The sequence below is a fragment of the Bacillus cereus genome, assembly GCF_007678085.1.
Lineage (GTDB): Bacteria > Bacillota > Bacilli > Bacillales > Bacillaceae_G > Bacillus_A > Bacillus_A cereus_BE.
In genome coordinates, this window is the sequence record NZ_VEDW01000009.1 from 1 (window position 1) to 56,172 (window position 56,172).

Sequence of the window (56,172 nt, forward strand, 5' to 3'; positions counted from 1 at the left end):
TTCCCATACCGAACACGGAAGTTAAGCTCTCTAGCGCCGATGGTAGTTGGGACCTTGTCCCTGTGAGAGTAGGACGTCGCCAAGCAACTAAACACGAGTCAAATGACTCGTGTTTTTTCGTGTTTTCTTTTATAATCCATAGTAATTAAAAAAATGTGTTTAAATAATTATTTTTTTGATTAAATACAGGGGAATGTGGCTAGGATAGTGGATAAGCAAAAGAGTTGCAAATTTTATTAATACGTATATAATTAAAGTCAAAGATAGTCAAAGTCAATAAAGGTGGCGGATAAATGAGAAATATATCTGATATCATTGAGCAATATCTAAAGCAAGTTATTGACTTAAGTAATAATAATGTGATTGAAATCAAAAGAAATGAGATTGCGGATCGATTCGAGTGCGTACCATCTCAAATCAATTATGTAATCAATACCCGTTTTACGTTAGAAAGAGGATTTGTAGTAGAAAGTAAACGTGGTGGAGGAGGTTACATTCGCATTATAAAAGTCAAACTGCATGACGATATAGACATTATTGATCAAATGCTTCATATGATTGATCATAGCGTTGCGCAAGGGAATGCAGAGAGTATGATTATACGTTTAATAGAAGAGGGAATCATAACAAATCGTGAGGCTAAACTTATGTTAAGTGTACTAGATCGCTCTGTATTATCAATGGATGTTCCTTCTCGAGATGAACTTAGGGCTCGAATATTATGCGCAATGTTAAGAACACTGAAATATAAATAAATACAGCTTTTGTAAAAGAATAATAACTAAGAGATAAGGCAGTTCAGTATTGTAGAGGTTTTGAAAAAAGAACACGCACTTTTATTTAAACGAATAAAGGAAAGCGAACAATCTAGTAATGTATGAAAAGTACTATGAGATAGATCGTTCCTGTTGTAAAGGTGGGGATAGTGATGACTTGTCAAAACTGTAATATAAGACCAGCAACTTTACATTATACAAAAGTAATCAACGAAAAGAAGACGGAAGTTCATCTTTGTGAGCATTGTGCAGAACAAAGTGGCTACACGTCTTTCTTTCAATCATCGCAGTCTAACTTTTCATTCCATGATTTATTTGCTGGGTTATTACACGGTGAATCAACAATGTTTGAAGAAGGACAAAGCGGGCTTTCGAATACAAGCATATTAAGGTGTCCAGATTGTAAGATGACATACGAGCAATTTACAAAGGTGGGACGCTTTGGATGTGCTTCTTGTTACGATACATTTAAGGAACATTTAAAGCCGTTGTTAAAACGTCTTCACGGCGGGCATACAGATCATTGTGGAAAAATTCCGGAACGTATAGAAGGAAATATTCACTTAAAGAAAGAATTAGATGAACTAAAACTCATTCTGAAACAATACGTACAGAAAGAGGAGTTTGAGAAAGCTGCTGAAGTAAGGGATAAAATTCGAGGTCTTGAAAATCAGCTTAGTGAGCATAGAGAGGGGGAATAGTTCTATGTCACTGGACAAAATTATGAATGAAGCGATTAGTCCATGGATGAAGGGGGATGGCCCTGATTCTGATATTGTTTTAAGTAGTCGAATTCGTTTGGCTCGTAATTTTAAAAAATATCAATTCTCTACTATGCAAAACGAAGAAGAAGCTAAACAGATTCATGAATTATTTAAAAAGGAATTTATAAATAAAACGGTAGAACCTTTTGGAGAGTTTGAACTATTAAAAATGAATGAATTGACGCCTCTTCAAAGGAGAGTATTAGTTGAAAAGCATTTAATAAGCCCCAATCTTGCAGGCACAGAATATGGAGCATGTCTACTTTCAGAAAGCGAACATATTAGTGTTATGCTGAATGAAGAAGACCACATTAGGATTCAGTGCTTATTTTCAGGGTTGCAGCTATCAGAGGCCCTTCAAAGTGCCAATCAAATAGATAATTGGATAGAGGAAGAGGTTGAATATGCTTTTGATGAATCACTTGGATATATAACGAGCTGCCCTACTAACGTTGGTACAGGATTGAGGGCTTCCGTAATGATTCACTTACCGGGACTCGTTTTAACGAAAAGAATTAGCCGTATTATACAAGTAATTCAAAAATTAGGGTTAGTAGTAAGAGGAATATACGGTGAAGGTAGCGAAGCGTTAGGTAATATATTTCAAGTGTCAAACCAAATGACGCTAGGAAAATCTGAAGAAGATATTATTTCAGATTTAAAGAGTGTCATTCAACAAATCATACAGCAAGAAAAAATGGCTAGAGAATTAATTGTACAAAATTCAAGTATTGAGCTTGAAGATAAAGTTTATCGCTCTTATGGCATACTAGCAAACAGTCGGTTAATTCAATCTGCGGAAGCGGCCACTTGCTTATCAGATGTACGACTTGGTATTGATTTAGGATATATAAAAGGTGTATCGAGAAATATTTTGACTGAGCTAATGGTTCTTACACAACCGGGCATTTTACAACAATATGCAGGTGGACCTTTAGGACCAGAAGAAAGAGATTATCGAAGAGCAACCTTAATCCGTGAGCGATTACGTATTGAAAAAAACTAAGCGCAAGTAGGAGGCGATTTCTATGATGTTTGGAAGATTTACTGAAAGAGCACAGAAAGTATTAGCTTTATCTCAAGAGGAAGCAATTCGTATTGGGCATAATAATATTGGAACAGAACATATTTTACTTGGGCTTGTACGCGAAGGGGAAGGAATTGCAGCAAAAGCGTTAATTGCTCTTGGATTAAGTCCAGAGAAAGTTCAAAAAGAGGTAGAAGCGTTAATTGGACGCGGAACAGAAGCTTCTCAAACTGTACATTATACACCGCGTGCTAAAAAGGTTATTGAGTTGTCTATGGATGAAGCTCGTAAATTAGGTCATTCTTACGTTGGAACAGAACATATCTTACTTGGTTTAATCCGTGAAGGTGAAGGTGTAGCAGCACGTGTTTTAAATAACTTAGGTGTTAGCCTAAATAAGGCAAGACAACAAGTATTACAACTTCTTGGAAGTAATGAAGCAAGTTCAGGTCACCAAGGTGGTTCTTCAACAAATGCAAATACACCGACACTGGATAGCTTAGCGCGTGATTTAACAGTTGTTGCACGTGAAAATCGTCTAGATCCTGTTATCGGTCGTGGTAAAGAAATTCAACGTGTAATTGAAGTGTTAAGCCGTAGAACAAAAAACAATCCTGTATTAATTGGAGAGCCTGGTGTAGGTAAAACAGCAATTGCTGAAGGATTAGCACAACAAATCGTAAATAATGAAGTTCCTGAAACTTTAAGAGATAAGCGCGTTATGACACTAGATATGGGTACAGTAGTAGCTGGAACGAAGTATCGTGGTGAATTTGAAGATCGTTTAAAGAAAGTTATGGATGAAATTCGTCAAGCCGGCAACATTATTCTATTTATTGATGAACTTCATACATTAATTGGTGCAGGTGGAGCAGAAGGTGCCATTGATGCATCGAACATTTTAAAACCATCTTTAGCACGCGGAGAGTTACAATGTATTGGGGCAACAACTTTAGATGAATATCGTAAATATATTGAAAAAGACGCGGCTTTAGAGAGACGTTTCCAACCAATTCACGTTGATGAGCCAAGTTTAGAAGAATCAACTCAAATCTTGAAAGGTTTACGTGATCGTTACGAGGCACATCACCGTGTATCTATTACAGATGATGCAATTGATGCAGCTGTAAAGCTTTCAGACCGTTATATTACAGATCGTTTCTTACCAGATAAAGCAATTGACCTAATTGATGAAGCTGCTTCAAAGGTTCGCTTACGTTCTTATACAACACCACCAAATCTAAAAGAGCTTGAAGTGAAGCTTGAGGAAATTAGAAAAGAAAAAGATGCAGCTGTACAAAGTCAAGAATTTGAAAAAGCTGCTTCCTTACGTGATATGGAACAACGCTTACGTGAGAAGTTAGAAGATACGAAGCGTCAATGGAAAGAGCAACAAGGAAAAGAAAACTCAGAAGTGACAGTAGAAGATATTGCAAATGTCGTTTCTACGTGGACTCGTATACCGGTCTCTAAACTTGCACAAACAGAGACTGATAAATTATTAAACTTAGAATCCATTCTTCACGATCGTGTTATTGGTCAAGATGAAGCGGTAGTAGCTGTAGCGAAAGCTGTTCGTCGTGCTAGAGCGGGATTGAAAGATCCAAAACGTCCGATTGGTTCATTTATTTTCTTAGGACCAACAGGTGTAGGTAAAACGGAGCTAGCAAGAGCGCTAGCAGAATCTATGTTCGGTGATGAAGATGCAATGATTCGCATCGATATGTCTGAGTACATGGAGAAGCATTCTACTTCTCGTTTAGTTGGATCTCCTCCAGGATATGTTGGATATGAAGAAGGTGGACAATTAACAGAAAAGGTTCGCCGTAAGCCATATTCAGTTGTCCTATTAGATGAAGTAGAGAAAGCTCACCCTGATGTGTTTAACATTTTACTACAAGTATTAGAAGATGGTCGCTTAACGGATTCTAAAGGGCGTACAGTTGATTTCCGTAATACAATTGTTATTATGACATCTAACGTTGGTGCAGACGCTTTAAAACGTAATAAACATCTTGGATTTAACGTACAAGATGAGAGCCGCGATTATTCAGATATGAAAGGTAAAGTAATGGATGAACTGAAAAAGGCATTTCGTCCAGAATTCTTAAACCGTATTGATGAAATTATCGTGTTCCATATGCTTGAGAAAAAACATATTCAAGAGATTGTAACACTTATGGTAAATCAGTTAGTGAATCGCTTAAAAGAGCAAGAAATTGAATTGCATTTAACAGAAGGAGCAATTTCAGCCATTGCTGATAAAGGATTTGACCGAGAATACGGTGCTCGCCCGCTTCGTAGAGCAATTCAGAAACATGTAGAAGATAGACTATCGGAAGAACTTTTAAAAGGTGCTATTGAGAAAGGACAAAAAGTTATCTTCGATGTTGAAGGGGAAACATTTGTCATTCATAGTGCTGAAAAGGTAAAATAAGTATAGACAAACTAAGAGGGCTACGAGATAGCCCTCTTTCTTGTACGAGAAGGATAAACTGTTTATAGATGAAAGTGAAGTGAAATATAAAACGATATGGCTAAAAAGAAAACAAAATTCACATGTCAAGAGTGTGGTTATCAGTCACCAAAATATATGGGGAAATGCCCTGGTTGTGGTCAATGGAATACGCTTGTTGAAGAGATGGAACCCGTTGTATCATCAAGACGCCTTAATTATGCCAATGCAATTCAATCGGAAGTAACAAAACCAAGACGCCTAACAGAAGTAGAAACAAAATCTGAGGCGCGTATTGAAACGAAATTCCAAGAGTTTAACCGTGTGCTTGGTGGTGGGATTGTAGATGGATCCTTAGTACTTATTGGTGGAGACCCTGGTATTGGAAAATCAACATTGCTATTACAGATTTCATCGCAATTAGCAGATTCTTCATATGATGTACTATATATATCCGGTGAAGAATCGGCAAAACAGATTAAACTTCGTGCAGATCGTTTACATGTAAATGGTAGTAATCTATTTGTTGTATCAGAGACGGACTTGCAACGAATTGCAGCACACATTGAAGAGATGAATCCGGCTTTTGTTGTTATTGATTCCATTCAAACAATACATTTACCTGAGGTAACATCAGCGCCGGGAAGTGTGGCGCAAGTACGTGAATGTACAGCAGAATTAATGAAACTTGCAAAAACGAAAGGAATCCCTATTTTTATCGTCGGACATGTAACTAAAGAGGGAGCAATTGCAGGACCTCGTATGCTAGAACATATGGTCGATGCAGTGCTTTACTTTGAAGGAGATCGTCATCATACATATCGTATTTTACGAGCTGTGAAGAATCGCTTTGGTTCCACGAATGAAATGGGTATTTTTGAAATGAAAGAGCTTGGTCTTGCGGAAGTTTTAAATCCTTCTGAAATTTTTCTTGAGGAAAGACCCGTTGGAGTCGCAGGATCAACAGTAGTTGCCTCAATGGAAGGAACAAGACCTGTTTTAGTAGAAATACAAGCATTAATCTCCCCTACTAGTTTTGGAAACCCTCGAAGAATGGCGACGGGAATTGATCATAACCGTGTATCGCTTATTATGGCAGTGTTAGAAAAAAGAACAGGTTTATTATTGCAAAACCAAGACGCATATTTAAAAGTAGCAGGTGGTTTGAAATTAGATGAACCAGCAATTGATTTAGCTGTGGCTTTAAGTATCGCTTCAAGTTTTAGAGATAAATCTACGGCACCAACTGATGCAGTAATAGGAGAAGTAGGGTTAACTGGAGAAATAAGAAGAGTATCGAGAATTGAACAACGTGTACAAGAAGCAGCTAAATTAGGATTTCAACGTGCTATTATTCCTAGAAAAAATTTGGGAGGATGGACAATTCCGGATGGGATTGAGGTAGTAGGTGTATCTAATTTAGGGGAAGCGCTTCGTTTGACATTAGGAGGCTAGGCTATGGAAGAAAACAAGCAACGTGTCAAAAGTATGATTAATATTTTACAACTCGTGGCCCCAGGAACACCACTGCGCGAAGGGATAGATAATGTGCTTCGCGCACAAACAGGGGGACTAATTGTTCTTGGATATAATGAACAAATTAAAAGTATTGTAGATGGAGGCTTTCATATTAATTGCGCATTCTCTCCTGCTAGTTTATATGAATTAGCAAAAATGGATGGGGCACTTATTTTAAATGAAACTGGAAGTAAAATTTTAATTGCAAATGCACAGTTAGTTCCAGAGGCATCTATTGATTCTATTGAAACAGGTATGCGCCACCGAACGGCAGAGCGTGTAGCAAAGCAGACAGGTAGTCTCGTTGTGGCTATTTCACAAAGACGTAACGTAATTACACTATATCAAGGGAATTTACGTTATACACTAAAGGATATAGGTGTTATTTTAACAAAGGCAAACCAAGCTATTCAAACGTTAGAAAAATATAAGGCTGTATGGAATGATGGTATTACGAATTTGGGCATTCTAGAATTTGAAGAAGTCGTTACAATGTCCGAGGTGGTTCATGTATTACATAGTGTTGAAATGGTACTGCGTATTAAAAATGAAATATTGAGTTATATTCATGAGCTAGGAACAGAAGGTAGGTTAATTCGTTTACAACTTACAGAACTACTAGCTGATTTAGAGGCAGAGGCAGCGTTATTGATTAAAGATTATTACCAAGAAAAAACACAAGACCATCATCAAATTTTGAAAAAGTTACAAGAGCTTGCGAACACACAACTTCTAGAGGATAGCGATTTAGTTAAATTGCTTGGCTACCCAGGACAAACGAGTTTAGAAGAAAGTGTGACGCCGAGAGGATACCGAATCACAAGCAAAATTTCGCGCGTTCCGCCACTTATCATTGAAAATTTAATTAATCGATTTAAGACTTTGCAAGGTGTTTGTCGAGCAACTATTAATGAATTGGACGATGTGGAAGGAATTGGAGAAGTCAGGGCGAAGAAAATACGTGAAGGCCTAAAAAGAATCCAAGAGCATCTCTATATGAGTAGACACAATTAAGAATATTACATTGATTCCATAATATAACGACACTAGAACATTTTTGGTATATGATATGGTATATTGGTAAATAAACCTATTTATAAAAAAACACGTCCGCTTTTGCATTCGGCGTTTTGATTAGCGAAACAATGGTTAATAATGAGTAGGAGGTGGTTGGATGTTAAAACGGATTGTACAGCTCTTCTTTCTAGTAATTGGGGGAGCGTTAGGGATTTACTTAATCCCAAAAGTTATTAATGTATTAGACATCGGTGCCGTTCCTTTATTGGAAGGATCGTATGTTCGTGCAATTATTGGTGCAATTATTTTATTTTTAACAACATTTTGGCTTGTAGATTATATTGTTCAACTTATTAAGCATATTGAAGAGGCTCTTGTAAAGGCGCCTGTAGCGGATGTTTTATTTGGTACATTAGGTTTAATCTCTGGGCTTATTGTTGCATATTTAATTTTAATACCAATTCGTGAATTTACAATTCCAGTTATTAGTACAGTTTTGCAAGTGTTCTTTACCCTTTTACTTGGATACCTAGGATTCCAAGTAGGGTTTAAAAAGAGGAATGAATTGCTAGGATTATTTACATTACCACAACGTGGGAAGAAGAAAAATAATAATAGTGAGAATGAAGAAACTGAAACTGAGGTAGAAGAATCTACAACTCATTGGAAAATTCTCGATACGAGTGTAATTATTGATGGACGTATTGCTGATATTTGCCAAACAAAGTTTTTAGAAGGAACAATTGTGATTCCGCAATTCGTGTTAGAAGAACTTCAGCACATTGCCGATTCTTCTGATGCTTTAAAACGTAATCGTGGTCGCAGAGGATTAGATATTTTAAATCGTATTCAAAAAGAGATGCCGATTCCGGTAGAAATTTATGAAGGCGATTTCGATGATATTCAAGAAGTGGATAGCAAGCTTGTAAAGTTGGCGAAAATCACTGGTGGAACGGTAGTAACGAATGATTTCAACTTAAATAAAGTTTCTGAATTACAAGGGGTAACGGTGTTAAACATTAACGATTTAGCTAATGCAATTAAACCTGTTGTACTCCCAGGGGAAGAACTAAGTGTTTATGTTGTAAAAGATGGAAAAGAACAAAATCAAGGTGTTGCATATTTAGATGACGGCACGATGATTGTAGTAGAAGATGGTAGAGAATATGTAGGTTCACAACTCGATGTACTTGTTACAAGTGTGTTGCAAACATCGGCTGGTCGTATGATTTTCGCCAAACGTAAATTATTAGAAAAAGCATTATAAGTAGAGGATTATTAATATGTATACATTAATTATTCCAGCAGCTGGCCAAGGGAAGCGGATGGGTGCTGGCAAAAATAAGTTGTTCTTACTTATTAATGAAGTGCCGATTATTGTGCATACGTTACGTGCTTTTGAAAAGGATAGAGCGTGCAAAAGTATTATTATGGCAATTAACGAAGAAGAGCGCTCGTATTTTGAAGAGCTAATGCAGAAATATCCGATTGAAAAGCCAGTACAATTTATTCAGGGTGGAGCTGAAAGACAAGATAGTGTGTATAATGCGATTCAGCATACTATTGATGTTGAGTATGTTCTCGTACATGACGGTGCGCGTCCATTCGTAACGAATAAAGTGATTCAAGATGTATTAACTGCAGCAGAAAAATATGGGGCGTCCATTTGTGCGGTGCCAGTGAAAGATACCGTTAAGAAGGTAGAGCAGGGTGTTGTTGTCGAAACGGTAGAAAGATCTCAGCTTAAAGCTGTACAAACACCGCAAGGGTTCTCTGTTTCTCTTTTGTTAGAAGCTCATAGAAGTGCGAAACAGAGTTGTTTCCTTGGTACAGATGATGCAAGTCTCGTGGAACGTATTGGGAAGCAAGTAGGTGTAGTAGAGGGAAGTTACTATAATATTAAAGTGACGACTCCAGAAGATTTACTAATTGCTGAAAGTTTTCTTCACGTTCAAAAGAAATGATAGCGATGATTATAGCGAAGAAGAGCTCGGCAACAGCCGGGCTTTTCTTTATAAGGATAGCGATATAATATAGAATCATAAAGCTCTGTAGCTTAGCTTGAGGAGGATGTAAAAAATGTTTCGAATTGGACAAGGTTTTGATGTGCATGAGTTTGCGGAAGGTAGACCGTTAATTATTGGTGGAATTACAATTCCTCATGAGAAAGGATTAATCGGCCACTCTGATGCAGACGTATTGTTACATACGATCGCAGACGCATGTTTAGGTGCAATTGCAGCAGGAGATATTGGAAAGCATTTCCCTGATACAGATCCTGCCTTTAAAGATGCTGATTCAGCTGTATTGCTGCAAAAGGTTTGGGAATTTGTACGTGAACAAGGTTACGAGTTAGGGAATCTAGATTGTACAATCATTGCTCAAAAGCCAAAGATGGCACCACATATTGAAAGTATGCGTAAACGCATTAGTGAACTATTAGAAACGTCTATTGATAATATCAATGTAAAGGCAACAACAACAGAAAAATTAGGATTTACAGGTAGAGAAGAAGGAATTGCTTCTCAAGCAGTTGTTTTATTACAGAAAAAATAATGGTTTTTAATTCGTAAGATGGATAATCACATTTGTTTGGTGTACAATTATAGAATGTGTTGACATTAAGAATGGAAGGTGTACCAATTATGGAAAAGCAAGTGAGAGTGCGCTATGCGCCAAGTCCAACAGGACACTTACATATCGGAAATGCGCGTACGGCATTATTTAATTATTTATTTGCTCGTCATCAAGATGGTAAGTTTATTATTCGTATTGAAGATACTGATGTAAAACGTAATGTTGCTGGTGGAGAAGAGAGCCAGTTAAAATACTTGAAATGGCTCGGTATGGACTGGGATGAAGGTGTTGATGTTGGTGGTGAATTTGGACCATATCGTCAAACAGAGCGTTTAGATATTTATAAAAAATTATATGAAGATTTACTAGAGCGTGGTTTAGCTTACAAATGTTATATGACAGAAGAAGAGCTAGAAGCAGAACGTGAAGGGCAAATCTCTCGTGGTGAAACACCTCGTTACGCAGGTAACCACCGTGATTTAACTGAAGCACAAGTGAAAGAATTTGAAGCTGAGGGACGTATTCCGAGTATTCGTTTCCGTGTACCAGCTGACCGTGATTACACATTTAAAGATATCGTAAAAGATGAAGTAGCATTCCATTCAAATGATTTTGGTGATTTCGTTATCGTGAAAAAAGATGGAATTCCAACTTATAACTTTGCGGTAGCAGTAGATGATCACTTAATGGAAATTACACACGTACTTCGTGGTGATGATCATATTTCAAATACGCCAAAACAAATGATGATTTATGAAGCTTTCGGTTGGGATATCCCGCAATTTGGTCATATGACTTTAATTGTAAATGAAAGCCGTAAAAAATTAAGTAAGCGTGATGAGTCTATTATTCAATTTATTGAGCAATATAAAGAGCTTGGATATCTTCCAGAAGCAATCTTTAACTTTATTGCACTACTAGGTTGGTCACCGGTAGGAGAAGAAGAAATCTTCTCTCAAGAAGAGTTTATCAAAATGTTCGATGCGGCTCGTTTATCAAAATCACCTGCATTATTTGATTCTCAAAAATTAAAATGGATGAACAACCAATATATGAAAAAGCAAGATTTAGATACGGTGGTAGAATTAAGCTTACCGCATCTAGTGAAAGCTGGACGTATAGGTGAAAATTTAAGTGAACAAGAGCAAGCTTGGATTCGTGATGTAATTGCGTTATATCATGAACAAATGAGTTTTGGAGCTGAAATTGTAGAGCTTTCTGAAATGTTCTTCAAAGATCATGTTGATCATGAAGAAGAAGGACAAGAAGTATTAAAAGGTGAACAAGTACCAGAAGTACTTCGTGCGTTTGCTGGTCAAGTAGAAGCGCTAGAAGCGATGGAACCGGCAGCAATTAAGGCGGCTATTAAAGCAGTCCAAAAGGAAACAGGTCATAAAGGTAAAAACTTATTTATGCCAATCCGCGTTGCAACTACTGGTCAAACACATGGCCCAGAGCTTCCTAATGCTATTGCACTTCTTGGAAAAGAAAAAGTTTTAAATCGTCTTCAAAAAGTAATTGGTTAACATTTTCTAGGTTTAGAAATATAATAAGTATACTTAAAACCTAATAAGGAAAAGCGACGAGAAGGAGAAGTAGAAAATCAGGCTTTTTACAGAGAGAACCACCTTTAGGCTGGAAGTGGTTTATAAGCGGGTTTTTGAAATGCCCCTTCGAGTCTTCTGCTGAACAGCAAAATGTTTTGTGAAACGTCTTAGGGCGTTGAAGTAAGCAGAAGCGGTGTACACCGTTATCAGAGATGAGTTTGAGGCTTTTTTAGCCTAAACAGAGTGGAACCGCGCTTATAAGGCGTCTCTGTCAATATGACAGAGGCGTCTTTTTTTATACCGTAAAACTGGGTATGAGTATAAGTTTTATCCTTGTGTATAAAGATTTAGGGAGATAAGTAGGGAGTTAGTTCACTCGAAAAAGCAGCCCATAAAGGGGAGGGAACGTCGATGTTTAAGAGGCTTCGGGAAGATATTGAAGTCGTTTTTGAACAGGATCCAGCGGCAAGAAGTTATTTCGAAGTCATTTTGACTTACTCTGGATTACATGCAGTTTGGGCCCATCGAATTGCACATGCTTTTTATAAAAAGAATTTCTTCTTTATTGCACGTTGGATCTCACAAGTTAGTCGTTTCTTTACTGGCATCGAGATTCATCCAGGAGCAACAATTGGTCGTCGTTTTTTCATAGATCATGGAATGGGGGTTGTAATTGGGGAAACGTGCGAAATTGGTGATAATGTAACGATCTATCAAGGGGTTACATTAGGTGGTACGGGTAAAGAAAAGGGAAAGAGGCACCCTACAATTCAGGATAATGTATTAATTGCTACAGGGGCTAAAGTACTAGGTTCTATTACAGTTGGAGAGAATTCTAAAATTGGAGCAGGATCTGTCGTATTAAAAGAAGTCCCTGCACATTCTACAGTTGTAGGTATACCAGGCCGAGTCGTTATTCAAAATGGAGTAAAGATTGGTCAAGAATTAAATCATTCTGACCTTCCAGACCCGATTTTTGATAAGTTAAAGGTCATGGAAGTAGAACTTGATAAATTGAAAAAACAACTTGAAGTAAAGGTAGAAAGGAAGGATGAAAATGACTATTCACATTTATAATACGTTAACGCGTCAAAAGGAAGAGTTTACTCCGTTAGAAGAAAATAAGGTAAAGATGTATGTGTGTGGACCTACAGTTTATAACTATATTCACATTGGGAACGCAAGACCACCTATGGTATTTGATACGGTACGCCGTTATTTAGAATATAAAGGGTATGATGTGCAGTATGTATCCAACTTTACTGACGTAGATGATAAATTAATTAAAGCAGCAAATGAATTAGGTGAAGATGTGCCGACAATTGCTGACCGTTTCGTTGAAGCGTACTTTGAGGATGTAACGGCACTAGGTTGCAAACATGCAACGGTTCATCCGCGTGTAACGGAAAATATGGATATCATTATTGAATTTATTCAAGAACTTGTGAATAAAGGATATGCATATGAATCAGAAGGTGATGTGTACTTTAGAACGAAGGAATTCGAAGGGTACGGTAAATTATCGCATCAACCAATCGCTGACTTACGTCACGGTGCGCGTATTGAAGTAGGAGAAAAGAAACAAGACCCTCTTGATTTTGCTTTATGGAAAGCTGCGAAAGAAGGAGAAATCTTCTGGGAAAGCCCTTGGGGGAAAGGTCGTCCAGGCTGGCATATTGAATGCTCGGCAATGGCGCGTAAATACTTAGGAGATACGATCGATATTCATGCTGGTGGTCAAGACTTGGCATTTCCTCATCATGAGAATGAAATTGCGCAGTCTGAGGCGTTAACAGGAAAAACATTTGCACGTTATTGGATGCACAATGGATATATTAATATTAATAATGAGAAGATGTCTAAGTCATTGGGGAACTTTATTTTAGTTCACGATATCATTAAGCAATATGATCCACAGTTAATTAGATTCTTTATGCTATCGGTACATTACCGTCATCCAATTAATTTCAGTGAAGAGTTATTACAAAGCACAAATAACGGACTGGAAAGAATTAAGACGGCTTACGGTAACTTAAAACACCGTATGGAAAGTAGTACCGATTTAACAGACCATAATGAGAAATGGTTAGCGGAACTGGAAAAATTCCAGACTGCATTTGAAGAAGCGATGAATGATGACTTCAACACTGCTAATGCAATTACTGAGTTATATAATGTGGCAAATCATGCGAATCAATATTTACTGGAAGAACATACGTCTACAGTGGTAATTGAAGCATACGTAAAACAACTTGAAACATTATTTGATATTTTAGGGTTAGAATTAGCGCAAGAAGAGTTGCTTGATGAAGAAATTGAGGCACTTATTCAAAAACGCATTGAAGCTCGTAAAAATCGTGATTTTGCATTATCAGATCAAATTCGCGATGACTTAAAAGACCGTAATATTATTTTAGAAGATACCGCTCAAGGTACAAGATGGAAAAGAGGATAAGAATGATTGATGCAAAGCAATTAAACAGCTTAGCGTTAGCATACATGGGTGATGCGGTATATGAACAATATATCCGCTATCACCTACTTCAAAAAGGGAAAGTTCGTCCTAATCAATTACATCGATTAGGGACAAGCTTTGTTTCGGCAAAAGCACAGGCGAAAGTTGTTTATCATTTATTAGAGACAGCATTTTTAACTGAGGAAGAAGAAGCAGTACTAAGAAGAGGGCGTAATGCAAATTCAGGTACTGTTCCGAAAAATACGGATGTACAAACATATCGACATAGCACAGCTTTTGAAGCGCTAATTGGCTATCATCACTTATTAAATAATCGTGAGAGATTAGACGAAATTGTATATAAGGCAATTGCTGTTTTAGAAGAAAAGGAAGGGGGCACATCATCATGAGTAGTGAATATATTATCGGACGTAACCCTGTAATTGAAGCGTTACGATCAGGAAGAGATATTAATAAAATTTGGATCGCGGAAGGTGCTGCCAAAGGACAAGTACAAATTGTACTAGCACTAGCGAAAGAAAATAAGATTATTTTACAACATGCACCAAAGAAGAAGTTAGATCAATTAGTTGAGGGTAACCATCAAGGTGTAATTGCTCAAGTAGCTGCATATCAATATGCTGAGCTAGAAGATTTATTTAAAGTAGCAGAGAAGCGTAACGAAGATCCGTTCTTCTTAATTTTAGATGAAATTGAAGACCCGCATAATCTAGGTTCTATTATGCGTACCGCGGATGCAACAGGAGCTCATGGAATTATTATTCCGAAAAGAAGAGCTGTGGGACTTACAGCGTCAGTTGCAAAAGCATCTACTGGAGCAATTGAATATATTCCTGTTGCGCGCGTAACGAATTTATCTCGTACAATCGATGAATTAAAAGAACGTGGACTTTGGATTGCTGGTACAGATGCGAAAGGGAAAACGGATTACCGTAATTTAGATGGTAAAATGCCAATTGGACTAGTAATTGGAAGTGAAGGAAAAGGTATGAGTCGTATTATTGGTGAAAAATGTGATTTCCTAATTACTTTACCGATGGTTGGTAAAGTTACATCCTTAAATGCTTCAGTAGCCGCAAGTTTGTTAATGTATGAGGTATATCGTAAACGTAACGAAATTGGTAAATAAAAAATGAACGATATTTTAATCGTTGACGGTTACAACATTATTGGGGCTTGGGGAGACTTGAAGAAACTACGGGATGTAGATTTACAATCATCAAGAGATGCACTGATTGATAAGATGGCGGATTACCAAGGTTACACAGGTACAAAGGTAATGATAGTCTTTGATGCTTATACAGTCCACGGTATTGAAAAAAAGATGAAACAATCGCGTGTGGAAGTCATATTCACGAGGAAGAATCAAACTGCAGATGAAAAGATAGAGCAGCTTGCGATTGAGCTTAGAAATATAAATACGCAAATATACGTCGCGACTTCTGATTATACGGAACAATGGGTTATATTTGCGCAAGGTGCTCTTCGGAAATCTGCGCGTGAATTAGAGTTGGAAGTACAAGCGATGGAGCAACAAGTAAGAAGGCGTACACAAGATACAAAAGAAAAGCAACCCGCCATGCGAAAGATATTTAGTAAAGATATTACAGAAAAATTAGAAAAATTAAGAAGAGGAGAGCGTTGAAGCATTGACGCTCTTTATCTTTTTACTGTATAATATTGCTAAATAAATAGCGGTCGGAGGGATCAAGGTGGAAGCAGGCTTCGTAAGTGTAGGCGACGTTACATTTCGTGATTTAGAGGATGAGGCAATCGTTGAGTTAGTTCGAAAAGGTAATACTGACGCTCTAGAATATTTGATTCACAAATATAAGAACTTTGTTCGCGCGAAATCAAGATCTTATTTCTTAGTGGGTGCCGATCGAGAAGATATTGTTCAAGAAGGTATGATTGGGTTGTTTAAAGCGATTCGTGATTATAAAGAGGACAAGCTGTCTTCATTCAAAGCATTTGCTGAACTATGTATCACTCGACAAATTATTACCGCTATTAAAACAGCAACAAGGCAAAAACATATTCCGTTAAATTCGTATGTGTCCTTAGATAAACCGATTTATGATGAGGAATCTGATCGGACGTTATTAGATGTTATTTCGGAAGCGAAGGTAACGGATCCTGAAGAAATGATTATAAGTCAGGAAGAATATACAGACATAGAATCTAAAATATCTGAATTATTAAGCGATTTAGAAAGGAAAGTGCTTTCTTTATATCTAGATGGCCGTTCTTATCAAGAGATTTCGGAGCAGTTAAATAGACATGTGAAATCTATTGATAACGCTTTGCAGAGAGTGAAGCGGAAATTGGAACGATATATGGAAATGAGAGAGAGTACCACTTTAAATTCATAACAAATACTACAGGTGTAAAAAATCACCTGTTTTCTTTTTGTAGAGAGTACAAAAGGCATGTCATTGACATTGTCTTTTGTTGTATGATACATTTTTAGGGACATAATGTTACAAGGTTGGTGTAACTAATGAGGAAAAAAGTTGTACTCTCATGTGAAGAGTGTAAAAATCGAAACTACTCTACGATGAAAGATACGAGCTCAGTAGAGCGACTTGAAATAAAGAAGTTTTGTAAAACATGCAATCAGCATACAGTTCACAAGGAAACAAAATAAATAATTGAAATAATACACTGGAGGTCCCGTAGATGCGTTTAACGAACTTTTTCGGCGATGTAGGTCGCGAAATGAAAAAAGTAAGTTGGCCTAAAAAAGATGAATTACTCCGTTCAACAGCGACTGTTATCGCTACAGTTGTCTTCTTTGCGATTTTCTTCGCAGTGGTTGATATGGGCATTTCTTCTTTAATTCGGTTAATTCTTGGTTAATTCTTGAATAAGAAGCACTTATCCATGATATAATGTTATTTATAAGAACTGTGTAAAAGCCCGGTGAACGGGTTTTTTCATTTGCGCAAAAAAATGTACGTCAGGGAGGGAAGGACGCTCGTCCTAAATGAATGGAAAAAAGTTGGTATGTTGTCCATACTTATTCTGGATATGAAAATAAAGTAAAAGCAAACCTAGAGAAACGTGTAGAATCAATGGGTATGCAAGATAAAATTTTCCGTGTTGTTGTCCCGGAAGAAGTAGAAGTAGAAATGAAAAACGGTAAAGAGAAATTAATGAAAAGAAAAGTGTTCCCAGGTTATGTATTAGTAGAATTAATCATGACTGATGACTCTTGGTATGTTGTACGTAACACGCCAGGTGTAACTGGGTTCGTTGGTTCTTCTGGTTCTGGATCTAAACCATCACCTCTATTAGAAGAGGAAGTTGTTACCATTATGAAGCATATGGGAATGGACAACGAAGTGGTTGATTTCGACTTTGAACTTCATGAGACAGTGCGTGTAAATGAGGGGCCATTCGCAGATTATACAGGTGCTATTGAAGAAATTGATGTGGAGAAGAAAAAGGTTAGCGTGCTTGTGGACATGTTCGGTCGCGAGACTCCAGTTGAGCTTGACTTCCATCAAATTGAAAAATTATAAAATGAAACTTGAAATGAATTGTAAAAAGTGATAATATCTTTTAAGTCAGTACGTCTTCGTTATCGGAGACGTTTTTTGAAAGATTTTATCCTTACAGATAAAATATGACGTGGGAGGGCAAATCACTGTCCAATTGACCACATCACGGACTTAAGGAGGTGTGTCTCGTGGCTAAAAAGGTAATTAAAATGGTAAAGCTTCAAATTCCTGCAGGTAAAGCTAACCCAGCTCCACCAGTTGGTCCAGCATTAGGACAAGCAGGTGTTAACATCATGGGCTTCTGTAAAGAGTTTAACGCTCGTACAGCTGATCAAGCTGGTCTTATCATCCCTGTTGAAATTACGGTATTTGAGGACCGTTCATTCACTTTCATTACTAAAACTCCTCCTGCTGCTGTTCTTCTTAAGAAAGTAGCTGGTATTGAGTCTGGTTCTGGTGAACCAAACCGTAATAAAGTGGCAACTGTTAAGCGTGATAAAGTACGCGAAATCGCTGAAACTAAAATGCCTGACCTAAACGCTGCTAGCGTAGAAGCTGCAATGCGTATGGTTGAAGGTACTGCACGCAGTATGGGCATCGTTATCGAAGACTAATTCGATTTGTTTTTTTAAAAAGGTTGCGGGTCTGGAATTCCAATTCGCAACCTTTATTATCGTAAATGATTATCGTTTTTAAATAAATGGATGGCGCGCATCCTCAGGTTATACCTGAAAATAAGCGTAAACGTGGGAGGTTATTCCGCTAAAACCACATTCGAGGAGGAAATAAAAATGGCTAAAAGAGGTAAAAAGTACGTAGAAGCTGCAAAGCTTGTTGATCGTGCAACTGCTTACTCTGCAACAGAAGCAGTAGAATTAGTAAAGAAAACAAACACAGCTAAATTTGATGCGACTGTAGAAGTTGCATTCCGTTTAGGTGTTGACCCTAAGAAAGCTGACCAACAAATCCGTGGTGCAGTTGTTCTTCCACACGGTACTGGTAAAGTACAACGTGTATTAGTATTCGCTAAAGGTGAAAAGGCTAAAGAAGCTGAAGCTGCTGGAGCTGACTTCGTAGGCGATGCTGATTACATCGGTAAAATCCAACAAGGTTGGTTCGATTTCGATGTAGTAGTAGCAACTCCTGACATGATGGGTGAAGTTGGTAAACTTGGCCGCGTATTAGGACCTAAAGGTTTAATGCCAAACCCTAAAACTGGAACAGTTACTTTCGATGTAACTAAAGCTGTTAACGAAATCAAAGCTGGTAAAGTTGAATACCGCGTTGATAAAGCTGGTAACATCCACGTTCCAATCGGTAAAGTATCTTTCGAAGATGCTAAATTAGTAGAAAACTTCAGCACAATCGCTGACACTTTACAAAAAGTTAAGCCAGCTGCTGCAAAAGGTACTTACATGAAGAACGTAACAGTTGCTTCTACAATGGGACCTGGCGTACGTGTAGACGTTTCTACATTAGCGTAAATTTTGGAAGTTGACTTCATAAAGAAGTTTTTATATAATCATTTATGTTGTGAATTTAATTAGTGTACCGTAGACAGTAGGTGTCAATAGACTTAATTTCCTACCTAGGTGTTAATATACGAAACGGAATTTTTTTCTGTGACTATATGCCTCCATGTCTACAAGTTGGGCATGGAGGTTTTTAGTGCACTTTCGGTACATCTTCTATATAATCTACAGGAGGTGTAATAACATGAGCAAAGTAATCGAAACTAAACAACAAGTTGTAACTGAAATCGCGGACAAACTTCGCGCTAGTAAATCTACAATTGTTGTTGACTACCGTGGTTTAACGGTTTCTGAAGCAACAGAATTACGTAAGCAATTACGTGAAGCTGGCGTTGAGTTCAAAGTTTACAAAAACTCTCTAACTCGTCGTGCTGCAGAGTCTGCTGAAATGGCTGAGTTAAATGAATTCTTAACAGGACCAAACGCAATCGCGTTCAGTAACGAGGATGTAGTTGCTCCTGCGAAAGTATTAAACGACTTCGCTAAAGATCATGAAGCTTTAGAAATTAAAGCGGGCGTAATCGAAGGTAAACTTGTAACACTTGATGAGGTTAAAGCTATCGCTACTCTTCCATCACGTGAAGGCTTACTTTCTATGCTTCTTAGCGTTCTTCAAGCTCCAATCCGTAACCTTGCACTTGCTACTAAAGCAGTTGCAGAACAAAAGGAAGAGCAAGGCGCTTAATTTTTTAAAAGATAATTACGTATTATCGATAAAACAATACAAACCTATTTAAGGGAGGATATTTACAATGACTAAAGAACAAATCATTGAAGCAGTTAAATCTATGACTGTATTAGAACTTAACGACTTAGTAAAAGCTATCGAGGAAGAATTCGGCGTAACTGCTGCTGCTCCTGTAGCTGTTGCTGGTGGCGCTGGAGAAGCTGCTGCTGAGAAAACTGAATTTGATGTGGAACTAACTAGCGCTGGTGCACAAAAAATCAAAGTTATCAAAGTTGTTCGTGAAATCACTGGTCTTGGCTTAAAAGAAGCTAAAGAATTAGTTGACAACACTCCAAAAGTAATCAAAGAAGCTGCTGCTAAAGAAGAAGCTGAAGAAATCAAAGCTAAACTTGAAGAAGTTGGCGCTGCTGTAGAAGTTAAGTAATTAACTTTTGATGCTTTAAAAAAAGCTCGCTCTCATGCGAGCTTTTTTTTTAACTGTAAAGAAAAGAGGTGGCCATATGGCAGACCATTATTTTTCTAACGACCCTTCTAGTAAAAGTGATCGTAAGCGATGGGAATTTACGCTTCGTGGATCTCAATTTACTTTCTTATCTGACCGTGGGGTGTTCTCGAAAAACGAAGTGGACTTTGGTTCTCGTCTTTTAATTGAAGCGTTTCAAGTGCCGGATATTAAAGGTGATATATTAGACGTAGGTTGTGGATATGGACCAATTGGTTTATCGTTGGCGAAAGAGTTTCAAGACCGTAAAGTTCACATGGTGGATGTGAATGAAAGGGCGCTTGAGCTTGCGAAAGAAAATGCCGCTAACAATAGAATTGGAAATGTACACATTTTTCAAAGTAGCGTCTATGAAAATGTAGATGGTATGTATGCTGCTATTCTATCTAATCCTCCAATTCGTGCAGGTAAAGATATCGTGCATGAGATTTTAGAGAAGGCTGTAGAGTATTTAGTTCCAGGTGGAGAGTTGTGGATTGTTATTCAAAAGAAGCAAGGTGCGCCATCTGCACTGAAGAAATTAGAAGAAGTATTTTCTGAAGTCGAAGTTGTAGAAAAGAAAAAAGGATATTATATCATAAAATCAAAAAAACGTTGACGGTTATTTTTGGCTATGTTAACATTATACAATGCCAATATATGATTTTCTGCGTTGAGAAAGATGTATATTTTTGTTTCTCTTGGAAAAGATAGTAAAATCAGCAGATTATGAAACAGAATGATGGTTTTCTTATAGAAGCCATTTTTCTTTTTTGAGCAGGTAGAAAGACTCAACGTATTTATCTTTAAGAGAAAAAGACTACGCTAATAGCAGTAGTTGTATTTATTTGTGATTTTGCACAAATTTTTTTGTGCATTTATAATACTCATGATTTGAGGGGTGAAGCAGTTGACAGGTCAACTAGTTCAATACGGACGCCACCGCCAACGAAGAAGTTATGCCCGTATTAGTGAAGTATTAGAGTTACCAAATCTTATCGAAATTCAAACCTCTTCTTATCAGTGGTTTCTTGATGAGGGTTTGCGAGAAATGTTCCAAGACATTTCTCCGATTGAAGACTTTACGGGAAATCTATCGCTTGAATTTATCGACTACAGCTTAGGTGAACCTAAATACTCTGTAGACGAATGCAAAGAGCGTGATGTGACGTATGCAGCACCACTTCGTGTAAAAGTGCGTCTAATCAACAAGGAAACTGGTGAAGTAAAAGAACAAGATGTGTTCATGGGAGATTTCCCACTCATGACAGAGACTGGAACATTCGTAATTAACGGTGCAGAACGTGTTATCGTTTCCCAGTTAGTTCGCTCTCCAAGCGTATACTATAGTGGCAAAGTGGATAAAAACGGAAAACGTGGTTTTACTGCTACTGTAATTCCAAACCGCGGAGCTTGGTTAGAGTATGAGACAGATGCTAAGGATGTTGTATATGTGCGTATTGACCGTACGCGTAAACTTCCTGTAACTGTTTTGTTACGCGCATTAGGGTTTGGCTCTGATCAAGAAATCACCGAGCTTTTAGGTGATAACGAATACTTAAGCAACACATTAGAAAAAGACAACACAGATAGCACAGAAAAAGCATTGCTTGAAATTTATGAGCGTCTACGTCCTGGTGAACCACCAACAGTAGAAAATGCTAAGAGCTTACTTGTGTCTCGTTTCTTCGATCCGAAGCGCTACGATTTAGCAAATGTAGGTCGCTATAAGATCAACAAGAAGTTACACATTAAAAACAGATTGTTTAACCAACGCTTAGCTGAAACATTAGTGGATCCAGAAACTGGTGAAATTTTAGCGGCAGAAGGCACAATCTTAGATCGTCGTACACTTGATCGCATTTTACCTTACTTAGAGAAAAACATTGGATTCAAAACAGCGAAACCAATGGGTGGAGTGGTAGAAGGCGATGTTGAGCTGCAATCTATTAAGATTTATGCTCCTGAGTCAGAAGGCGAACGCGTAATTAATGTAATTGGTAATGCAAACATTACTCGTGATGTAAAACACATCACACCAGGTGATATCCTTGCTTCTATCAGTTACTTCTTCAACCTACTATACAAAGTAGGGGATACAGATGATATCGACCATTTAGGAAATCGTCGTCTGCGTTCTGTTGGAGAACTATTACAAAATCAATTCCGTATCGGTCTTTCTCGTATGGAACGTGTTGTTCGTGAGAGAATGTCGATCCAGGATACAAATGCAATTACACCACAGGCACTAATTAACATTCGTCCTGTTATTGCATCTATTAAAGAGTTCTTCGGAAGTTCTCAGTTATCTCAGTTCATGGACCAAACAAACCCATTAGCAGAGTTAACTCACAAACGAAGACTATCTGCATTAGGACCGGGTGGTTTAACGCGTGAGCGCGCAGGCTTTGAAGTGCGTGACGTTCACTACTCTCACTATGGTCGTATGTGTCCGATTGAAACACCAGAGGGACCAAACATCGGTTTGATTAACTCATTATCATCGTTCGCGAAAGTAAATGAGTTTGGTTTCATTGAAACGCCATACCGTCGTGTTGATCCAGAAACTGGTCTTGTAACAGGGCAGGTTGATTACTTAACTGCAGATGAAGAAGATAATTATGTTGTAGCCCAAGCGAATATGAAATTATCTGAAGAAGGAGAATTCCTTAGCGAAGATATCGTAGCTCGTTTCCGTGGTGAAAACATTGTCACAAATAAAGAACGCATCGACTACATGGATGTATCTCCAAAGCAAGTAGTGTCGGCAGCGACAGCTTGTATTCCGTTCTTAGAAAACGATGACTCTAACCGCGCACTTATGGGAGCGAACATGCAACGTCAGGCGGTTCCGTTAATGAATCCGGAATCTCCGATTGTAGGTACAGGTATGGAGTACGTATCAGCAAAAGACTCAGGTGCTGCAGTAATCTGTAAACATCCTGGTGTTGTTGAACGCGTAGAAGCACGTGAAGTTTGGGTACGTCGTTATGTAGAAGTTGACGGTCAAACAGTAAAAGGCGACTTAGATCGCTACAAAATGCAAAAATTCATTCGTTCTAACCAAGGAACTTGCTACAACCAACGTCCAATCGTAAGTGTTGGAAATGAAGTTGTAAAAGGTGAAATCCTTGCGGATGGTCCTTCTATGGAATTAGGTGAACTAGCACTTGGACGTAACGTGCTTGTTGGCTTCATGACTTGGGACGGTTATAACTACGAGGATGCGATCATTATGAGTGAGCGCCTTGTAAAAGATGATGTGTACACTTCTATTCATATTGAAGAATATGAGTCAGAAGCTCGTGATACGAAGCTTGGACCAGAAGAAATTACACGTGACATTCCAAACGTTGGGGAAGATGCGTTACGCAACCTTGACGAGCGCGGTATCATTCGCGTTGGTGCGGAAGTAAAAGATGGAGATTTACTTGTTGGTAAAGTAACACCAAAAGGTGTAACAGAATTAACAGCTGAAGAACGTCTATTACATGCTATCTTTGGAGAAAAAGCACGTGAAGTACGTGATACATCACTACGTGTACCACACGGTGGTGGCGGTATTATCTTAGACGTAAAAGTATTCAACCGTGAAGATGGCGATGAATTGCCACCAGGCGTGAATCAACTTGTACGTGCATATATCGTTCAAAAACGTAAAATCTCTGAAGGTGACAAAATGGCCGGACGTCACGGTAACAAAGGTGTTATCTCTCGTATTTTACCAGAAGAAGATATGCCTTACTTGCCAGACGGTACGCCAATCGATATCATGTTAAACCCATTAGGGGTACCATCTCGTATGAATATCGGTCAGGTATTAGAGCTTCATCTTGGTATGGCAGCAAGATACCTTGGTATTCACATTGCAACACCAGTATTCGATGGTGCTCGTGAGGAAGATGTTTGGGGTACGATTGAAGAAGCTGGTATGGCAAATGACGCGAAAACAATCCTGTATGACGGACGTACTGGTGAACCATTCGATAACCGCGTATCTGTTGGTGTCATGTATATGATCAAACTTGCGCACATGGTTGACGATAAACTTCATGCTCGTTCTACTGGACCATACTCACTTGTAACGCAGCAGCCTCTTGGAGGTAAAGCTCAGTTCGGTGGACAGCGTTTCGGTGAGATGGAGGTTTGGGCACTTGAAGCTTACGGTGCTGCTTATACTCTTCAAGAAATCTTAACAGTGAAGTCTGATGATGTTGTTGGACGTGTTAAGACGTACGAAGCAATTGTTAAAGGCGAAAATGTTCCAGAACCAGGCGTTCCTGAATCATTCAAAGTATTGATTAAAGAGCTGCAAAGTTTAGGTATGGACGTTAAAATGATGTCTAGCGACGATACAGAAATTGAAATGCGTGATACGGAAGATGACGATGATCATCAATCAGCAGATAAATTGAATGTCGAAGTTGAGACAACTAAGGAATAATTGGGATAACCTGTAGACTAAAAGGGAGGTAGGCCCCTTGATAGATGTAAATAACTTTGAATATATGAAGATTGGACTTGCTTCACCTGACAAGATTCGTTCTTGGTCATACGGTGAAGTTAAGAAACCAGAAACAATTAACTATCGTACGTTAAAGCCTGAAAAAGACGGCTTGTTCTGTGAGCGTATTTTCGGACCACAAAAGGACTGGGAATGTCATTGCGGAAAATACAAACGTGTACGTTATAAAGGTGTAGTTTGTGATCGATGTGGCGTTGAAGTAACGCGTGCAAAAGTACGTCGTGAGCGTATGGGTCATATCGAATTAGCTGCTCCTGTATCTCATATTTGGTATTTCAAAGGTATCCCGAGCCGCATGGGACTTGTCTTAGACATGTCCCCTCGCGCGCTTGAAGAAGTAATTTATTTCGCTTCTTATGTAGTAACAGAAAGTGGAGATACACCACTTGATAAGAAGCAATTACTTTCTGAAAAAGAATACCGTGCATATCGTGATCGATATGGTAGCACATTCCAAGCTGCTATGGGTGCAGAAGCGATTAAAAAGCTATTACAAGACATCGATTTAGATAAAGAAGTAGACTTCTTAAAAGAAGAATTAAAAACAGCACAAGGACAACGCCGTACTCGTGCTATTAAACGTCTAGAAGTATTAGAAGCATTCCGTAACTCTGGAAATGAGCCATCTTGGATGATCTTAGATGTTCTACCAGTAATCCCACCAGAACTACGCCCAATGGTACAGTTAGATGGTGGACGTTTTGCTACTTCTGACTTAAACGACTTATACCGTCGTGTAATTAACCGTAACAACCGTTTAAAACGTCTATTGGACTTAGGTGCACCAAGCATCATCGTTCAAAACGAAAAACGTATGTTACAAGAAGCTGTAGACGCATTAATCGATAATGGCCGTCGTGGCCGTCCAGTAACTGGACCAGGTAACCGTCCATTAAAATCACTATCTCACATGCTTAAAGGTAAACAAGGACGTTTCCGTCAAAACTTATTAGGTAAACGTGTTGACTACTCTGGCCGTTCTGTAATCGTTGTAGGACCGAACTTAAAGATGTATCAATGTGGCTTACCGAAAGAAATGGCGCTTGAACTGTTCAAGCCTTTCGTAATGAAAGAGTTAGTTGAAAAAGGATTAGCACACAACATTAAGAGTGCGAAACGTAAAATCGAGCGTGTACAACCTGAAGTTTGGGACGTTTTAGAATCTGTGATTAAAGAACATCCAGTACTTCTAAACCGCGCACCAACACTTCACCGTCTTGGTATCCAGGCGTTTGAACCTACATTAGTAGAAGGTCGCGCAATCCGTCTTCACCCACTTGTATGTACTGCATACAACGCGGACTTTGACGGTGACCAAATGGCAGTTCACGTTCCGTTATCATCAGAGGCACAAGCAGAAGCTCGTATTCTTATGTTAGCGGCACAAAACATCTTGAATCCAAAAGACGGAAAACCAGTTGTTACTCCATCTCAGGATATGGTATTAGGTAACTACTACTTAACACTTGAGCGTGAGGGTGCAATCGGTGAAGGTATGGTCTTCAAAGATGCAAACGAAGCAATACTTGCATACCAAAATGGATATGTACATCTGCACACACGTGTGGCAGTTGCTGCAAGTTCAGTAAATAATGTAACGTTTACTGAAGAGCAAAAGGGTAAGCTTCTATTAACAACAGTTGGTAAATTAATATTTAACGAAATCTTACCAGAGTCGTTCCCTTATATTAATGAACCAACAAACTCAAACCTTGAAAAAGAAACACCAGCGGAATATTTCGTTGAAAAAGGTGCGAACATTAAAGAAATTATTGCTAGTCGCGAAGAAGTGGCGCCATTCAGTAAGAAAATCCTTGGTAATATCATTGCGGAAGTGTTTAAACGTTTCAAAATTACAGAAACGTCTCGCATGCTTGACCGTATGAAAAACTTAGGATTCAAATACTCTACAAAAGCTGGTATTACAGTTGGGGTATCTGACATTCTTGTATTAGGCGAAAAAGATGAAATTCTCCACGAAGCGCAAGCAAAAGTGGATAATGTAATTAAACAATTCCGTCGCGGTTTAATCACGGAAGAAGAACGTTACGATCGCGTTATCTCTATTTGGAGTAATGCAAAAGATGTTATTCAAGGAAAACTGATGAAGTCCCTGAATAAACGCAACCCAATCTTCATGATGAGTGATTCCGGTGCCCGTGGTAACGCATCGAACTTTACTCAGCTTGCTGGTATGCGTGGTCTGATGGCCAATCCATCTGGTCGTATCATCGAACTTCCAATCAAATCAAGTTTCCGTGAAGGTTTAACAGTACTTGAGTACTTCATCTCTACGCATGGTGCGCGTAAAGGTCTTGCCGATACAGCACTGAAAACTGCCGATTCTGGTTACTTAACACGTCGTCTTGTTGACGTTGCACAAGATGTAATTGTTCGTGAAGATGATTGTGGAACAGATCGCGGTTTATTAATTGGTGCGATTAAAGAGGGTAATGAAGTTATCGAGTCATTATATGATCGTCTTGTTGGACGTTTTGCACGAAAAACTGTAAAACATCCTGAAACAGGTGAAGTATTAGTTGCTGAAAATCAATTAATTACTGAAGATATCGCTCATATCGTTGAAAACTCGGGTGTTGAAACTGTAAACATTCGTTCAGCGTTCACGTGTAACACTCGCCACGGTGTATGTAAGAAGTGTTACGGTCGTAACTTAGCAACTGGAACAGACGTAGAAGTAGGAGAAGCGGTAGGTATTATCGCAGCTCAATCTATCGGTGAGCCAGGTACACAGTTAACGATGCGTACATTCCATACAGGTGGGGTTGCCGGAGATGATATCACACAAGGTTTACCTCGTATCCAAGAGATCTTCGAAGCTCGTAATCCGAAAGGTCAGGCAGTTATCAGTGAAATCGACGGTGTTATCGCAGCGATCAACGATGTTAAAGATCGCCAGGAAGTAGTAGTACAAGGTGAAGTTGAAGCTCGTACGTATGCTATTCCTTACGGTGCTCGTCTGAAAGTAATTCCAGGACAGCAAATTAGCCACGGTAAAGAGTTAACAGAAGGTTCTATTGATCCGAAAGAATTATTAAAAGTAACGGACATTACGGCAGTTCAAGAATACTTATTACGTGAAGTTCAAAAAGTATACCGTATGCAAGGGGTAGAAATTGGTGACAAACACGTAGAAGTAATGGTACGCCAAATGTTACGTAAAGTTCGTGTGAGTGATGCGGGTGAAACAGATGTATTACCAGGAACATTACTAGATATCCATCAGTTTACTGATGCGAATGCGAAGGTGTTACTGCAAGGTAAACAACCAGCAACAGCTAGACCTGTTCTACTTGGTATTACAAAAGCTTCACTTGAAACAGATTCATTCTTATCTGCAGCATCGTTCCAAGAAACAACTCGTGTCTTAACTGATGCAGCAATTAAGGGTAAACGCGATGAGCTTCTAGGATTGAAAGAAAATGTTATTATCGGTAAGCTTGTTCCAGCAGGAACAGGTATGAATCGTTATCGCAAAGTGGATCTTGTAAAAACAACACAAGATGACATGAATGTAGAAAACGATGAAGTTTATGTGGAACAGTAAAATTTTCCGTCGTAAATTTTGTATAAAAACAGTTAATCCTAGTTGACATTGTATGAGTCAAAATGTTACTATAAGCAAGGTTGCTCCTGAACGATGCTTTGGAGGATATTTATATGTCTTATCAAAAAGTGTCAAATGCTGAAAATGTAGTCGTTGGTCATAAACGCACATTGGAGGCAATCAAAAATGGTATAGTTAAAGAAGTTGTCATTGCGGAAGATGCTGATATGCGGTTAACCCATATTATCATTCGTACTGCATTGCAACATAACATACCCATAACCAAAGTTGAATCAGTTCGTGAACTTGGAAAAGTTTCGGGGATTCAAGTGGGAGCTTCAGCAATAGGAATAATAAGTTAAAACTGTTTTTGTGAGGAGAGAGCATTTGCTCTCCCTTGCAAAAACTTTGTTTTCAACTAATAATGAACCACCTGGATATGTGGTCATACAAACATGCGAAGGGAGGATAATCAAATGCCTACTATTAACCAATTAGTGAGAAATGGTCGTACTGATAAAGTATGGAAATCTAAATCACCTGCGTTAAACAAAGGGTTCAACTCTTTAAAGAAAAAATCAACTGATATCTCTGCACCTCAAAAACGTGGTGTATGTACTCGTGTTGGTACAATGACTCCAAAGAAACCTAACTCAGCGTTACGTAAATACGCTCGTGTACGTTTAACAAACGGTATCGAGGTTACAGCTTACATCCCAGGTATCGGTCATAACCTACAAGAGCATAGCGTAGTATTAATTCGCGGTGGTCGTGTAAAGGATTTACCGGGGGTACGTTACCACATCGTTCGTGGTGCGCTTGACACAGCTGGTGTTGACAAACGTATGCAAGGACGTTCTAAATATGGTACTAAGAGACCAAAACCTGCTAAAAAATAATAACTTTAAAATGAAAGGAGGAACTCAATATGCCTCGTAAAGGACCTGTTGCGAAACGTGACGTGTTACCAGATCCAATGTACAATTCGAAGCTAGTAACACGCCTTATCAACAAAATGATGGTTGACGGTAAAAAAGGTAAATCTCAAACAATTCTTTATAATGCGTTCGATATCGTAAACGAACGTACTGGTAAAGAGCCAATGGAAGTATTCGAGCAAGCTCTTAAGAACATTATGCCTGTTCTTGAAGTACGCGCTCGTCGTGTTGGTGGTGCTAACTACCAAGTTCCAGTTGAGGTTCGTCCAGAACGCCGTACAACTTTAGGTCTTCGTTGGTTAGTAAACTACGCTCGTCTTCGTGGTGAAAAAACTATGGAAGAGCGTCTTGCTAACGAAATCTTAGATGCAGCTAACAACGCTGGTGCATCAGTTAAGAAACGTGAAGACACTCATAAAATGGCAGAAGCTAACAAAGCATTTGCTCATTACCGTTGGTAGGATTCAACGTAAAATAAATGTAAGCATAAACCGCTTTATTTGTCGCTTATGGAAGTGTGGAGAGGGAGAATGCCTCTCCCTTTCGTTGGGCGCTCGTTTTACATAATGAGGGTACTGGACATACTGACATGTGTAACAATATAAAGTGGCTTTTTTGCTACTTAAAATAAAAAATCCAATCCATATATGGAAGGAGCAAGACACCAAATGGCAAGAGAGTTCTCTTTAGAAAACACTCGTAATATTGGTATCATGGCTCACATCGATGCTGGTAAAACAACAGCAACTGAGCGTATTCTGTATTACACAGGACGTATTCATAAAATCGGTGAAACTCACGAAGGTGCATCTCAGATGGACTGGATGGAGCAAGAGCAAGAGCGTGGTATCACAATTACTTCTGCTGCAACTACAGCACAATGGAAAGGTCACCGTGTAAACATCATTGACACTCCAGGTCACGTAGACTTCACAGTAGAAGTAGAACGTTCTTTACGCGTACTTGATGGCGCGGTAGCAGTACTTGATGCACAATCTGGTGTAGAACCACAAACAGAAACTGTTTGGCGTCAGGCTACTACTTACGGCGTACCTCGTATCGTATTCGTTAACAAAATGGATAAAATTGGTGCAGATTTCTTATACTCTGTAGGAACAATCCACGATCGTTTACAAGCAAACGCACACCCAATTCAGTTGCCAATCGGTGCTGAAGATGAGTTCAATGGTATCATTGACCTTGTTGAAGAATGTGCTTACATGTACGGTAACGATTTAGGAACAGACATTCAACGTGTTGAAATTCCTGAAGAGCACAAAGAATTAGCTGAAGAATACCGTGGAAAGCTTATTGAAGCGGTAGCTGAGCTTGATGAAGAAATGATGATGAAGTACCTAGAAGGTGAAGAAATCACTGTAGAAGAGCTTAAAGCTGGTATCCGTAAGGCTACAACTTCTGTAGAATTCTTCCCAGTAATCTGTGGTTCTGCATTCAAAAACAAAGGTGTTCAAATTCTGTTAGACGCAGTTATCGACTACCTACCATCTCCATTAGACGTACCAGCTATTAAAGGTACTCTTCCGGATACAGATGAAGAAGTAGAACGTAAGTCTAGCGATGAAGAACCATTCGCAGCTTTAGCATTCAAAATCATGACTGACCCTTATGTTGGTAAGTTAACGTTCTTCCGTGTGTACTCTGGTGTGTTAAACTCTGGATCATACGTGAAAAACTCAACTAAAGGTAAGCGTGAGCGTGTAGGTCGTATCCTACAAATGCACGCTAACAGCCGTGAAGAGATCTCAACAGTTTACGCTGGTGATATCGCTGCTGCTGTAGGTTTAAAAGATACTACTACTGGTGATACTCTTTGTGACGAGAAGAGCCTTGTTATCCTTGAGTCTATGGAATTCCCAGAGCCAGTTATCTCTGTAGCTATCGAACCAAAATCAAAAGCTGACCAAGATAAAATGGGTACAGCATTATCTAAGCTTTCTGAAGAAGATCCAACATTCCGTGCTCACACTGACCAAGAAACTGGCCAAACAATCATCGCTGGTATGGGTGAACTTCACCTTGATATCATCGTTGACCGTATGCGCCGTGAATTCAAAGTTGAAGCAAACGTTGGTGCTCCTCAGGTAGCATACCGTGAGACTTTCCGCGCTGCTGCGAAAGTTGAAGGTAAGTTCGCTCGTCAATCTGGTGGACGTGGACAATTCGGTCACGTTTGGATTGAGTTCGAACCTAACGAAGAAGGTAAAGGATTCGAATTCGAAAACAAGATCGTCGGTGGTGTAGTTCCTCGTGAATACATCCCAGCTGTTGGAGCAGGTCTTGAAGATGCACTTAAAAATGGTGTACTAGCTGGTTATCCACTAGTTGACATTAAAGCTGCATTAGTTGACGGATCTTACCATGATGTCGATTCATCTGAGATGGCGTTCAAAATCGCTGCATCTATGGCACTTAAAGCTGCGGTTTCTAAATGTAGCCCAGTAATTCTTGAGCCAATGATGAAAGTTGAAGTTGTAATTCCTGAAGAGTACATGGGTGACATTATGGGTGACGTAACATCTCGTCGTGGACGTGTAGAAGGTATGGAAGCTCGCGGTAACGCTCAAGTTGTTCGCGCTATGGTTCCACTTTCTGAAATGTTCGGTTATGCAACGTCATTACGTTCTAACACTCAAGGACGCGGAACATTCTCTATGGTGTTTGACCACTATGAAGAAGTACCAAAGTCTGTTTCTGAAGAAATTATCAAAAAAAATAAAGGTGAATAATTGATTTTTATCGATTCTTCACGTATAACTACTTATGTAAGCTTAGAAAGTGGGGCGCAAGTTTCACTTTCTAGCCTAAATATAAAATAACCTATATAAACTAAGGAGGAATTTAGAATGGCTAAAGCTAAATTCGAACGTTCTAAACCCCATGTTAACATCGGTACAATCGGCCACGTTGACCATGGTAAAACTACATTAACTGCTGCGATCACTACAGTTCTTGCAAAAGCTGGTGGTGCTGAAGCACGCGGATACGATCAAATCGATGCTGCTCCAGAAGAAAGAGAGCGCGGTATCACAATCTCAACTGCACACGTTGAGTACGAAACTGAAACTCGTCACTATGCACACGTTGACTGCCCAGGTCACGCTGACTATGTTAAAAACATGATCACTGGTGCTGCTCAAATGGACGGCGGTATCTTAGTAGTATCTGCTGCTGATGGCCCAATGCCTCAAACACGTGAGCACATCCTTCTTTCTCGTCAAGTAGGTGTTCCTTACATCGTTGTATTCTTAAACAAATGCGACATGGTAGACGACGAAGAATTATTAGAATTAGTAGAAATGGAAGTTCGCGACCTATTATCTGAATACGGATTCCCAGGCGACGACATTCCTGTAATCAAAGGTTCTGCTCTTAAAGCTCTTCAAGGAGAAGCTGATTGGGAAGCAAAAATCATTGAATTAATGGCTGAAGTTGATGCTTACATCCCAACTCCAGAACGTGAAACTGACAAACCATTCTTAATGCCTGTAGAGGATGTATTCTCTATCACAGGTCGTGGTACAGTTGCTACTGGTCGTGTTGAGCGCGGTATCGTTAAAGTTGGTGACGTAGTAGAAATCATCGGTCTTGCTGAAGAAAATGCTTCTACAACTGTAACTGGTGTAGAGATGTTCCGTAAACTTCTTGACCAAGCTCAAGCTGGAGACAACATCGGTGCTTTACTTCGTGGGGTTGCTCGTGAAGACATCCAACGTGGACAAGTACTTGCAAAAAGCGGTTCTGTAAAAGCTCACGCTAAATTCAAAGCTGAAGTTTTCGTATTATCTAAAGAAGAAGGTGGACGTCACACTCCATTCTTCGCTAACTACCGTCCTCAGTTCTACTTCCGTACAACTGACGTAACTGGTATCATCCAATTACCAGAAGGTACTGAAATGGTAATGCCTGGTGACAACATCGAAATGACTATCGAACTTATCGCTCCAATCGCTATCGAAGAGGGAACTAAATTCTCTATTCGTGAAGGTGGACGTACAGTAGGTTACGGTGTAGTTGCTACTATCGTTGCTGAGTAATCTTTAAATAGATTATTAAAAACTCAAGGGATTCTCCCTTGAGTTTTTTTTATTGCTTATTAATATAGAAGAAAGAGGCGTGTTTTCTATTTTTGAATGAGTTTCTTCTATAGTATATAAAACAAGAAGTAACATCCAAAAACTGTAAGTCGAATAAGAACAGATGAAAACTTGAAATTCTTTAAAGTGCCATGTATAATAGCAAAAGTAGAGAAAAGCAGATGCAAACAAAAAGATGCTTGCATCTAGACGAATAACATTGTATAATAGACAATGTTGGTCTTTGACTGCGATGAAGTGGAAGGTTGCTGACACACCCGGCCGCTTTGCCATGGCATGGTGTGGGGAAATTTCCATGGAGAAGGTCTATTTTAGAAATAGGCGAACGAAGGAGGGAAAATAATGGCAAAAGAAAAAATTCGTATCCGTTTAAAAGCTTACGATCACCGTATTCTTGATCAGTCAGCTGAGAAAATTGTAGAAACAGCTAAGCGTTCTGGGGCAACAGTTTCTGGTCCGATCCCATTACCAACTGAAAAGACTGTTTACACAATTCTTCGTGCTGTTCATAAGTACAAAGATTCTCGTGAGCAATTCGAAATGCGCACGCACAAACGTCTAATCGACATCGTGAGTCCTACTCCACAAACAGTAGATTCATTAATGCGTTTAGACTTACCATCTGGTGTAGATATCGAAATCAAACTATAATTTATATAACTTAAAAATGTAGGAGGTGTAACTCATGACCAAAGGAATCTTAGGAAGAAAGATCGGTATGACTCAAGTATTTGCTGAGAACGGTGAGTTAATCCCAGTAACAGTTATCGCTGCTAATCCAAACGTTGTTCTTCAAAAGAAAACAACTGAAACTGATGGCTACAATGCAATCCAGTTAGGATTTGAAGATAAACGTGAAAAGTTAACTAACAAACCTGAACAAGGCCACACTGCTAAAGCATCTACAACTCCTAAGCGCTTCATTCGCGAAATCCGCGATGCAGACGTGGACGGATTAGAGGTTGGTCAAGAGCTAAAAGTTGACGTATTCGCTGCAGGTGAAATCGTTGATGTAACAGGAATTTCTAAAGGTAAAGGTTTCCAAGGTGTTATCAAACGCCACGGACAATCTCGCGGACCTATGTCTCATGGTTCTCGTTATCACCGTCGTCCAGGTTCAATGGGCCCAGTTGCTCCGAACCGTGTATTCAAAGGCAAAAAACTTGCTGGACGTATGGGTGGAGACCAAGTTACTATCCAAAACTTAGAAATCGTTCAAGTTGACACTGAGCGCAACTTATTACTAGTAAAAGGTAACGTTCCAGGTGCTAAGAAATCTCTTGTAGTTGTTCAAGGCGCTGTGAAGGTTAGCAAATAATTCACAATAGGAAGGAGGAATTCCAATGCCAAAAGTTACTGTATATAACCAAACTGGTTCACAGGTTGGTGAAATCGAATTAGCTGAAGCTATTTTCGGTATCGAACCAAATGAAGCTGTACTTTTCGAAGCTGTAATGATGCAACGTGCATCTTTACGTCAAGGTACACACAAAGTAAAAACTCGCTCTGAAGTTCGCGGTGGTGGTCGTAAACCATGGCGTCAAAAAGGAACTGGACGTGCTCGTCAAGGGTCTATCCGCTCTCCTCAATGGCGTGGTGGTGGTACGGTATTCGGACCTACACCAAGAAGCTATGCGTACAAACTTCCTAAGAAAGTTCGTCGTTTAGCAATCAAATCTGCATTAGCTACTAAAGTAGTTGAGAACAACATTGTAGTTCTTGAAGACCTAGTGTTAAATGCACCAAAAACAAAAGACATGCTAGCAGTACTTAAAGGATTAACTGTTGAGAAGAAAGCTCTTATCGTAACTGCTGATGCAAACGAATCTGTAGAGTTATCTGCTCGCAATATCCCTGGAGTAACAGTAATCACTGCTGATGGCGTAAACGTTTTAGACGTGCTTCATCATGATAAGCTAATCATGACAAAAGCGGCAGTGGAAAAAGTAGAGGAGGTGCTTGCATAATGAGAGATCCTCGTGATATCATTAAGCGCCCAGTTATCACTGAACGTTCTATGGAAATGATGGCTGAAAAAAAATACACGTTCGATGTGGACGTTAAATCTAATAAAACAGAAGTTAAAGATGCTCTTGAAGCGATCTTTGGTGTTAAAGTAGAAAAAGTGAACATCATGAACTACAAGCCGAAAGCAAAACGCGTTGGTCGTCACGCTGGTTTTACTAGCCGTCGTCGTAAAGCAATCGTTAAGCTAACTGCTGACAGCAAAGAAATCGAAATCTTCCAAGGCGTTTAATTCTTACTAAAGAAGGAGGGAAATTGAGATGGGAATTAAAAAGTATAATCCAACTACTAACGGTCGTCGTAATATGACTACGAATGATTTCGCTGAAATCACGACTGACAGACCCGAAAAGTCATTACTTGCTCCTTTAAGCAAGAAGGCTGGTCGTAATAACCAAGGTAAAATTACTGTACGTCATCAAGGTGGCGGACATAAGCGTCAATACCGTATCATCGACTTTAAGCGTAACAAAGATGGAATTCCAGGACGCGTTGCTACGATCGAATACGATCCAAACCGCTCTGCGAATATCGCATTAATTAACTACGTTGACGGTGAAAAACGTTACATTCTTGCTCCTAAATCTTTAGAAGTAGGTATGGAAGTTATGTCTGGCCCAGAGGCTGACATCAAAATCGGTAACGCATTACCATTAATCAACATTCCAGTAGGTACTGTTGTTCATAACATCGAGCTTAAGCCTGGTCGTGGCGGACAATTAGTTCGTTCTGCTGGTACATCTGCTCAAGTACTTGGTAAAGAAGGTAAATACGTACTTGTACGTTTAACTTCTGGTGAAGTACGTCTTGTATTATCTGCTTGTCGCGCTTCAATCGGTCAAGTAGGTAACGAACAACACGAACTTATCAAAATCGGTAAAGCAGGTCGCTCTCGCTGGTTAGGTAAACGCCCAACAGTTCGTGGTTCTGTAATGAACCCGGTTGATCACCCACACGGTGGTGGTGAAGGACGTTCTCCAATCGGACGTAAGTCTCCAATGTCTCCATGGGGTAAACCAACTCTTGGATTCAAGACTCGTAAGAAAAACAAAGCGTCTGACAAATTCATCGTTCGTCGTCGCAAAAAATAATGGGATTGTAGTACGGTTCATTTCTAGAACCGTACGCCAATCACGAAGGGAGGCACCAAAATGGCTCGTAGCTTAAAAAAAGGACCATTTGTCGATGATCACTTAATGAGCAAAATGGAAAAATTAGTTGCATCTGAGCAAAAACAAGTTGTTAAAACTTGGTCTCGCCGTTCAACAATCTTCCCTCAGTTCATCGGACACACAATCGCTGTATATGATGGTCGTAAACACGTACCTGTGTACATCACTGAGGATATGGTTGGCCATAAGTTAGGTGAATTCGCACCAACTCGTACGTATAAAGGTCACCTTGCTGACGATAAGAAAACTAGAAGATAATGAGAGGAGGCACTTCAATGCAAGCTAAAGCAGTAGCGAGAACAGTTCGTATTGCTCCTCGTAAAGTTCGTTTAGTAGTAGACTTAATCCGAGGTAAGCAAGTGGGTGAAGCGATTGCTATCCTTAACCACACACCAAAAACTGCTTCTCCAGTTGTAGAAAAAGTTTTAAAATCTGCAATCGCAAATGCAGAGCACAATTATGAGATGGATATTAACAACCTAGTTGTTGAAAAAGTTTTCGTTGACGAAGGTCCAACGTTAAAACGTTTCCGTCCACGTGCAATGGGTCGTGCAAGCCAAATTAACAAACGCACAAGCCACATTACAGTTGTGGTATCAGAAAAGAAGGAGGGATAATCGATGGGTCAAAAGGTTAATCCAATTGGTCTTCGTGTCGGCGTTATCCGTGACTGGGAATCTCGTTGGTTCGCAGAGAAAGATTATGCTACATTATTACATGAAGACATCAAAATCCGTGAGTACATTAATGTACGCTTAAAAGATTCTGCTGTTGCTAAAGTAGAAATCGAACGTGCAGCAAATCGTGTAAATGTTACAATTCACACTGCAAAACCTGGTATGGTAATTGGTAAAGGTGGTACTGAAGTTGAAGCACTTCGTAAAGCTCTTAACCAATTAACAGGCAAGCGTGTACACATCAACATTTTAGAAGTTAAGAGAGCTGATCTTAACGCTAAATTAGTAGGCGAAAACATCGCTCGTCAATTAGAAAACCGTGTATCATTCCGTCGTGCACAAAAGCAAGTTATTCAACGTGCTATGCGTGCAGGTGCTAAAGGTATTAAAACACAGGTTTCTGGTCGTCTTGGCGGAGCTGATATCGCTCGTGCAGAATCTTACAGTGAAGGAACTGTTCCACTTCATACACTTCGCGCTGATATTGACTATGCAGCAGTTGAAGCTGATACAACATACGGTAAATTAGGCGTAAAAGTATGGATCTACCGTGGAGAAGTCCTTCCTACAAAAAAGAAAGCTTCTGAGGAAGGAGGAAAATAATATGTTAATGCCAAAACGCGTAAAATATCGTAGAGAGCATCGTGGTAAAATGCGTGGTCGTGCAAAAGGTGGAACTGAAATTGCTTTCGGTGAATTCGGTTTACAAGCACAAGCTGCTTCATGGATTACAAACCGTCAAATCGAAGCTGCTCGTCGTGCAATGACTCGTTACATGAAACGTGGCGGTAAAGTATGGATTAAAATTTTCCCTTCTAAGCCTTACACTGCAAAACCTCTAGAAGTACGTATGGGTTCCGGTAAAGGGGCACCAGAAGGCTGGGTAGCAGTAGTAAAACCTGGGAAAATTATGTTCGAAATCGCGGGTGTATCTGAAGAGGTAGCACGCGAAGCATTACGTCTTGCAGCTCACAAGTTACCTGTGAAATGTAAATTCGTAAAACGTGAAGAAAATGGTGGTGAATCTAATGAAAACTAATGATATTCGTGAATTAACCACTGCCGAAATCGAAACAAAAGTTAAAGCTTTAAAGGAAGAGTTGTTTAATCTTCGCTTCCAACTTGCTACAGGACAATTAGAGAATCCAACTCGCATTCGTGAAGTGCGTAAAGCAATTGCTCGTATGAAAACTGTAGTTCGTGAAAGAGAGATCGGAATTAATCGATAAATTGAGGGGAGGTTTGCATAGTGAGCGAACGTAACCAACGCAAAGTTTATACTGGTCGTGTTGTGTCTGACAAAATGGACAAAACGATTACAGTTTTAGTTGAAACTTACAAAACTCATTCCTTGTACGGAAAACGTGTTAAGTATTCTAAGAAGTACAAAGCCCATGATGAGCAAAACCAAGCGAAACTTGGCGATATCGTTAAAATCATGGAAACTCGCCCGCTTTCTGCTACTAAGCGTTTCCGTTTAGTTGAAATCGTTGAAGAAGCGGTTATTATCTAAATAGACGAATCGGAATTTTTAGTCCGAAGGGAGGTTTCATAACATGATCCAACAAGAATCTCGTTTGAAAGTTGCTGACAACTCTGGTGCACGTGAACTTTTAACAATTAAAGTATTAGGCGGCTCTGGTCGTAAATATGCTAACATTGGTGATATTATCGTTGCTACGGTAAAACAAGCAACACCAGGTGGCGTTGTTAAAAAAGGTGACGTTGTTAAAGCAGTAGTAGTACGTACGAAGAGCGGAGCTCGTCGTCCGGACGGTTCTTACATCAAATTTGATGAAAACGCAGCGGTTATCATTAAAGACGATAAGAGCCCACGTGGTACTCGTATCTTCGGACCAGTAGCTCGTGAATTACGTGATAGCAACTTCATGAAGATCGTTTCTTTAGCTCCAGAAGTTCTATAATTTAAGGTATTGCCTTGCTAAGGAGGTGCAGAATTAAGATGCATGTAAAAAAAGGTGATAAAGTACAGGTAATCACTGGTAAAGACAAAGGAAAACAAGGCGTTATCCTTGTGGCTTTCCCAAAGCAAAACCGTGTTATCGTTGAGGGTGTCAATATCGTTAAGAAGCACTCTAAGCCATCTCAATTAAATCCACAAGGTGGAATTATTACTAAAGAAGCACCTATTCACGTTTCTAACGTTATGATTTTAGATCCGAAATCAGGTGAACCTACTCGCGTAGGCTTCAAAGTAGAAGATGGTAAAAAAGTTCGTATTGCAAAAAAATCTGGTGAATTATTAGATAAATAATTTTCTTAAGAAAGGAGGTCACTTCATTGAATCGCCTTAAAGAGAAGTTCCAAAAGGAAATTACTCCTGCTCTAGTGAGCAAGTTTAACTATAAATCTGTGATGGAAGTACCGAAAATCGAAAAGATCGTAATCAACACTGGTGTTGGTGACGCGGTATCTAACTCAAAAGCTTTAGACAATGCAGTAGAAGAATTAACACAAATCGCAGGTCAAAAACCTGTTGTAACTCGTGCTAAAAAATCAATCGCTGGTTTCCGTCTTCGTGAAGGTATGCCAATCGGTGCGAAAGTAACTTTACGCGGCGAGCAAATGTATGAGTTCTTCGACAAATTAGTATCAGTTTCTTTACCACGTGTACGTGATTTCCGTGGTGTTTCTAAGAAATCATTCGATGGTCGTGGGAACTACACATTAGGTGTTAAAGAGCAGCTTATCTTCCCTGAGATCGATTATGATAAAGTAAGCAAAGTCCGCGGTATGGACATCGTAATCGTTACTACAGCGAAAACTGATGAAGAAGCTCGTGAACTTTTAACACAATTCGGTATGCCATTCCAAAAATAATGGAAGCCAACGCTAAGTAGAGGAGGCGAAAACGTGGCTAAAAAATCTATGATAGCGAAACAAAAGCGTACTCCTAAGTTTAAAGTACAAGAGTATACACGTTGCGAACGCTGCGGTCGTCCGCATTCTGTATACCGCAAATTTAAACTTTGCCGTATTTGTTTCCGTGAACTTGCATATAAAGGTCAAATTCCTGGTGTTAAAAAAGCTAGTTGGTAAAACCCACAAATGGGAAGGAGGTAAAACACATGGTGATGACAGATCCAATTGCAGACATGCTTACTCGCATCCGTAATGCGAACATGGTACGTCATGAGAAATTAGAGGTTCCTGCTTCTAAAATCAAAAAAGAGATCGCTGAACTTTTAAAACGTGAAGGTTTCATTCGTGATGTAGAATACATCGAGGATAACAAACAAGGTATCCTTCGTATTTTCCTGAAATATGGTGCAAACAATGAACGTGTAATCACTGGATTAAAACGTATCAGTAAACCTGGCTTACGCGTTTACGCTAAAGCTGATGAAGTACCACGTGTACTTAACGGATTAGGTATCGCTCTTGTTTCTACATCTAAGGGAGTAATGACAGACAAAGACGCTCGTCAATTACAAACTGGTGGAGAAGTAGTAGCATACGTTTGGTAATATATATTTAAAACGAACGGAGGTGTGACCACATGTCTCGTATTGGTAAAAAGATTCTTGAAATCCCTGCAGGTGTTACTATTACAGTTGCAGAAGACAATACTGTAACAGTAAAAGGCCCTAAAGGTGAATTAACTCGTACTTTCAATGCTGATATGCTTATCAAAATTGAAGAGAATACATTAACAGTTGAGCGTCCATCTGAACAGAAGGAACACCGTGCATTACACGGTACAACTCGTGCTTTAATCGGAAACATGGTTGAAGGTGTAACTGCAGGTTTCGCACGCGGACTTGAATTAGTCGGTGTTGGTTACCGTGCTCAAAAACAAGGTGATAAACTTGTATTAAGCGTAGGTTATTCTCATCCAGTAGAAATGACTCCGGAAGCAGGTCTTGAAGTTGAAGTACCTGCACCAACTAAAATCGTAATCAAAGGTATCGACAAGCAACGTGTTGGCGAATTTGCTGCTAACATCCGCGCTGTACGTGCTCCTGAGCCTTACAAAGGTAAAGGTATTCGTTACGAAGGCGAAGTTGTTCGTCGTAAAGAAGGTAAAACTGCTAAGTAAACCCGTTAGGTGAGAGAAAGGAGTGACAAGAAAATGATCACTAAAGCTGATAAAAATGCGACTCGTAAGAAAAGACATGCACGTGTACGTGCTAAACTTACTGGTACTGCAGAACGTCCACGTTTAAACGTGTTCCGTTCTAACCAACATATTTACGCTCAAGTTATTGATGATGTGAATGGTGTAACGTTAGTAAGTGCATCTACTCTTGATAAAGACCTTGCTCTTAACGGTACTAGCAATACTGAAGCTGCTACGAAAGTAGGAGAATCAGTTGCTAAGCGTGCTGTAGAGAAAGGCGTTAAAGAAGTAGTATTCGATCGCGGTGGTTACTTATACCATGGCCGTGTTAAAGCTCTAGCTGAAGCTGCTCGTGAGGCTGGATTACAATTTTAATGGTCAAAGGAGGGAAAATTGATGCATCGCATTGACCCAAGTAAATTAGAACTTGAAGAACGTGTAGTTACGATAAATCGTGTCGCGAAAGTTGTTAAGGGTGGTCGTCGTTTCCGCTTTGCTGCACTAGTTGTAGTTGGCGATAAAAACGGTCATGTTGGATTCGGTACTGGTAAAGCACAAGAGGTACCAGACGCAATCCGCAAAGCTATCGAAGACGCTAAGAAAAACTTAATCGCTGTACCATTAGTTGGTACAACAATTCCACACACAATCAACGGTCACTTTGGAGCTGGTGAAGTATTCTTAAAACCTGCTGCTGAAGGTACTGGTGTTATTGCTGGTGGACCTGTTCGTGCGGTACTTGAATTAGCTGGTGTACAAGATATTCTTTCGAAATCTCTTGGTTCTAACACACCAATCAACATGATTCGCGCTACTGTGAACGGATTAAGCGAACTTAAGCGCGCTGAAGATGTTGCAAAATTACGCGGTAAATCTGTAGAAGAGCTACTAGGTTAAGGAGGGAAAACAAATGGCGAAAAAGTTAGAAATTACCCTCACTCGTAGTGTAATTGGTCGTCCACAAGATCAACGTGCGACGGTAGAAGCTTTAGGTCTTAAAAAGTTGAATTCAACTGTAGTTAAGGAAGAAACTCCTGCTATTCTTGGTATGATCAACAAAGTTTCTCACCTTATAACTGTAAAAGAAGCTTAAGGATAACTCATTAATATAAGGAGGTGCCTGGGAATGAAACTTCATGAATTAAAACCTGCAGAAGGTTCTCGTAAAGTACGTAACCGTGTCGGTCGTGGTATCGGTTCTGGTAACGGTAAAACTGCTGGTAAAGGTCATAAAGGACAAAACGCACGTTCTGGTGGCGGTGTTCGTCTTGGCTTCGAAGGTGGTCAAACTCCATTATTCCGTCGTTTACCAAAACGCGGCTTCACAAACATTAACCGTAAAGAGTTTGCTATTGTAAACTTATCAACGTTAAATCGTTTTGAAGATGGTACAGAAGTAACACCTGAATTATTGCTGGAAACTGGCGTTATCAGCAAGTTAAACGACGGTGTTAAAATTCTTGCAAGCGGCGCAGTAGAGAAAAAACTAACTGTTAAAGCGCACAAGTTCTCTTCAAGTGCTAAAGAAGCAATTGAAGCAGCTGGCGGATCAGTTGAGGTGATCTAATGTTTCGTACAATCTCCAACTTTATGCGCGTTGCTGAGATAAGACGTAAAATATTATTCACTTTAGCGATGTTAATCGTATTCAGGATTGGCACGTTTATCCCAGTGCCATTTACAAATGGAGACGTACTGAAAGCACAAGATCAATTAAATGCCTTAGGTATCCTAAATACATTTGGCGGTGGCGCCTTGAAAAACTTCTCCATCTTTGCGATGGGAATCATGCCGTATATTACAGCATCCATCATCGTGCAATTATTGCAGATGGATGTTGTTCCTAAATTTTCGGAATGGTCGAAGCAAGGTGAAATGGGCCGTCGTAAACTAACGCAATTCACGCGTTACTTTACAATTGTTCTTGCGTTTATTCAGGGGTTTGGTATGTCAATCGGTTTTAACGGTATGGTAGGTGGGCAATTAATTTTGAATCCAGGTTGGAGCACTTATTTATACATTGCTACGGTACTGACTGCTGGTACTGCATTTTTAATGTGGTTAGGTGAACAGATTACAGCTAAAGGTGTAGGTAATGGTATTTCCATCCTTATCTTTGGTGGTATTGCCGCAGCGATCCCAAGTGTTATATCTCAAGTGTATCAACAACAGTTTCAAAATATCGGAGATCAATTGTTCATGAGTATTGTTAAAGTTGCATTGATCTTACTAGCTGTGCTAGCAGTTATTGTGGGTGTTATTTTCATTCAACAAGCTGTTAGAAAGATCCCAATTCAATATGCGAAGCGTGTAACAGGAGGAAACGGTGGTTATGCTGGAGCACAAAACACGCATTTACCCCTTAAGGTAAATAGTGCTGGTGTTATTCCAGTAATTTTTGCTGTTTCATTCTTAATTACGCCTCCGACTATTGCACAGTTCTTCCCGAAACATGATGTATCGCAGTGGATTATTGCAAACTTTAACTATTCTCACCCAGTGGGAATGATCATATATGTTGCGCTCATTGTAGCCTTCACATATTTCTATGCGTTTGTTCAGGTTAATCCAGAGCAAATGTCAGAGAATCTAAACAAGCAAGGTGGATATGTTCCAGGTATTCGTCCGGGTAAGAATACGGAACAATATCTAACAAAAATCTTGTATCGTTTGACCTTTGTAGGATCAATTTTCCTAGCAGCGATTGCAATCTTACCAGTTATCTTTACGAAATTGGGAAATCTTCCTCCATCTGCACAGATCGGTGGAACGAGTATGTTAATCGTTGTCGGCGTTGCTTTAGAAACAATGAAGCAGCTAGAAAGCCAACTGGTAAAACGCCATTACAAAGGGTTTATCAAGCAGTGAGTAAGTGGGAAGTATTATCTTCCCTACATGCTCATGTACTCTGAGGGGGAACAAGGATGAACTTAATTTTAATGGGGCTTCCTGGTGCTGGTAAAGGTACACAAGCCGAACAGATTGTTGCCAAGTATAACATCCCTCACATCTCAACAGGAGATATGTTCCGTGCAGCTATGAAGGCTGAAACTGAAATGGGTTTACAAGCAAAATCTTTTATTGATAAAGGTGCACTTGTTCCAGATGAAGTTACAATCGGAATCGTTCGTGAACGTTTAAGTCAAGAAGACTGCGAAAAAGGCTTCTTACTAGACGGTTTCCCACGAACTGTTGCACAAGCATCAGCTCTGGAAGAGATTATGAAAGATCTTGGCAAAAAAATCGACTATGTTTTAAACATTAATGTGGATTCAGGGTTGTTATTAAAACGCCTTACAGGCCGTCGCATTTGTAAAGAGTGCGGTGCGACTTACCACTTAGAATTCAATGCGCCAGCAAAAGCTGACGTGTGCGATAAATGTGGTGGCGAATTATATCAACGCTCTGATGACAATGAAGAAACTGTAGCAAATCGTTTAGATGTAAATATTAAGCAAACAAAACCTTTGCTTGATTTCTACGAGGAGCTTGGTTACCTACAAAGCATTAATGGTGAGCAAGATATCAATAAAGTATTTGCTGATATCGATGTTCTCATCGGAGGCTTAGCGTAATGATAATCTGCAAAACTCCTCGCGAGATAGAAATCATGCGAGAAGCTGGCAGGATCGTTGCTTTAACTCATCAAGAGTTGAAACAGCACATTACTCCAGGAATTACAACGAAAGAGCTCGATCAAATAGCGGAAAAGACGATTCAAAAATATGGTGCTACGCCATCTTTTAAAGGATACAACGGATTTCCGGGGAGCATATGTGCTTCTGTAAATGAAGAGCTTGTACACGGAATTCCAGGGAAGCGCAAGCTCAAAGAGGGCGATATCATCAGTATCGATATTGGTGCGAAATACAATGGGTACCATGGAGATTCTGCATGGACGTATCCAGTTGGAAACATTTCTGAATCTGTTCAAAAGCTACTTGATGTCACAGAAAAATCGTTGTATCTTGGTCTAGAACAAGTAAAACCAGGCGAAAGATTATCAAATATCTCACATGCGGTTCAAACCCATGCTGAAGAGAATGGGTTCTCGATCGTTAGGGAGTATGTTGGTCACGGAATCGGGCAAGACTTACATGAGGACCCTCAAATCCCGCACTATGGTCCACCAAATAGAGGCCCTAGATTAAAGCCGGGAATGGTCATCTGTGTTGAGCCGATGGTGAATCAAGGAAGACGATATGTAAAAACACTATCTGATGACTGGACAGTGGTAACGGTAGATGGTAAATGGTGTGCCCATTTTGAGCACACGATTGCTCTTACAGAAGCAGGATACGAAATCCTTACCACTTTATAAGTAGCTGGCTCTCCGGGATTTCAGAGCAGTGTAAAATGTTACTGATTTGAAGAAGGGAGAACTATTGAATGGCTAAAGATGATGTAATTGAAGTCGAAGGTACCGTTCTTGAAACGTTGCCAAATGCTATGTTCAAAGTAGAATTAGAGAATGGGCATGTCGTATTGGCTCACGTTTCTGGTAAAATCCGTATGAACTTCATTCGTATTTTACCAGGAGACAAAGTTACGGTAGAATTATCTCCGTACGATTTAAATCGTGGTCGTATTACGTACCGTTTTAAATAATATAGCACTCCGTAATCTTTAAGGAGGTTCGAGACATGAAAGTAAGACCGTCAGTTAAACCAATCTGCGAAAAATGTAAAGTTATTCGTAGACGTGGAAAAGTAATGGTTATTTGTGAAAACCCTAAACATAAACAAAAACAAGGTTAATCAGAAGGAGGTGCATTCGTAATGGCACGTATCGCAGGTGTAGATATTCCTCGAGACAAACGCGTTGTTATTTCTTTAACTTACGTATTCGGCATTGGTCGCACAACTGCTGAAAAAATTCTTGCTGAAGCAGGTATTTCTGAAGAAACACGAGTTCGTGATTTAACGGAAGACGAATTAGGACGTATCCGTGATATCATCGATCGTATTAAAGTTGAGGGAGACCTTCGTCGTGAAGTATCTCTTAACATTAAACGTCTAATGGAGATCGGTTCTTACCGTGGTCTTCGTCACCGTCGTGGCTTACCAGTTCGTGGTCAAAATTCTAAAAACAATGCTCGTACACGTAAAGGTCCACGTCGTACAGTAGCAAATAAAAAGAAATAATAAGTAAAGGAGGTTGAACTAACAATGGCACGTAAAACAAACACTCGTAAAAAACGTGTGAAAAAGAATATTGAAGCTGGTATAGCTCATATTCGTTCTACTTTCAACAACACAATCGTAACTCTTACAGATACTCACGGTAACGCACTTTCTTGGTCTAGTGCTGGTGCACTTGGTTTCCGTGGATCTCGTAAATCTACTCCATTCGCTGCGCAAATGGCTGCTGAAACTGCTGCTAAAGCTGCAATGGAACACGGTTTAAAAACTTTAGAGGTTACTGTTAAAGGTCCTGGTGCTGGTCGTGAAGCTGCAATTCGTGCTCTTCAAGCTGCAGGTCTAGAAGTAACAGCAATTAGAGATGTTACTCCAGTTCCTCATAATGGATGTCGTCCACCAAAACGTCGTCGTGTGTAATTTTTCTGTATAGAATTTTCCCTTTTGTCTATAATGGATATGATGCATTATCGAGAAATTTCGTACAGAAACATCGCTTGTTGTGCACAATCGGGAACTGCCTAAGGGGGACTTTCGGTTAGACAGGGGTTATACCTTTGTTTAACCGGGGTTTCGACGTTTTGAAGGAGGGTTTAGTTAATGATTGAAATCGAAAAGCCGAAAATCGAAACGGTTGAACTTAACGAAGATGCTAAATATGGTAAATTCGTAATTGAACCGCTTGAGCGTGGATATGGTACTACTTTGGGTAACTCCTTACGTCGTATTCTTTTATCCTCACTCCCTGGTGCCGCTGTTACTGCTATCCAAATCGATGGCGTATTACATGAATTTTCAACAGTTGAGGGCGTAGTAGAAGACGTTACGACGATCATCTTAAACTTGAAAAAGTTAGCTCTTAAAATCTACTCTGAAGAAGAGAAGACGTTGGAAATTGATGTGCAGGGCGAAGGTATTGTCACAGCTGCTGATATTACTCACGATAGTGATGTAGAAATCTTAAATCCAGATTTACACATTGCAACGTTAGCAAAGGATGCGCATTTCCGCGTGCGTTTAACTGCAAAGCGTGGCCGTGGGTATACGCCAGCTGATGCAAATAAAAGCGAAGATCAACCAATAGGAGTAATTCCTATTGATTCTATTTATACTCCAGTATCACGTGTGACTTACCAAGTGGAAAAGACACGTGTCGGACAAGTGGCTAATTATGATAAGCTTACGCTTGATGTATGGACGGATGGAAGCATCGGGCCAAAAGAAGCTATCTCTTTAGGTGCCAAAATCTTAACTGAGCATTTAAATATCTTTGTTGGTTTAACTGATGAAGCACAAAATGCTGAGATTATGGTCGAGAAGGAAGAAGATCAAAAAGAGAAAGTTCTTGAGATGACTATCGAGGAACTAGATCTTTCTGTTCGTTCTTATAATTGCCTTAAACGTGCAGGAATTAATACTGTACAAGAGCTTGCGAACAAAACAGAAGAAGATATGATGAAAGTTCGTAACTTAGGACGTAAATCCTTAGAAGAAGTTAAACATAAACTTGAGGAATTAGGTTTAGGTTTACGTAAAGACGACTGAGGATTTAAACCCATCAACAAAGGAGGGAACTACGAATGGCATACAGAAAATTAGGCCGTACAAGTGCGCAACGTAAAGCTATGTTACGTGACTTAGCTACTGATTTAATTATCAACGAGCGCATCCAAACGACAGAAACTCGTGCAAAAGAACTTCGTTCTGTAGTGGAAAAAATGATCACTTTAGGTAAACGCGGAGATCTTCATGCTCGCCGTCAAGCAGCAGCTTTCATTCGCAATGAAGTAGCTAACGCTGAGACTGGTCAAGATGCACTTCAAAAATTATTCGCTGATGTAGCTCCACGCTATGCTGAGCGCCAAGGCGGATACACTCGTATTGCAAAAATTGGTCCACGTCGCGGAGACGCAGCACCAATGGTAATTATCGAGTTAGTATAATGATAATTAAAAGGGCAGGACAGTTCTTTTCAAGAAACTGGTCATGGCCCTTTTTTTTAAATATAAAAATAGGCTAACTTGGCGAAGGAAAGGGTGCCTTGTATTGAAAAAAGAGAAACTTCGGACAGAAAATATATCATTTCAATATCCTGGGGCAGCCATTTATGCATTAAAAGATGTTTCATTTTCCTTATATGAGGGAGAATGGGTATCTGTTATTGGACAAAACGGTTCAGGGAAGTCTACACTTGCAAAATTATTGAATGGTTTGTTTTTGCCGGAAGCAGGGACTATTACAGTAAATGATACAATGGTTTTATCAGAGGAAACGGTGTGGGATGTTCGAAAACAAATTGGGATGGTATTTCAAAATCCAGATAATCAATTTGTTGGAACGACAGTACAAGACGACGTTGTTTTTGGCTTAGAGAATATCGGAATGCCAAGAGAACAGATGGTAGAAAGATTAGATCAGGCTCTCAAACTTGTCCGTATGGAAGATTTTCTTAATGATGAACCTCATTCGTTATCTGGCGGGCAAAAGCAGCGAGTGGCAATAGCAGGCGTTTTAGCACTTCAGCCATCTATTTTGATATTAGATGAAGCAACGTCAATGCTAGATCCTCAAGGGAGACGTGAAGTAGTAGAAACGGTTAGACAACTTGTTAATCAAAAAGGTATTACCGTGTTATCAATTACGCACGATTTAGAAGAAGCGGCACAATCAGACCGTGTCATTATTTTAAATAAGGGAGAAATATTAGAGGAAGGGACTCCAGAGCAAATTTTCAAGTCCTCTCATATGCTCCAAGAAATTGGATTAGATGTACCATTTTCAGTGAAAATAGCAGAATTATTAAAAAGAAATGAAATTATCTTGCAAAATACGCATCTTACAATGGAAAGCTTGGTGAACGAACTTTGGAGATTACATTCCAAAAAGTAGAACATCGTTATCAATATAAAACTCCATTTGAAAGACGCGCACTTTATGATGTAGACGTGTCGTTTCCAAGTGGGGGCTATTATGCCATTATCGGTCATACTGGTTCAGGTAAGTCGACGATGATTCAACATTTAAATGGTTTATTGCAGCCGACAAATGGCACAGTTCAAATTGGTGAACATTTCATTTCGGCAGGAAAGAAAGAAAAAAAGCTAAAGCCACTACGTAAAAAGGTAGGGGTTGTCTTTCAATTCCCAGAACATCAGTTGTTTGAAGAGACTGTGGAGAAAGATATTTGTTTCGGTCCTACCAATTTTGGGGTATCTGTAGAAGATGCGAAGCAAAAGGCAAGAGAGGCAATTGAACTTGTAGGGTTAGAACCAGAACTGTTAACACGTTCACCGTTTGAGTTAAGTGGTGGACAAATGAGGCGTGTTGCGATAGCGGGCGTATTGGCGATGGAACCCGAAGTGCTTGTATTAGATGAACCTACAGCAGGGCTAGATCCAAAAGGGCAGAATGAACTTATGGAGATGTTTTATAAGCTACATAAGGAGAAAGGCCTTACAGTTATCCTTGTAACGCATAATATGGAGGATGCTGCTAAGTATGCAGAGCAGATTGTAGTCATGCATAAAGGAACGGTCTTTTTGCAAGGAAGTGCAGAGGAAGTATATTCACATGCTGATGAACTAGAGGAAATTGGCGTGGATCTTCCTATGTCTTTAAAGTATAAACGTGCAATTGAAGAGAAGTTTGGCATTTCAATCCCAAAGGCTACCTTATCTTTAGAGGATCTTACTCATGAAGTTGTGCAGGTGTTACGAAAAGGTGGTCATGAATCATGCAGCAGTTGATTATTGGAAGGTATATTCCAGGGAATTCTCTTATTCATCAACTTGATCCACGTACGAAGCTGCTGATTGTCTTTTTATATGTATTTGTTGTTTTCTTAGCAAATAATGCGATTTCATATGGATTTTTATTTTTATATGCACTCATTGCTTTATTTTTTGCAAAAGTGCCGATTCGTTATGTACTTTCGGGCTTAAAACCAATTCTATGGATTTTTCTTTTTACATTTTTCCTGCATATTTTTACAAATAAAGAAGGGGAAGTACTATTCCAGCTTGGTTGGTTTTCGATACATGAAAAAGGATTAGAGCAAGGGATATACATTTCTATACGATTCTTCGTTATTATTTTAATGACGACATTATTAACGTTAACGACGACACCTATTGAGATTACGGATGGTTTGGAGACGTTATTAAAGCCGTTGAAGCGTATAAAAGTTCCTGTTCATGAAATCGCATTAATGATGTCAATTTCTCTTCGTTTTATTCCCACATTAATGGATGAAACGAGTAAAATAATGAAAGCACAAGCGTCACGTGGTATTGATTTTGCAGGAGGACCGATAAAAGATAGGATGAAAGCTATTATCTCACTACTTGTTCCTTTATTTATCAGTGCTTTTAAGCGTGCTGAGGACTTAGCAATTGCTATGGAAGCACGTGGGTATCAAAGTGGCGAAGGACGTACTAAATTTAGGCAACTACGCTGGAAAACAAGCGATACAGTAACGATTGTAAGCTTACTTTGTTTAGCTTTTGTTTTGGCATGGGTGCGATCGTAATGGAGAATAGAGAAATGGATAGAATAAAATGTACGGTTGCATATGATGGCATGCATTTTTGTGGTTATCAAATTCAGCCGCAGCATCGTACTGTTCAGCAAGAGATTGAGAAAGCTTTGCAGAAATTGCATAAAGGAGAACTTGTTCGTGTTCAGGCATCGGGCAGAACGGATTCTACTGTTCACGCCAAAGGACAAGTAATACACTTTGATACACCGTTGTCTCTTGAAGAGTGGCAATGGAGTAATGCATTAAACACAATGTTGCCAGATGATATTGTTATCAGGCAGGTAGAGAAAAAAACAGAAGAATTTCATGCGCGTTACGGTGTTGAGAGAAAAGAATATCGTTATCGTGTATTATTATCAAAGACTGCGGATGTATTCCGTAGAAATTACGTATATCAATATCCATATCCGCTCGAAATAAATTCTATAAGAAAAGCGATTCCTTATTTTATTGGAACACATGATTTCACTTCTTTTTGTTCGGCAAAAACTGACAAAAAAGATAAGGTGCGAACAATTTATGAAATTGAGCTAATTGAGCAAGACGATGAATTAATTTTTCGTTTTGTAGGTAATGGATTTTTATATAATATGGTCAGAATTATTGTTGGTACTTTACTTAGCGTAGGACAAGGAAAGCTTGATCCGGATAGCATTCCAGAGATTCTAGCGAAACAAAATCGTCAGTTTGCTGGAAAGATGGCTCCAGGTCATGGACTTTACTTATGGCAGGTAAACTATAACAACTAATCCTGGTGTAACATTTGCTTGACATTAGAAACTCAAAAGTATATCATAACATATGGTATTGTTTCTAAAACCACGATTAGCCCCGGAAGGAAATCGTGTTTAAGATAAACAATAGATTTTTTCTATGGAAAAGATAACGAGGAGGGAAACACATGCGTACGACTTTTATGGCAAAAGCTAACGAAGTTGAGCGTAAATGGTATGTGGTTGATGCTGAAGGTCAAACTTTAGGTCGCCTTGCTAGTGAAGTAGCATCCATTTTACGCGGTAAAAACAAACCTACATTTACACCACACGTTGACACGGGTGATCATGTAATTATTATTAACGCTGAGAAAATTCATTTAACAGGTAATAAATTAAACGATAAAATTTACTACCGTCACACTAACCACCCAGGTGGACTTAAACAAAGAACAGCTCTAGAAATGCGTACAAACTACCCTGTACAAATGTTAGAGCTTGCAATTAAAGGCATGCTTCCAAAAGGACGCTTAGGCCGTCAAGTTTCTAAGAAACTAAACGTGTATGCTGGAGCAGAGCATCCACACCAAGCACAAAAACCAGAAGTTTACGAACTTCGCGGATAATTAATTAAAGGAGGGCTTACTTTGGCACAGGTTCAATACTATGGCACTGGACGTCGTAAGAGTTCAGTAGCGCGCGTACGCCTAGTTCCAGGCGAAGGACGCGTTATCATTAACGGTCGTGATTTTGAAAACTATATCCCATTTGCTGCATTACGTGAAGTAGTGAAACAACCTCTAGTTGCAACAGAAACTTTAGGTAACTACGATGTACTTGTAAACGTAAATGGTGGTGGATACACTGGTCAAGCTGGTGCTATTCGTCACGGTATTTCTCGCGCTTTATTAAAAGCTGATCCAGAATACCGTCTAACACTAAAACGTGCAGGTCTATTAACTCGTGACGCACGTATGAAAGAGCGTAAAAAATACGGTCTTAAAGGCGCACGTCGTGCACCTCAGTTCTCAAAACGTTAATTTTTGCGAACTACAAACCCCAACCATTTTGGTTGGGGTTTTTTATGTTTCATTCCTCTTTTGTAATTTTTGTAGTTTGGAATATTTTAGTGCTATTCTCCCGCGTATGCTTCTTCTTTAGAAGTTTAGACTAATACGTATTAGGGAGGTTTATAAGTACTATGAATGTCATTGTCAGCTTACAAGAAAAACAAAAAGAAAAGCAGCTGAAATATGAACGGAAGATGCTGCGAGAATTATCATTAAAAACGTTACGTTCAAATATTAGGGATGCCTTTCAGATGCAGGAACTTCATCGTCAGTATGAAGATTATTGTATTGAATTAGGGATAGAATCGTATTTATTAGGAGCGAGATACAGTAAGTTTGGTTATTATGGTGAATCATTCTTTGATGTGAAATATAGAGCCTTAGAAGAAGAGCAACAATTAACGGAAACGCTATTTCAATTTTTAACGAGCATGACCATGAGGGAAATTAAGTTACAAGATGAGGAATTGCTTTTTGAATCTTGTCAGCAGTTTATCGGCTTATGGTGGCAGGAAGGATATGAAAAAGGTGAAAGAAGATATCGATTAAAGCTTCATTAAGACAAGCATAAACTTTCCTCTTGTCCCATATAAGTAATTAGAGGGACTAGCTGGAGGAGGAAAGGTATGAAGAGAATTCGAATTATCTCTTTTGCACTCGCTGCGGTTGTTTTGTTTTTTTTAGTTAAACAAGAATTTCAAATTACAAAATCGTGGCGAGCTTGGAATTTACCCTTATCGGGGAAAGTGATTGTGCTAGATGCTGGGCATGGTGGGCCAGACGGAGGGGCTGTTGGTGGAAAAGATATTATAGAAAAAGATATTACGCTTGAGATTACAAAGAAGGTACAGGATTATTTACAAGAACAAGGTGCGCTAGTTATTTTAACACGTGAGGGAGATTATGATTTAGCTCAGAAAGATACAAAATCATATAGTAGACGTAAAGCAGAGGATTTAAAAAAGCGTGTAGAGATTATTAATAAACCTGATGTAGACTTTTTTGCGAGTATTCATTTAAATGCTTTAACTAGTAGTGGATCGAAAGGCGCACAAACGTTCTACTACCGTTCTTCGATTGAAAATGAACGTGCCGCGAAATTTATACAAGCTGAATTGAGAACGAGTTTAGAGAATACGAATCGTTCTGCTAAAACAATTTCTCATGTGTATTTATTAAAGTATGCGAAAACACCAGGTGCTTTAATTGAAGCTGGCTTTTTATCGAATGTAAACGAAAGGTATATGTTAAATTCGGAGAAATATCAGCAAAAGGTAGCGGCTGCAGTATATCGTGGTATATTGCGTTATTTCACGGAAAAAGGAAATCCTCCAGAATAAGGAGGATTTTTTGAGTTTCTCTCGTTAACGAAGTTTTCCGAAAATATGTTATACTGGAAATGTAAACGCATTTATTTAAAAAGTAAAGAGAGATACATTTAATTAACATTACGTTATTTTTCATACAGGGGGCTGGGCTAATTATGGTAACGAAAGAGCAAGTAGTGGAAGCGTTAGAAGGGATTGTAGATCCGTTTTTACATAAAACGTTAAAAGAAACAGGGGCAATTAAAGAGGTAACAGTCAAGCCTGAGAAGGAACATGTAAGTGTTAAAATCGCAATTGTAAAAACCGGTACAGCGGAACAAATGCAATTGCAATCTGGAATTGTAAAGTTAGTAAAAGAACTAGGAGCAGCAACAGTAGGGCTTCGCTTTGCAGAATTTACAGAAGAGGAATTAGCTCAGTTTGCACCGGAACAAGAAGAAGAGCAAACTGAATCTTTATTGTCACCAAATTCAAAAACAACATTTTTAGCAGTGGCGAGTGGAAAAGGTGGGGTCGGAAAATCAACGGTTTCTGTTAACCTTGCTATTGCTCTAGCTCGTCTAGGGAAAAAGGTTGGTATCATTGATGCCGATATTTACGGTTTTAGCGTACCGGATATGATGGGGATAGAAAAACGTCCTGTTGTAAGAGGGGATAAAATTATTCCAGTGGAGCGTCTAGGTGTAAAGGTAATCTCAATGGGGTTCTTTGTAGAAGATAATGCACCGGTTATTTGGAGAGGGCCTATGCTTGGGAAAATGTTAAATCACTTCTTTACAGAAGTAGAATGGGGCGATTTAGACTATTTAGTTTTAGATTTACCACCGGGTACAGGTGATGTTGCGCTAGACTTACATTCGATGTTGCCGGCTTGTAAAGAGATTATTGTAACAACGCCACATCCAACAGCGGCATTTGTAGCAGCGCGTGCTGGAGCTATGGCTTTACGTACAGAGCATAGTATTCTTGGTGTTGTTGAAAATATGGCATATTTTGAAAGTAAAACAACTGGTGAAAAAGAATATGTGTTTGGAAGAGGTGGAGGAGATAAATTAGCTACAGAACTTCAAACAGAAGTACTTGGCCGAATCCCACTTCAACAACCTGATTGGAATAAAGAAGACTTTGCACCATCAGTATATGAAGATACACATACGACAGGTCTTATTTATCGTAAGATAGCTGAGACAGTAATTGATAAGATAGCTGTCGCGCAAAAATAAAATAATAATGAGTGGACGATGCATATATTGTCCACTCATTATTATAATTATTATTTTTACTGCTATTCCTTTTTACCGTCTTGAGAACCACCTTCACCGCCTGCTTCTTTTTTATCAGATCCACTTTTTTCGGCCTTTTGTACACCTTTACTAATAATATCAATCATCTTAGCTTGGAAGAGTGGGCTTTCGGCAGTTTCTGTTAGTACTTGTTGTAAATATTGACGGTATTCTTTGCTCTTCATTGTTTGTAACATCATTTTTTCTACTTCAGGGTTTTTCATAATTTCTATAACGCCTGCTTGGTATTCAGGGTCTTTTAGTAATGTTTTCATCAAGGTTGTTTGTTCTTTCCCCATACTTTTAGCGAATTTCGATGAGAACTCAGGGTCTTTAAAGAGCTTTTCCCAAAATTGTTGCCCTTTGTCGGATACCATTGCATCTTCAATCGTTTTCTTTACTACTGTTTCATCTAGTATGAGTGCTTGTTTCATTTTTTCATCAGTTAACACATCTTGAATGGCTTTCTTACCTTGATCGGTTTTTAAAATATCAACAATCATTTTCTTCGTTTGATCGTAATCAAGTTCGGACTTCGCTTCTTTTTCTTGTGCACATGCTACAAGTACAAGAAATAAAAAAGAAGAAGTCAAAACGAGCAGCATCCGTTTCATAAATTGGAACTCCTTTCAGCACAGTTC

General features: G+C 39.2%; 71 protein-coding genes, 1 rRNA gene and 2 other annotated features. Of the genes, 71 read left to right on the forward strand and 1 reads right to left on the reverse strand.

The window, feature by feature from the left end; genetic code table 11:
• The 71 genes from rrf to FS742_RS26045 form a co-directional block, all read left to right on the forward strand.
• Positions 1–85 (forward strand): 5S ribosomal RNA (gene rrf, locus FS742_RS28375); the annotation flags it as partial.
• A 208-nt stretch (positions 86–293) separates the two neighbouring features.
• Positions 294–755, forward strand: coding sequence for a transcriptional regulator CtsR (gene ctsR, locus FS742_RS25700; RefSeq protein ID WP_001244563.1), 462 nt, complete (start codon positions 294–296; stop codon positions 753–755).
• Between the two features lie 173 nt (positions 756–928).
• Entirely contained in the window at positions 929–1,477 is a 549-nt protein-coding gene (locus FS742_RS25705) for a protein-arginine kinase activator protein McsA (RefSeq protein ID WP_144616193.1), read from the forward strand.
• Positions 1,478–1,481: 4 nt separating this feature from the next.
• On the forward strand, positions 1,482–2,546 hold the full coding sequence (locus FS742_RS25710) for a protein-arginine kinase McsB (RefSeq protein ID WP_144616195.1): 1,065 nt from the start codon (positions 1,482–1,484) through the stop codon (positions 2,544–2,546).
• Positions 2,547–2,568: 22 nt separating this feature from the next.
• Positions 2,569–5,004, forward strand: coding sequence for an ATP-dependent protease ATP-binding subunit ClpC (clpC, locus tag FS742_RS25715; protein WP_144616197.1), 2,436 nt, complete (start codon positions 2,569–2,571; stop codon positions 5,002–5,004).
• A gap of 96 nt (positions 5,005–5,100) precedes the next feature.
• Positions 5,101–6,477, forward strand: coding sequence for a DNA repair protein RadA (gene radA / locus FS742_RS25720; RefSeq protein ID WP_061678381.1), 1,377 nt, complete (start codon positions 5,101–5,103; stop codon positions 6,475–6,477).
• A gap of 3 nt (positions 6,478–6,480) precedes the next feature.
• The gene (gene disA, locus FS742_RS25725) at positions 6,481–7,554 is read left to right on the forward strand and encodes a DNA integrity scanning diadenylate cyclase DisA (protein WP_000392166.1); all 1,074 of its coding nucleotides are present in this window, start codon (positions 6,481–6,483) and stop codon (positions 7,552–7,554) included.
• Between the two features lie 160 nt (positions 7,555–7,714).
• Positions 7,715–8,824, forward strand: coding sequence for a PIN/TRAM domain-containing protein (locus FS742_RS25730; protein WP_016089677.1), 1,110 nt, complete (start codon positions 7,715–7,717; stop codon positions 8,822–8,824).
• A 16-nt stretch (positions 8,825–8,840) separates the two neighbouring features.
• Positions 8,841–9,521, forward strand: coding sequence for a 2-C-methyl-D-erythritol 4-phosphate cytidylyltransferase (gene ispD, locus FS742_RS25735; protein WP_144616199.1), 681 nt, complete (start codon positions 8,841–8,843; stop codon positions 9,519–9,521).
• A 115-nt stretch (positions 9,522–9,636) separates the two neighbouring features.
• Entirely contained in the window at positions 9,637–10,113 is a 477-nt protein-coding gene (gene ispF, locus FS742_RS25740) for a 2-C-methyl-D-erythritol 2,4-cyclodiphosphate synthase (protein ID WP_000488386.1), read from the forward strand.
• An 89-nt stretch (positions 10,114–10,202) separates the two neighbouring features.
• On the forward strand, positions 10,203–11,660 hold the full coding sequence (gltX, locus tag FS742_RS25745; RefSeq protein WP_144616201.1) for a glutamate--tRNA ligase: 1,458 nt from the start codon (positions 10,203–10,205) through the stop codon (positions 11,658–11,660).
• Positions 11,661–11,707: 47 nt separating this feature from the next.
• Positions 11,708–11,954, forward strand: a binding site (T-box leader).
• Positions 11,955–12,092: 138 nt separating this feature from the next.
• Positions 12,093–12,758, forward strand: a complete 666-nt coding sequence (gene cysE / locus FS742_RS25750) for a serine O-acetyltransferase (protein ID WP_144616203.1) — start codon at positions 12,093–12,095, stop codon at positions 12,756–12,758.
• The gene (gene cysS / locus FS742_RS25755) at positions 12,739–14,136 is read left to right on the forward strand and encodes a cysteine--tRNA ligase (protein ID WP_016089674.1); all 1,398 of its coding nucleotides are present in this window, start codon (positions 12,739–12,741) and stop codon (positions 14,134–14,136) included. The genes cysE and cysS overlap by 20 nt, the downstream gene beginning before the upstream one ends.
• 2 nt (positions 14,137–14,138) lie before the next feature.
• Complete coding sequence (locus tag FS742_RS25760) at positions 14,139–14,546, forward strand: Mini-ribonuclease 3 (protein WP_000564261.1); 408 nt, start codon at positions 14,139–14,141, stop codon at positions 14,544–14,546.
• On the forward strand, positions 14,543–15,286 hold the full coding sequence (gene rlmB, locus FS742_RS25765; RefSeq protein ID WP_000093759.1) for a 23S rRNA (guanosine(2251)-2'-O)-methyltransferase RlmB: 744 nt from the start codon (positions 14,543–14,545) through the stop codon (positions 15,284–15,286). The genes FS742_RS25760 and rlmB overlap by 4 nt, the downstream gene beginning before the upstream one ends.
• 3 nt (positions 15,287–15,289) lie before the next feature.
• Complete coding sequence (locus FS742_RS25770; RefSeq protein WP_000997883.1) at positions 15,290–15,802, forward strand: NYN domain-containing protein; 513 nt, start codon at positions 15,290–15,292, stop codon at positions 15,800–15,802.
• Positions 15,803–15,869: 67 nt separating this feature from the next.
• Positions 15,870–16,529, forward strand: coding sequence for an RNA polymerase factor sigma-70 (locus FS742_RS25775; protein WP_000387198.1), 660 nt, complete (start codon positions 15,870–15,872; stop codon positions 16,527–16,529).
• Between the two features lie 128 nt (positions 16,530–16,657).
• Positions 16,658–16,804 carry a 50S ribosomal protein L33 gene (gene rpmG, locus FS742_RS25780; protein WP_002070160.1) on the forward strand — a complete coding sequence of 49 codons (147 nt, stop codon included), beginning with the start codon at positions 16,658–16,660 and terminating at the stop codon, positions 16,802–16,804.
• 32 nt (positions 16,805–16,836) lie between these two features.
• On the forward strand, positions 16,837–17,016 hold the full coding sequence (gene secE / locus FS742_RS25785; protein WP_001241321.1) for a preprotein translocase subunit SecE: 180 nt from the start codon (positions 16,837–16,839) through the stop codon (positions 17,014–17,016).
• A 131-nt stretch (positions 17,017–17,147) separates the two neighbouring features.
• A complete protein-coding gene (nusG, locus tag FS742_RS25790; protein ID WP_000415794.1) occupies positions 17,148–17,681 on the forward strand; it encodes a transcription termination/antitermination protein NusG in 534 nt (177 codons plus the stop codon).
• 167 nt (positions 17,682–17,848) lie between these two features.
• Positions 17,849–18,274 (forward strand): 50S ribosomal protein L11, encoded by a 426-nt coding sequence (gene rplK, locus FS742_RS25795; RefSeq protein WP_001085872.1) that lies wholly within the window; start codon positions 17,849–17,851, stop codon positions 18,272–18,274.
• 177 nt (positions 18,275–18,451) lie between these two features.
• Complete coding sequence (rplA, locus tag FS742_RS25800) at positions 18,452–19,144, forward strand: 50S ribosomal protein L1 (RefSeq protein ID WP_002070162.1); 693 nt, start codon at positions 18,452–18,454, stop codon at positions 19,142–19,144.
• 49 nt (positions 19,145–19,193) lie between these two features.
• Positions 19,194–19,337 (forward strand) — a sequence feature (ribosomal protein L10 leader region).
• A 39-nt stretch (positions 19,338–19,376) separates the two neighbouring features.
• The gene (gene rplJ, locus FS742_RS25805) at positions 19,377–19,877 is read left to right on the forward strand and encodes a 50S ribosomal protein L10 (protein ID WP_144616205.1); all 501 of its coding nucleotides are present in this window, start codon (positions 19,377–19,379) and stop codon (positions 19,875–19,877) included.
• 67 nt (positions 19,878–19,944) lie between these two features.
• On the forward strand, positions 19,945–20,304 hold the full coding sequence (rplL, locus tag FS742_RS25810; RefSeq protein WP_000159736.1) for a 50S ribosomal protein L7/L12: 360 nt from the start codon (positions 19,945–19,947) through the stop codon (positions 20,302–20,304).
• 76 nt (positions 20,305–20,380) lie between these two features.
• Positions 20,381–20,980, forward strand: coding sequence for a class I SAM-dependent methyltransferase (locus FS742_RS25815; RefSeq protein ID WP_000763283.1), 600 nt, complete (start codon positions 20,381–20,383; stop codon positions 20,978–20,980).
• Positions 20,981–21,271: 291 nt separating this feature from the next.
• The gene (gene rpoB, locus FS742_RS25820) at positions 21,272–24,805 is read left to right on the forward strand and encodes a DNA-directed RNA polymerase subunit beta (protein ID WP_060629208.1); all 3,534 of its coding nucleotides are present in this window, start codon (positions 21,272–21,274) and stop codon (positions 24,803–24,805) included.
• Between the two features lie 37 nt (positions 24,806–24,842).
• Positions 24,843–28,454: a DNA-directed RNA polymerase subunit beta' gene (rpoC, locus tag FS742_RS25825; RefSeq protein WP_144616207.1), complete on the forward strand. Its 3,612-nt coding sequence runs from the start codon at positions 24,843–24,845 to the stop codon at positions 28,452–28,454.
• Positions 28,455–28,567: 113 nt separating this feature from the next.
• Entirely contained in the window at positions 28,568–28,816 is a 249-nt protein-coding gene (locus FS742_RS25830) for a ribosomal L7Ae/L30e/S12e/Gadd45 family protein (protein WP_144616209.1), read from the forward strand.
• A gap of 114 nt (positions 28,817–28,930) precedes the next feature.
• Positions 28,931–29,353 (forward strand): 30S ribosomal protein S12, encoded by a 423-nt coding sequence (gene rpsL, locus FS742_RS25835; protein ID WP_001142341.1) that lies wholly within the window; start codon positions 28,931–28,933, stop codon positions 29,351–29,353.
• Between the two features lie 29 nt (positions 29,354–29,382).
• Positions 29,383–29,853, forward strand: a complete 471-nt coding sequence (gene rpsG / locus FS742_RS25840) for a 30S ribosomal protein S7 (RefSeq protein WP_001137491.1) — start codon at positions 29,383–29,385, stop codon at positions 29,851–29,853.
• Positions 29,854–30,060: 207 nt separating this feature from the next.
• On the forward strand, positions 30,061–32,139 hold the full coding sequence (fusA, locus tag FS742_RS25845) for an elongation factor G (RefSeq protein ID WP_000090370.1): 2,079 nt from the start codon (positions 30,061–30,063) through the stop codon (positions 32,137–32,139).
• A 117-nt stretch (positions 32,140–32,256) separates the two neighbouring features.
• A complete protein-coding gene (gene tuf, locus FS742_RS25850; RefSeq protein ID WP_001029613.1) occupies positions 32,257–33,447 on the forward strand; it encodes an elongation factor Tu in 1,191 nt (396 codons plus the stop codon).
• Positions 33,448–33,849: 402 nt separating this feature from the next.
• Positions 33,850–34,158, forward strand: coding sequence for a 30S ribosomal protein S10 (gene rpsJ / locus FS742_RS25855; RefSeq protein ID WP_001040596.1), 309 nt, complete (start codon positions 33,850–33,852; stop codon positions 34,156–34,158).
• A 34-nt stretch (positions 34,159–34,192) separates the two neighbouring features.
• A complete protein-coding gene (rplC, locus tag FS742_RS25860) occupies positions 34,193–34,825 on the forward strand; it encodes a 50S ribosomal protein L3 (RefSeq protein WP_048526367.1) in 633 nt (210 codons plus the stop codon).
• A gap of 25 nt (positions 34,826–34,850) precedes the next feature.
• Positions 34,851–35,474, forward strand: coding sequence for a 50S ribosomal protein L4 (gene rplD, locus FS742_RS25865; RefSeq protein ID WP_001127258.1), 624 nt, complete (start codon positions 34,851–34,853; stop codon positions 35,472–35,474).
• A complete protein-coding gene (rplW, locus tag FS742_RS25870; RefSeq protein WP_001205558.1) occupies positions 35,474–35,764 on the forward strand; it encodes a 50S ribosomal protein L23 in 291 nt (96 codons plus the stop codon). Before rplD ends, rplW begins: the two co-directional genes overlap by 1 nt.
• Before the next feature lie 28 nt (positions 35,765–35,792).
• Positions 35,793–36,623, forward strand: coding sequence for a 50S ribosomal protein L2 (rplB, locus tag FS742_RS25875; protein ID WP_000511583.1), 831 nt, complete (start codon positions 35,793–35,795; stop codon positions 36,621–36,623).
• 60 nt (positions 36,624–36,683) lie between these two features.
• Positions 36,684–36,962: a 30S ribosomal protein S19 gene (gene rpsS, locus FS742_RS25880; RefSeq protein ID WP_000124454.1), complete on the forward strand. Its 279-nt coding sequence runs from the start codon at positions 36,684–36,686 to the stop codon at positions 36,960–36,962.
• 17 nt (positions 36,963–36,979) lie between these two features.
• Positions 36,980–37,321 carry a 50S ribosomal protein L22 gene (rplV, locus tag FS742_RS25885; protein WP_001148024.1) on the forward strand — a complete coding sequence of 114 codons (342 nt, stop codon included), beginning with the start codon at positions 36,980–36,982 and terminating at the stop codon, positions 37,319–37,321.
• Positions 37,322–37,324: 3 nt separating this feature from the next.
• Complete coding sequence (rpsC, locus tag FS742_RS25890; protein WP_000529956.1) at positions 37,325–37,984, forward strand: 30S ribosomal protein S3; 660 nt, start codon at positions 37,325–37,327, stop codon at positions 37,982–37,984.
• Between the two features lies 1 nt (position 37,985).
• Positions 37,986–38,420, forward strand: coding sequence for a 50S ribosomal protein L16 (gene rplP / locus FS742_RS25895; RefSeq protein WP_000928969.1), 435 nt, complete (start codon positions 37,986–37,988; stop codon positions 38,418–38,420).
• Positions 38,410–38,610, forward strand: a complete 201-nt coding sequence (gene rpmC, locus FS742_RS25900) for a 50S ribosomal protein L29 (RefSeq protein WP_000855718.1) — start codon at positions 38,410–38,412, stop codon at positions 38,608–38,610. Before rplP ends, rpmC begins: the two co-directional genes overlap by 11 nt.
• A gap of 20 nt (positions 38,611–38,630) precedes the next feature.
• Positions 38,631–38,894: a 30S ribosomal protein S17 gene (rpsQ, locus tag FS742_RS25905; RefSeq protein ID WP_000004106.1), complete on the forward strand. Its 264-nt coding sequence runs from the start codon at positions 38,631–38,633 to the stop codon at positions 38,892–38,894.
• Positions 38,895–38,937: 43 nt separating this feature from the next.
• A complete protein-coding gene (gene rplN / locus FS742_RS25910) occupies positions 38,938–39,306 on the forward strand; it encodes a 50S ribosomal protein L14 (protein ID WP_000615912.1) in 369 nt (122 codons plus the stop codon).
• A 38-nt stretch (positions 39,307–39,344) separates the two neighbouring features.
• Complete coding sequence (gene rplX, locus FS742_RS25915; RefSeq protein ID WP_140972913.1) at positions 39,345–39,656, forward strand: 50S ribosomal protein L24; 312 nt, start codon at positions 39,345–39,347, stop codon at positions 39,654–39,656.
• A gap of 26 nt (positions 39,657–39,682) precedes the next feature.
• Entirely contained in the window at positions 39,683–40,222 is a 540-nt protein-coding gene (rplE, locus tag FS742_RS25920) for a 50S ribosomal protein L5 (protein ID WP_001080829.1), read from the forward strand.
• Between the two features lie 33 nt (positions 40,223–40,255).
• Entirely contained in the window at positions 40,256–40,441 is a 186-nt protein-coding gene (gene rpsN, locus FS742_RS25925) for a 30S ribosomal protein S14 (RefSeq protein ID WP_001085700.1), read from the forward strand.
• Between the two features lie 29 nt (positions 40,442–40,470).
• On the forward strand, positions 40,471–40,869 hold the full coding sequence (gene rpsH / locus FS742_RS25930; RefSeq protein ID WP_000245511.1) for a 30S ribosomal protein S8: 399 nt from the start codon (positions 40,471–40,473) through the stop codon (positions 40,867–40,869).
• Between the two features lie 32 nt (positions 40,870–40,901).
• On the forward strand, positions 40,902–41,441 hold the full coding sequence (gene rplF, locus FS742_RS25935; protein WP_000086556.1) for a 50S ribosomal protein L6: 540 nt from the start codon (positions 40,902–40,904) through the stop codon (positions 41,439–41,441).
• A gap of 33 nt (positions 41,442–41,474) precedes the next feature.
• On the forward strand, positions 41,475–41,837 hold the full coding sequence (gene rplR, locus FS742_RS25940) for a 50S ribosomal protein L18 (RefSeq protein WP_000628818.1): 363 nt from the start codon (positions 41,475–41,477) through the stop codon (positions 41,835–41,837).
• Positions 41,838–41,858: 21 nt separating this feature from the next.
• On the forward strand, positions 41,859–42,359 hold the full coding sequence (gene rpsE / locus FS742_RS25945) for a 30S ribosomal protein S5 (RefSeq protein WP_000554646.1): 501 nt from the start codon (positions 41,859–41,861) through the stop codon (positions 42,357–42,359).
• Between the two features lie 13 nt (positions 42,360–42,372).
• Entirely contained in the window at positions 42,373–42,555 is a 183-nt protein-coding gene (rpmD, locus tag FS742_RS25950) for a 50S ribosomal protein L30 (RefSeq protein ID WP_001085231.1), read from the forward strand.
• A 33-nt stretch (positions 42,556–42,588) separates the two neighbouring features.
• A complete protein-coding gene (rplO, locus tag FS742_RS25955) occupies positions 42,589–43,029 on the forward strand; it encodes a 50S ribosomal protein L15 (RefSeq protein WP_000766080.1) in 441 nt (146 codons plus the stop codon).
• A complete protein-coding gene (gene secY / locus FS742_RS25960; protein WP_000490117.1) occupies positions 43,029–44,330 on the forward strand; it encodes a preprotein translocase subunit SecY in 1,302 nt (433 codons plus the stop codon). Before rplO ends, secY begins: the two co-directional genes overlap by 1 nt.
• Before the next feature lie 56 nt (positions 44,331–44,386).
• Positions 44,387–45,037, forward strand: coding sequence for an adenylate kinase (locus FS742_RS25965; RefSeq protein WP_144616211.1), 651 nt, complete (start codon positions 44,387–44,389; stop codon positions 45,035–45,037).
• Positions 45,037–45,783 carry a type I methionyl aminopeptidase gene (gene map, locus FS742_RS25970; RefSeq protein ID WP_000582539.1) on the forward strand — a complete coding sequence of 249 codons (747 nt, stop codon included), beginning with the start codon at positions 45,037–45,039 and terminating at the stop codon, positions 45,781–45,783. Before FS742_RS25965 ends, map begins: the two co-directional genes overlap by 1 nt.
• Before the next feature lie 68 nt (positions 45,784–45,851).
• On the forward strand, positions 45,852–46,070 hold the full coding sequence (infA, locus tag FS742_RS25975) for a translation initiation factor IF-1 (protein WP_001029884.1): 219 nt from the start codon (positions 45,852–45,854) through the stop codon (positions 46,068–46,070).
• Between the two features lie 35 nt (positions 46,071–46,105).
• On the forward strand, positions 46,106–46,219 hold the full coding sequence (gene rpmJ, locus FS742_RS25980; RefSeq protein ID WP_000868344.1) for a 50S ribosomal protein L36: 114 nt from the start codon (positions 46,106–46,108) through the stop codon (positions 46,217–46,219).
• A gap of 21 nt (positions 46,220–46,240) precedes the next feature.
• On the forward strand, positions 46,241–46,606 hold the full coding sequence (gene rpsM / locus FS742_RS25985; protein WP_000090788.1) for a 30S ribosomal protein S13: 366 nt from the start codon (positions 46,241–46,243) through the stop codon (positions 46,604–46,606).
• Positions 46,607–46,630: 24 nt separating this feature from the next.
• On the forward strand, positions 46,631–47,020 hold the full coding sequence (rpsK, locus tag FS742_RS25990; protein ID WP_000101798.1) for a 30S ribosomal protein S11: 390 nt from the start codon (positions 46,631–46,633) through the stop codon (positions 47,018–47,020).
• A 180-nt stretch (positions 47,021–47,200) separates the two neighbouring features.
• Positions 47,201–48,145, forward strand: a complete 945-nt coding sequence (locus FS742_RS25995) for a DNA-directed RNA polymerase subunit alpha (RefSeq protein WP_000569643.1) — start codon at positions 47,201–47,203, stop codon at positions 48,143–48,145.
• A 35-nt stretch (positions 48,146–48,180) separates the two neighbouring features.
• Positions 48,181–48,543, forward strand: a complete 363-nt coding sequence (gene rplQ / locus FS742_RS26000; RefSeq protein ID WP_000331490.1) for a 50S ribosomal protein L17 — start codon at positions 48,181–48,183, stop codon at positions 48,541–48,543.
• Between the two features lie 103 nt (positions 48,544–48,646).
• Positions 48,647–49,489 carry an energy-coupling factor ABC transporter ATP-binding protein gene (locus tag FS742_RS26005; RefSeq protein ID WP_144616213.1) on the forward strand — a complete coding sequence of 281 codons (843 nt, stop codon included), beginning with the start codon at positions 48,647–48,649 and terminating at the stop codon, positions 49,487–49,489.
• Positions 49,465–50,346, forward strand: coding sequence for an energy-coupling factor ABC transporter ATP-binding protein (locus FS742_RS26010; RefSeq protein ID WP_144616215.1), 882 nt, complete (start codon positions 49,465–49,467; stop codon positions 50,344–50,346). Before FS742_RS26005 ends, FS742_RS26010 begins: the two co-directional genes overlap by 25 nt.
• Positions 50,334–51,128 (forward strand): energy-coupling factor transporter transmembrane component T family protein, encoded by a 795-nt coding sequence (locus FS742_RS26015; protein ID WP_144616217.1) that lies wholly within the window; start codon positions 50,334–50,336, stop codon positions 51,126–51,128. Before FS742_RS26010 ends, FS742_RS26015 begins: the two co-directional genes overlap by 13 nt.
• A 14-nt stretch (positions 51,129–51,142) precedes the next feature.
• Positions 51,143–51,886 (forward strand): tRNA pseudouridine(38-40) synthase TruA, encoded by a 744-nt coding sequence (truA, locus tag FS742_RS26020; protein WP_060633077.1) that lies wholly within the window; start codon positions 51,143–51,145, stop codon positions 51,884–51,886.
• 152 nt (positions 51,887–52,038) lie between these two features.
• Positions 52,039–52,476: a 50S ribosomal protein L13 gene (gene rplM, locus FS742_RS26025; RefSeq protein WP_001260793.1), complete on the forward strand. Its 438-nt coding sequence runs from the start codon at positions 52,039–52,041 to the stop codon at positions 52,474–52,476.
• A 21-nt stretch (positions 52,477–52,497) separates the two neighbouring features.
• Entirely contained in the window at positions 52,498–52,890 is a 393-nt protein-coding gene (gene rpsI, locus FS742_RS26030) for a 30S ribosomal protein S9 (RefSeq protein ID WP_000079986.1), read from the forward strand.
• Positions 52,891–53,051: 161 nt separating this feature from the next.
• Positions 53,052–53,480, forward strand: a complete 429-nt coding sequence (locus FS742_RS26035) for a YbaK family protein (protein WP_001101006.1) — start codon at positions 53,052–53,054, stop codon at positions 53,478–53,480.
• 66 nt (positions 53,481–53,546) lie between these two features.
• Positions 53,547–54,260 carry an N-acetylmuramoyl-L-alanine amidase CwlD gene (gene cwlD / locus FS742_RS26040; protein ID WP_000822445.1) on the forward strand — a complete coding sequence of 238 codons (714 nt, stop codon included), beginning with the start codon at positions 53,547–53,549 and terminating at the stop codon, positions 54,258–54,260.
• A gap of 143 nt (positions 54,261–54,403) precedes the next feature.
• The gene (locus FS742_RS26045; RefSeq protein WP_144616219.1) at positions 54,404–55,471 is read left to right on the forward strand and encodes an Mrp/NBP35 family ATP-binding protein; all 1,068 of its coding nucleotides are present in this window, start codon (positions 54,404–54,406) and stop codon (positions 55,469–55,471) included.
• A gap of 62 nt (positions 55,472–55,533) precedes the next feature.
• Here the strand turns inward: FS742_RS26045 and gerD are convergent, their stop codons facing one another.
• A complete protein-coding gene (gene gerD / locus FS742_RS26050; protein WP_144616221.1) occupies positions 55,534–56,145 on the reverse strand; it encodes a spore germination protein GerD in 612 nt (203 codons plus the stop codon).
• Positions 56,146–56,172: the final 27 nt, after the last annotated feature.

Excerpts from the sequence above, each read along its gene's own strand:
- ctsR (WP_001244563.1), top strand. The coding sequence starts at position 294 with ATGAGAAATATATCTGATATCATTGAGCAATATCTAAAGCAAGTTATT.
- FS742_RS25705 (WP_144616193.1), top strand. The coding sequence starts at position 929 with ATGACTTGTCAAAACTGTAATATAAGACCAGCAACTTTACATTATACA.
- FS742_RS25710 (WP_144616195.1), top strand. The coding sequence starts at position 1,482 with ATGTCACTGGACAAAATTATGAATGAAGCGATTAGTCCATGGATGAAG.
- clpC (WP_144616197.1), top strand. The coding sequence starts at position 2,569 with ATGATGTTTGGAAGATTTACTGAAAGAGCACAGAAAGTATTAGCTTTA.
- radA (WP_061678381.1), top strand. The coding sequence starts at position 5,101 with ATGGCTAAAAAGAAAACAAAATTCACATGTCAAGAGTGTGGTTATCAG.
- disA (WP_000392166.1), top strand. The coding sequence starts at position 6,481 with ATGGAAGAAAACAAGCAACGTGTCAAAAGTATGATTAATATTTTACAA.
- FS742_RS25730 (WP_016089677.1), top strand. The coding sequence starts at position 7,715 with ATGTTAAAACGGATTGTACAGCTCTTCTTTCTAGTAATTGGGGGAGCG.
- ispD (WP_144616199.1), top strand. The coding sequence starts at position 8,841 with ATGTATACATTAATTATTCCAGCAGCTGGCCAAGGGAAGCGGATGGGT.
- ispF (WP_000488386.1), top strand. The coding sequence starts at position 9,637 with ATGTTTCGAATTGGACAAGGTTTTGATGTGCATGAGTTTGCGGAAGGT.
- gltX (WP_144616201.1), top strand. The coding sequence starts at position 10,203 with ATGGAAAAGCAAGTGAGAGTGCGCTATGCGCCAAGTCCAACAGGACAC.
- cysE (WP_144616203.1), top strand. The coding sequence starts at position 12,093 with ATGTTTAAGAGGCTTCGGGAAGATATTGAAGTCGTTTTTGAACAGGAT.
- cysS (WP_016089674.1), top strand. The coding sequence starts at position 12,739 with ATGACTATTCACATTTATAATACGTTAACGCGTCAAAAGGAAGAGTTT.
- FS742_RS25760 (WP_000564261.1), top strand. The coding sequence starts at position 14,139 with ATGATTGATGCAAAGCAATTAAACAGCTTAGCGTTAGCATACATGGGT.
- rlmB (WP_000093759.1), top strand. The coding sequence starts at position 14,543 with ATGAGTAGTGAATATATTATCGGACGTAACCCTGTAATTGAAGCGTTA.
- FS742_RS25770 (WP_000997883.1), top strand. The coding sequence starts at position 15,290 with ATGAACGATATTTTAATCGTTGACGGTTACAACATTATTGGGGCTTGG.
- rpmG (WP_002070160.1), top strand. The coding sequence starts at position 16,658 with ATGAGGAAAAAAGTTGTACTCTCATGTGAAGAGTGTAAAAATCGAAAC.
- secE (WP_001241321.1), top strand. The coding sequence starts at position 16,837 with ATGCGTTTAACGAACTTTTTCGGCGATGTAGGTCGCGAAATGAAAAAA.
- nusG (WP_000415794.1), top strand. The coding sequence starts at position 17,148 with ATGGAAAAAAGTTGGTATGTTGTCCATACTTATTCTGGATATGAAAAT.
- rplA (WP_002070162.1), top strand. The coding sequence starts at position 18,452 with ATGGCTAAAAGAGGTAAAAAGTACGTAGAAGCTGCAAAGCTTGTTGAT.
- rplJ (WP_144616205.1), top strand. The coding sequence starts at position 19,377 with ATGAGCAAAGTAATCGAAACTAAACAACAAGTTGTAACTGAAATCGCG.
- rplL (WP_000159736.1), top strand. The coding sequence starts at position 19,945 with ATGACTAAAGAACAAATCATTGAAGCAGTTAAATCTATGACTGTATTA.
- FS742_RS25815 (WP_000763283.1), top strand. The coding sequence starts at position 20,381 with ATGGCAGACCATTATTTTTCTAACGACCCTTCTAGTAAAAGTGATCGT.
- FS742_RS25830 (WP_144616209.1), top strand. The coding sequence starts at position 28,568 with ATGTCTTATCAAAAAGTGTCAAATGCTGAAAATGTAGTCGTTGGTCAT.
- rpsL (WP_001142341.1), top strand. The coding sequence starts at position 28,931 with ATGCCTACTATTAACCAATTAGTGAGAAATGGTCGTACTGATAAAGTA.
- rpsG (WP_001137491.1), top strand. The coding sequence starts at position 29,383 with ATGCCTCGTAAAGGACCTGTTGCGAAACGTGACGTGTTACCAGATCCA.
- fusA (WP_000090370.1), top strand. The coding sequence starts at position 30,061 with ATGGCAAGAGAGTTCTCTTTAGAAAACACTCGTAATATTGGTATCATG.
- tuf (WP_001029613.1), top strand. The coding sequence starts at position 32,257 with ATGGCTAAAGCTAAATTCGAACGTTCTAAACCCCATGTTAACATCGGT.
- rpsJ (WP_001040596.1), top strand. The coding sequence starts at position 33,850 with ATGGCAAAAGAAAAAATTCGTATCCGTTTAAAAGCTTACGATCACCGT.
- rplC (WP_048526367.1), top strand. The coding sequence starts at position 34,193 with ATGACCAAAGGAATCTTAGGAAGAAAGATCGGTATGACTCAAGTATTT.
- rplD (WP_001127258.1), top strand. The coding sequence starts at position 34,851 with ATGCCAAAAGTTACTGTATATAACCAAACTGGTTCACAGGTTGGTGAA.
- rplW (WP_001205558.1), top strand. The coding sequence starts at position 35,474 with ATGAGAGATCCTCGTGATATCATTAAGCGCCCAGTTATCACTGAACGT.
- rplB (WP_000511583.1), top strand. The coding sequence starts at position 35,793 with ATGGGAATTAAAAAGTATAATCCAACTACTAACGGTCGTCGTAATATG.
- rpsS (WP_000124454.1), top strand. The coding sequence starts at position 36,684 with ATGGCTCGTAGCTTAAAAAAAGGACCATTTGTCGATGATCACTTAATG.
- rplV (WP_001148024.1), top strand. The coding sequence starts at position 36,980 with ATGCAAGCTAAAGCAGTAGCGAGAACAGTTCGTATTGCTCCTCGTAAA.
- rpsC (WP_000529956.1), top strand. The coding sequence starts at position 37,325 with ATGGGTCAAAAGGTTAATCCAATTGGTCTTCGTGTCGGCGTTATCCGT.
- rplP (WP_000928969.1), top strand. The coding sequence starts at position 37,986 with ATGTTAATGCCAAAACGCGTAAAATATCGTAGAGAGCATCGTGGTAAA.
- rpmC (WP_000855718.1), top strand. The coding sequence starts at position 38,410 with ATGAAAACTAATGATATTCGTGAATTAACCACTGCCGAAATCGAAACA.
- rplN (WP_000615912.1), top strand. The coding sequence starts at position 38,938 with ATGATCCAACAAGAATCTCGTTTGAAAGTTGCTGACAACTCTGGTGCA.
- rplX (WP_140972913.1), top strand. The coding sequence starts at position 39,345 with ATGCATGTAAAAAAAGGTGATAAAGTACAGGTAATCACTGGTAAAGAC.
- rpsH (WP_000245511.1), top strand. The coding sequence starts at position 40,471 with ATGGTGATGACAGATCCAATTGCAGACATGCTTACTCGCATCCGTAAT.
- rplF (WP_000086556.1), top strand. The coding sequence starts at position 40,902 with ATGTCTCGTATTGGTAAAAAGATTCTTGAAATCCCTGCAGGTGTTACT.
- rplR (WP_000628818.1), top strand. The coding sequence starts at position 41,475 with ATGATCACTAAAGCTGATAAAAATGCGACTCGTAAGAAAAGACATGCA.
- rpsE (WP_000554646.1), top strand. The coding sequence starts at position 41,859 with ATGCATCGCATTGACCCAAGTAAATTAGAACTTGAAGAACGTGTAGTT.
- rpmD (WP_001085231.1), top strand. The coding sequence starts at position 42,373 with ATGGCGAAAAAGTTAGAAATTACCCTCACTCGTAGTGTAATTGGTCGT.
- rplO (WP_000766080.1), top strand. The coding sequence starts at position 42,589 with ATGAAACTTCATGAATTAAAACCTGCAGAAGGTTCTCGTAAAGTACGT.
- secY (WP_000490117.1), top strand. The coding sequence starts at position 43,029 with ATGTTTCGTACAATCTCCAACTTTATGCGCGTTGCTGAGATAAGACGT.
- FS742_RS25965 (WP_144616211.1), top strand. The coding sequence starts at position 44,387 with ATGAACTTAATTTTAATGGGGCTTCCTGGTGCTGGTAAAGGTACACAA.
- map (WP_000582539.1), top strand. The coding sequence starts at position 45,037 with ATGATAATCTGCAAAACTCCTCGCGAGATAGAAATCATGCGAGAAGCT.
- infA (WP_001029884.1), top strand. The coding sequence starts at position 45,852 with ATGGCTAAAGATGATGTAATTGAAGTCGAAGGTACCGTTCTTGAAACG.
- rpmJ (WP_000868344.1), top strand. The coding sequence starts at position 46,106 with ATGAAAGTAAGACCGTCAGTTAAACCAATCTGCGAAAAATGTAAAGTT.
- rpsM (WP_000090788.1), top strand. The coding sequence starts at position 46,241 with ATGGCACGTATCGCAGGTGTAGATATTCCTCGAGACAAACGCGTTGTT.
- rpsK (WP_000101798.1), top strand. The coding sequence starts at position 46,631 with ATGGCACGTAAAACAAACACTCGTAAAAAACGTGTGAAAAAGAATATT.
- FS742_RS25995 (WP_000569643.1), top strand. The coding sequence starts at position 47,201 with ATGATTGAAATCGAAAAGCCGAAAATCGAAACGGTTGAACTTAACGAA.
- rplQ (WP_000331490.1), top strand. The coding sequence starts at position 48,181 with ATGGCATACAGAAAATTAGGCCGTACAAGTGCGCAACGTAAAGCTATG.
- FS742_RS26015 (WP_144616217.1), top strand. The coding sequence starts at position 50,334 with ATGCAGCAGTTGATTATTGGAAGGTATATTCCAGGGAATTCTCTTATT.
- truA (WP_060633077.1), top strand. The coding sequence starts at position 51,143 with ATGGATAGAATAAAATGTACGGTTGCATATGATGGCATGCATTTTTGT.
- rplM (WP_001260793.1), top strand. The coding sequence starts at position 52,039 with ATGCGTACGACTTTTATGGCAAAAGCTAACGAAGTTGAGCGTAAATGG.
- FS742_RS26035 (WP_001101006.1), top strand. The coding sequence starts at position 53,052 with ATGAATGTCATTGTCAGCTTACAAGAAAAACAAAAAGAAAAGCAGCTG.
- cwlD (WP_000822445.1), top strand. The coding sequence starts at position 53,547 with ATGAAGAGAATTCGAATTATCTCTTTTGCACTCGCTGCGGTTGTTTTG.
- FS742_RS26045 (WP_144616219.1), top strand. The coding sequence starts at position 54,404 with ATGGTAACGAAAGAGCAAGTAGTGGAAGCGTTAGAAGGGATTGTAGAT.
- gerD (WP_144616221.1), bottom strand. The coding sequence starts at position 56,145 with ATGAAACGGATGCTGCTCGTTTTGACTTCTTCTTTTTTATTTCTTGTA.